36 protein-coding genes are annotated in these 40,554 nt (G+C 63.3%); 26 read left to right on the top strand and 10 right to left on the bottom strand.

The features are described 5' to 3' along the window. The 6 genes from thiO to OXH56_08705 form a co-directional block, all read left to right on the top strand. On the top strand, nt 1–1,120 hold a 1,120-nt coding region (gene thiO, locus OXH56_08730), incomplete at its 5' end, for a glycine oxidase ThiO (protein ID MCY3555393.1). After that, nucleotides 1,104–1,304 (top strand): sulfur carrier protein ThiS, encoded by a 201-nt coding sequence (gene thiS, locus OXH56_08725; GenBank protein ID MCY3555392.1) that lies wholly within the window; start codon nt 1,104–1,106, stop codon nt 1,302–1,304. The genes thiO and thiS, both read left to right, overlap by 17 nt. A gap of 49 nt (nt 1,305–1,353) precedes the next feature. Next, the gene (locus OXH56_08720; protein MCY3555391.1) at nt 1,354–2,133 is read left to right on the top strand and encodes a thiazole synthase; all 780 of its coding nucleotides are present in this window, start codon (nt 1,354–1,356) and stop codon (nt 2,131–2,133) included. An 8-nt stretch (nt 2,134–2,141) separates the two neighbouring features. Next, the gene (locus tag OXH56_08715) at nt 2,142–2,765 is read left to right on the top strand and encodes a thiamine phosphate synthase (GenBank protein ID MCY3555390.1); all 624 of its coding nucleotides are present in this window, start codon (nt 2,142–2,144) and stop codon (nt 2,763–2,765) included. A gap of 194 nt (nt 2,766–2,959) precedes the next feature. Then, entirely contained in the window at nt 2,960–3,730 is a 771-nt protein-coding gene (locus OXH56_08710) for a TlpA disulfide reductase family protein (GenBank protein ID MCY3555389.1), read from the top strand. A gap of 53 nt (nt 3,731–3,783) precedes the next feature. Further along, nucleotides 3,784–5,544 carry a DUF6055 domain-containing protein gene (locus tag OXH56_08705; protein ID MCY3555388.1) on the top strand — a complete coding sequence of 587 codons (1,761 nt, stop codon included), beginning with the start codon at nt 3,784–3,786 and terminating at the stop codon, nt 5,542–5,544. Here OXH56_08705 and miaA read toward each other — a convergent pair. Continuing rightward, on the bottom strand, nt 5,536–6,501 hold the full coding sequence (miaA, locus tag OXH56_08700) for a tRNA (adenosine(37)-N6)-dimethylallyltransferase MiaA (protein MCY3555387.1): 966 nt from the start codon (nt 6,499–6,501) through the stop codon (nt 5,536–5,538). The two genes, OXH56_08705 and miaA, sit on opposite strands and share 9 nt — an antisense overlap. Next, nucleotides 6,498–7,310, bottom strand: coding sequence for a polysaccharide deacetylase family protein (locus tag OXH56_08695; GenBank protein MCY3555386.1), 813 nt, complete (start codon nt 7,308–7,310; stop codon nt 6,498–6,500). Before OXH56_08695 ends, miaA begins: the two co-directional genes overlap by 4 nt. Nucleotides 7,311–7,441: 131 nt before the next feature. Between OXH56_08695 and OXH56_08690 the strand changes: the two genes are divergently transcribed. From OXH56_08690 to OXH56_08665, 6 genes are all read left to right on the top strand, one after another. After that, nucleotides 7,442–8,788, top strand: coding sequence for an aspartate aminotransferase family protein (locus OXH56_08690; GenBank protein ID MCY3555385.1), 1,347 nt, complete (start codon nt 7,442–7,444; stop codon nt 8,786–8,788). 28 nt (nt 8,789–8,816) lie between these two features. Further along, entirely contained in the window at nt 8,817–9,146 is a 330-nt protein-coding gene (locus OXH56_08685) for a cyclic-di-AMP receptor (GenBank protein MCY3555384.1), read from the top strand. Between the two features lie 154 nt (nt 9,147–9,300). Beyond that, nucleotides 9,301–10,401 (top strand): Gfo/Idh/MocA family oxidoreductase, encoded by a 1,101-nt coding sequence (locus OXH56_08680; protein ID MCY3555383.1) that lies wholly within the window; start codon nt 9,301–9,303, stop codon nt 10,399–10,401. After that, nucleotides 10,402–11,310 carry a dihydrodipicolinate synthase family protein gene (locus tag OXH56_08675; GenBank protein ID MCY3555382.1) on the top strand — a complete coding sequence of 303 codons (909 nt, stop codon included), beginning with the start codon at nt 10,402–10,404 and terminating at the stop codon, nt 11,308–11,310. 14 nt (nt 11,311–11,324) lie between these two features. Then, nucleotides 11,325–12,167 carry a sugar phosphate isomerase/epimerase gene (locus tag OXH56_08670; GenBank protein MCY3555381.1) on the top strand — a complete coding sequence of 281 codons (843 nt, stop codon included), beginning with the start codon at nt 11,325–11,327 and terminating at the stop codon, nt 12,165–12,167. A 161-nt stretch (nt 12,168–12,328) separates the two neighbouring features. Continuing rightward, complete coding sequence (locus tag OXH56_08665; GenBank protein ID MCY3555380.1) at nt 12,329–13,309, top strand: aldo/keto reductase; 981 nt, start codon at nt 12,329–12,331, stop codon at nt 13,307–13,309. 107 nt (nt 13,310–13,416) lie between these two features. Here the strand turns inward: OXH56_08665 and OXH56_08660 are convergent, their stop codons facing one another. The 4 genes from OXH56_08660 to OXH56_08645 form a co-directional block, all read right to left on the bottom strand. Continuing rightward, nucleotides 13,417–13,656 carry a hypothetical protein gene (locus OXH56_08660; protein MCY3555379.1) on the bottom strand — a complete coding sequence of 80 codons (240 nt, stop codon included), beginning with the start codon at nt 13,654–13,656 and terminating at the stop codon, nt 13,417–13,419. Nucleotides 13,657–13,701: 45 nt separating this feature from the next. Then, complete coding sequence (locus tag OXH56_08655; GenBank protein ID MCY3555378.1) at nt 13,702–15,366, bottom strand: ThuA domain-containing protein; 1,665 nt, start codon at nt 15,364–15,366, stop codon at nt 13,702–13,704. 45 nt (nt 15,367–15,411) lie between these two features. Beyond that, a complete protein-coding gene (locus OXH56_08650) occupies nt 15,412–16,200 on the bottom strand; it encodes a DUF1189 family protein (GenBank protein MCY3555377.1) in 789 nt (262 codons plus the stop codon). Nucleotides 16,201–16,263: 63 nt separating this feature from the next. After that, a complete protein-coding gene (locus OXH56_08645; protein MCY3555376.1) occupies nt 16,264–17,391 on the bottom strand; it encodes a mandelate racemase/muconate lactonizing enzyme family protein in 1,128 nt (375 codons plus the stop codon). 368 nt (nt 17,392–17,759) lie between these two features. Here OXH56_08645 and OXH56_08640 point away from each other — a divergent pair, with 368 nt between their 5' ends. Genes OXH56_08640 through OXH56_08630 form a run of 3 tightly spaced genes read left to right on the top strand, consistent with a single transcriptional unit; the run spans nt 17,760 to nt 21,020 of the window. Further along, on the top strand, nt 17,760–19,184 hold the full coding sequence (locus tag OXH56_08640; GenBank protein MCY3555375.1) for an aminotransferase class V-fold PLP-dependent enzyme: 1,425 nt from the start codon (nt 17,760–17,762) through the stop codon (nt 19,182–19,184). Between the two features lie 31 nt (nt 19,185–19,215). Continuing rightward, nucleotides 19,216–19,623 carry a VOC family protein gene (locus OXH56_08635; GenBank protein ID MCY3555374.1) on the top strand — a complete coding sequence of 136 codons (408 nt, stop codon included), beginning with the start codon at nt 19,216–19,218 and terminating at the stop codon, nt 19,621–19,623. Between the two features lie 44 nt (nt 19,624–19,667). Further along, the gene (locus OXH56_08630) at nt 19,668–21,020 is read left to right on the top strand and encodes a MurT ligase domain-containing protein (protein ID MCY3555373.1); all 1,353 of its coding nucleotides are present in this window, start codon (nt 19,668–19,670) and stop codon (nt 21,018–21,020) included. A gap of 60 nt (nt 21,021–21,080) precedes the next feature. Here the strand turns inward: OXH56_08630 and OXH56_08625 are convergent, their stop codons facing one another. Then, complete coding sequence (locus OXH56_08625) at nt 21,081–21,854, bottom strand: phytanoyl-CoA dioxygenase family protein (protein ID MCY3555372.1); 774 nt, start codon at nt 21,852–21,854, stop codon at nt 21,081–21,083. Between the two features lie 519 nt (nt 21,855–22,373). On the opposite strand from OXH56_08625, the gene OXH56_08620 reads away from it, so the two are divergent. Beyond that, complete coding sequence (locus OXH56_08620) at nt 22,374–24,224, top strand: 2-oxoacid:acceptor oxidoreductase subunit alpha (GenBank protein MCY3555371.1); 1,851 nt, start codon at nt 22,374–22,376, stop codon at nt 24,222–24,224. A 12-nt stretch (nt 24,225–24,236) separates the two neighbouring features. Continuing rightward, nucleotides 24,237–25,157, top strand: a complete 921-nt coding sequence (locus OXH56_08615) for a 2-oxoacid:ferredoxin oxidoreductase subunit beta (GenBank protein ID MCY3555370.1) — start codon at nt 24,237–24,239, stop codon at nt 25,155–25,157. A gap of 70 nt (nt 25,158–25,227) precedes the next feature. On the opposite strand, the gene OXH56_08610 is transcribed toward OXH56_08615, so the two are convergent. After that, complete coding sequence (locus tag OXH56_08610) at nt 25,228–25,887, bottom strand: NUDIX hydrolase (protein ID MCY3555369.1); 660 nt, start codon at nt 25,885–25,887, stop codon at nt 25,228–25,230. A 127-nt stretch (nt 25,888–26,014) separates the two neighbouring features. On the opposite strand from OXH56_08610, the gene OXH56_08605 reads away from it, so the two are divergent. Further along, entirely contained in the window at nt 26,015–26,875 is an 861-nt protein-coding gene (locus OXH56_08605) for a sulfite exporter TauE/SafE family protein (GenBank protein MCY3555368.1), read from the top strand. Between the two features lie 9 nt (nt 26,876–26,884). Here OXH56_08605 and OXH56_08600 read toward each other — a convergent pair whose 3' ends face one another. Continuing rightward, nucleotides 26,885–27,679, bottom strand: coding sequence for a S1/P1 nuclease (locus tag OXH56_08600; GenBank protein ID MCY3555367.1), 795 nt, complete (start codon nt 27,677–27,679; stop codon nt 26,885–26,887). A gap of 21 nt (nt 27,680–27,700) precedes the next feature. Further along, nucleotides 27,701–29,173 (bottom strand): sulfatase-like hydrolase/transferase, encoded by a 1,473-nt coding sequence (locus OXH56_08595; protein MCY3555366.1) that lies wholly within the window; start codon nt 29,171–29,173, stop codon nt 27,701–27,703. 286 nt (nt 29,174–29,459) lie between these two features. On the opposite strand from OXH56_08595, the gene OXH56_08590 reads away from it, so the two are divergent. The 8 genes from OXH56_08590 to OXH56_08555 all read left to right on the top strand — a co-directional run. Next, nucleotides 29,460–29,888: a metalloregulator ArsR/SmtB family transcription factor gene (locus OXH56_08590; protein ID MCY3555365.1), complete on the top strand. Its 429-nt coding sequence runs from the start codon at nt 29,460–29,462 to the stop codon at nt 29,886–29,888. Beyond that, complete coding sequence (locus OXH56_08585) at nt 29,885–30,535, top strand: protein-tyrosine-phosphatase (protein MCY3555364.1); 651 nt, start codon at nt 29,885–29,887, stop codon at nt 30,533–30,535. Before OXH56_08590 ends, OXH56_08585 begins: the two co-directional genes overlap by 4 nt. A gap of 75 nt (nt 30,536–30,610) precedes the next feature. Continuing rightward, entirely contained in the window at nt 30,611–31,681 is a 1,071-nt protein-coding gene (gene arsB, locus OXH56_08580) for an ACR3 family arsenite efflux transporter (protein ID MCY3555363.1), read from the top strand. A gap of 148 nt (nt 31,682–31,829) precedes the next feature. Next, the gene (locus OXH56_08575; protein MCY3555362.1) at nt 31,830–32,714 is read left to right on the top strand and encodes a DMT family transporter; all 885 of its coding nucleotides are present in this window, start codon (nt 31,830–31,832) and stop codon (nt 32,712–32,714) included. Nucleotides 32,715–32,810: 96 nt separating this feature from the next. Then, entirely contained in the window at nt 32,811–33,650 is an 840-nt protein-coding gene (locus tag OXH56_08570) for an amidohydrolase family protein (protein MCY3555361.1), read from the top strand. A gap of 165 nt (nt 33,651–33,815) precedes the next feature. Continuing rightward, nucleotides 33,816–34,955, top strand: a complete 1,140-nt coding sequence (locus OXH56_08565) for an efflux RND transporter periplasmic adaptor subunit (protein ID MCY3555360.1) — start codon at nt 33,816–33,818, stop codon at nt 34,953–34,955. A gap of 5 nt (nt 34,956–34,960) precedes the next feature. Continuing rightward, the gene (locus tag OXH56_08560) at nt 34,961–38,893 is read left to right on the top strand and encodes an efflux RND transporter permease subunit (GenBank protein ID MCY3555359.1); all 3,933 of its coding nucleotides are present in this window, start codon (nt 34,961–34,963) and stop codon (nt 38,891–38,893) included. 21 nt (nt 38,894–38,914) lie between these two features. Beyond that, on the top strand, nt 38,915–40,554 hold a 1,640-nt coding region (locus tag OXH56_08555), incomplete at its 3' end, for an efflux RND transporter permease subunit (protein ID MCY3555358.1).

Below are 40,554 nucleotides of genomic sequence, written 5' to 3'. Positions count from 1 at the left end.
CGGGATCATCGGTCTGGCCGTTGCGAGACGGCTGTGTCTCTCCGGCTGCACGGTCACGGTATTGGAAAAGCACCGGACCGGCCGCGGGGCGTCCTGGGCGGCCGCGGGCATGCTGGCGCCCCACTGCGAATTCGATGAACCCGATCCCTATTTCGACCTGTGCAGGGCCGGGCTGGAACGCTACGCCGGTTTCATCGAAACACTCCGAGTAGAAACCGGATGCCCGATCGACTACAATACGGCGGGGATGATCTATCCGGCATTGAGTGACCGGGGTCAGGCACGGCTGGAAACGCGGTATGAACGGCATTGCCGGGACGGCGTGCCCGTAGAGCGGCTCACCGTACGCGAGGCGCGGCGTCTCGAGCCGAATCTGACGAGTGGAATCCGCATGGCGCTGCGCTACCCGGACGACCACCAGGTCGAAAACCGCGACGTCGTTACGGCGCTCGCGCAATCGGTCCTGAAGGGTGGCGGCGTAATTCGTGAAGGCGTTACCGCGCGTAAGATCCTGCTGGACGGCGACCGTGTAGCCGGAGTGGATACGACCGAAGGGATTTGGAAAACTCAGACAGTGGTGAACGCCATGGGTTGCCAGGCGCGTTACCTGGACGGCATAGCGCCCGCCTGGAGAATCCCCGTCCGGCCGGTGCGCGGGCAGATCCTCGCGCTGCGGGCAGGCGCCGCGCCGCCTTTCCATCATGCGATCTATACCAGCGGCGCATACCTGGTTCCCCGTTCGGATGGGCGGTTGATCATCGGCGCTACCGTGGAAGAAGCCGGGTTTCGGGACGAGGTCACGCTGGGCGGCGTCATGCAGCTGTTCCGGGACGCCCTTGAACTCGCACCCGGCCTGAAGTCCTGGACCCTGGATTCCACCTGGTCGGGGCTGCGACCGGTGGCGCGGGACGGATGGCCCGTGCTCGGGGCCACGGGAACATCGGGCCTGTACGCGGCCTCGGGGCATGGACGGAACGGCATACTGCTGGCGCCACTGACCGGAGACCTGCTCGCCGAGGCCATTCTGCACGACAGGATTCCTTCCATCATGCGGCCCTTTCTGCCCGACCGGTTTTACCCCGCTCGAACCGGAGAGACGAACGATGAATGTGACCGTTAACGGGGCGACCAGGAAACTGCCCGGAGCAACGAGCATCGCCGACCTGCTGAAGGAACTCGGCGTGCCTTCCGAAGGGACCGCCGTGGCGCTCAACGGAGCGGTCGTCCCGAGGAAGGAACACGGCACGGCCATGCTCGCAGCCGATGACGTGGTCGAGGTGATCAGGGCGGTTGCGGGCGGGTGACGATTATACACAGCGGTCGTGGACCGTACAGGCAAAGGAGCAGACCTACATGAGCGCCCTGAAAATCGGCGGTTTGACGTTAAATTCCCGACTGATTCTCGGTACGGGGAAATACGCGAATTTCGAACTGATGCGGGAATCTTTCGAGGCGAGCGATACGGGCATGGTTACGGTGGCCATCCGCCGGATCGATCTCAACGATCCCTCCGGGCAGTCGCTGCTCGACTACATCGACCGCGATCGTTACGAACTGCTGCCCAACACGGCCGGCTGCTATACGGCGAGCGACGCCGTGCTGACCTGCGAACTGGCGCGGGAGGCGCTGGGGACCGACACGGTAAAGCTTGAAGTCATCGGGGACGAAAAGACCCTGTTCCCCGATAACGAAGCCACGTTGGAAGCCGCGCGCACCCTGGTCGACCGGGGATTCAACGTCATGCCCTATACCATCGACGATCCCATCGTCTGCAAGAAACTCGAAGAGGCGGGATGCGTCGCGGTCATGCCCCTCGCCGCGCCCATCGGTTCCGGCCTGGGTATCCGCAACCCGCACAACATCGCCATCATCGTCGAGAACAGCCAGGTGCCGGTCATCGTCGACGCAGGGGTCGGTACGGCCTCAGACGCGTCCGTCGCCATGGAACTCGGCTGCGACGGCATACTGATGAATACCGGCGTGGCCGGAGCGCAGGACCCGGTTAAGATGGCCGTCGCCATGCGCAAGGCGGTCGAGGCCGGGCGACTCGCCTTTGAAGCGGGACGGATTCCCATGAAGGCCTACGCGTCCGCTTCCAGTCCGCTGAGCGGTGTGATCCATTCGTCCTCCTGATAGCCTCCATGGTTGACTTCAGGTTCTATCTGATCGGTGATCGTACCCGCTGCGCCGGACGATCGCTCGCCTCGGCGTTGGGACAGGCCTGCCGCGCGGGCGTCCGCGCGGCCCAGATCAGGGAGAAAGACCTGAATACCCGGGACCTGCTGGCGTTGACCAGGGAGGTGCAGGCGGAACTCGGATCGCTTCATCCCGTGCTGATGGTCAATGGCAACCTGGAAGTCGCCGAAGCCTGCGGAGCACAGGGCGTTCACCTGCCGGAATCCGGCGTACCGGTCCGCGAGGCCCGCGAAGCACTCCCCGCCGGCATTCTGATCGGCAGATCGACCCACGGCACGGAAAGCGCGCGTGCCGCCGAAGCGGAAGGGGCCGACTTCGTCACGTTCGGACCGGTATATGATACGCCGTCGAAGGCAGGATATGGTCCGCCGCAGGGGCTGAGAGCGCTCGCGGAAGCGGCCGGCTCGGTGACGATACCGGTTTTTGCCCTGGGCGGCGTGACCCCCGGCCGCACTCGGGCGTGCCTGGAAGCGGGCGCCTACGGCGTCGCCGCGATCTCGGCGGTGCTGTCGCAACCCGACATACCCGCGGCCGTCAGAAGGTTCGAAAAGGCCCTCGGCGGCCTGTGACCATTCGCGACACTGGTCTCGGCACCGTTCGCGACACCGTTCTCGGCATCGTTCGCGGCATCTAAAATAGTTGTTGACAATTCCGGTAAACATACCGAAGTTAATGGGGAACCATCGACATTTCAGCAATCTAGACTGGCTTCCGCTTACTTTATCCCAAAGTGAGGCGATGTATGCGGCGCATATGGAAAGAAATGAATCGAACGCTCCTGATGTCGGGCCTGCTTGCAGGTATGATCGGAATCGCATGCAGTGGTACGTCCGTCGAGGAGGAAGCCACGGTCGTCAGCACCGGGACGATCGGCACCGAGATCGGCCATACGGCGCCGAACTTCGAAGTGTATACCATGGATGGCACGAAGGTAACCCTGGAGGACTTCAGGGGCCGGCCCCTGTTCGTGAACTTCTGGGCCTGGTGGTGCCCGCCCTGCATCAGGGATGCGGAACCCCTGATGAACATCGCGAAAAAGTACGAGGGACGGATAGACTTTCTCTTCGTCGGCGTGAACAAATTCTACAAGGATGAGCAACCGCTCGATCCCGCGGAATTCGAGGAAGGATTCGGCCCCGGGCTGGAAACCTTCAAGCAAGGACTTCAGGCGTCCAGGCTGGTTCGTCCTTCCGACGAATCGGAGAAGAACGATCCGGATAAAATGGCCGGGATCGCGGCGCGGAACGAGGACGTCATCGCGTACTATATGAACAGCCAGACCTCCCTTTTCGATTTCCGCGGCTACTGGGAACGCCAGTTCCGTGCCAAGACCAACCAGCGTTACGGCATTCCCGTCACCTACCTGATCGACAGCGAGGGACGCATCAAGCTGGACGTCCATCCCAACGATCAGCACTGGGACAAGCACGACGATATCCTGGAAGACCTGATCGCGGGCAAGGACCTGTCCCACTACGCGGAGCGCTTCCCCATACCACCTAAACACCTGCGCGAGGAGGCAACAGGAAGCTGATCACCAGGCCGATAGCTTTCTTCAAGTGTCTTATCCTGGCCTGTCTCACCGGCGTGATCACCCACACCGGCGTATCAGCCCAGGAACCTTCCAGGCCGCTTTGCGGCACGCTGCACCTCCATCCCTTCGTCCAGCCTCCGGAGGGCGGACTCGCCGCCAGGACCCACCGGCCCGAACAGGTCGGCCCGGGCCGGCCCACCGTACCCGGCGAAGGGGACCGCACGAACAACCTCGGTCATACCTATACCGCCGAGCCCGAATCCTACGTCAGTCCCGGTGGCCACTTCAAGATCTGGTACGTCACCACGACGGAAGACCGGCCCGGTGCGGGCTGGCCGGAACTGGAAGACGAAACGGACGGCACCGTTCCCGCATATGTCCGGCACTGCGCGGTATTCCTGGATGAATCCCGCCGCGTTATCGTGGAAGAACTGGGTTACCGTCCGCCGCCCGTGGACTACGATCATCACGATCGGTACGTGGCGATGGATGCGGACGATGGCGGGGACGGGCTATACGACGTATATATTACCGATCTCCCGAGTCAGTTCAGCGGCTACACCCGCCCGGAAGCGGTCGCGACCGGCGCGGCCCTTCCTTCGTACATCGTCGTGGACAACGATTACGCCGAGTCCCGGAGGACGGTGGAGAAGGCCCTGGACCTGCTGCGGATCACCGTCGCCCACGAGTACTTCCACGCCGTGCAGTTCGGCTACGACGCGGGGGAAGAGGCTTTCTGGCTGGAACAGAGTGCCGTGTGGATGGAGGAGCAGGTCTATGACGAGGTCGACGATTACCTGACCTACCTGCCTACGTTCAGCGGCTTCCTGACGGAACCATGGATTTCGCTCGATACCGCGAACGGTGAGCATGAATACGCGGGCGTGCTCTGGCCGCTGTACCTTGAAAAGCGGCATGGCAGGGACCTGATTCGCAACATCTGGGAACGGGCCGGAACGAGCCGGGCGCTGGACGCCATCGACGGGGGACTGCGCAGTGTCGGCAGCGATCTGAAATCCGCCTTCCAGGAATTCACCACGTGGAACGTCTTCACCGGGGACCGTGCCAACGCGGACCGGTTCCATGAAGAAGGCGCCGCCTGGCCCCAGGTCGAGCTGAGTGGCCAGCATGGTCTGCACGAACACGATCGCCAGGACCCATCGGACACGTACCGGTTTGACGGTCCCCTGATTCCCGCCCTCCAGTATCCGGACCACCTCGCCGCGAACTACATACGTTTTGTCCCGGATCCCTCGCTTCACGGTGGGCTGCGCATCGATTTCACGGGCATAACCGGGGAGTGGGGCGTTTCCGTGGCGGCCAGCGGCAACGTCGACACGGTGATGACGGTCCCGGCAACCCGGGGAGGCGTAACCATCGAGGTTCCCGACTGGACGCGGTACGAGACCGTCATGCTCGTGGTGGCTTCTCTCGATCGCACCGGAGACGGCTTCGAATACGCTTACACGGCAGCCTATGATCCCGGTCTTACGGGCGATGACGAGACTGGGCGGCCGATCGCCGCGTCCCTCACCACGTATCCGAATCCCTTCTACCTGAGCAGCGGTCCCGCCACCGTAAGGTACGAAGTCGGCCTGCCGGGGGAGGTTCAACTCACGCTGTACAATGTCATGGGTCGGAAGGTCCGCACGCTGGTGGACGGCATCCATGCTGAAGGCACGTTCACCACCACGTGGGACGGCAAAGACGATGGGGGAAGAGGGGTGGCCAGCGGGGTCTATCTGTGCCGGATGACGACCGGGGGGGCGGCAGAACGTTCCGAAGTAACGCGCAAGCTGCTGTTTCTAAAATAGAAGATCCGGGAAGGACCGGATGATCTCCTCGCAGGTGTCGGCCGGATCTTCCCCTTCCTCCACGGTGACCCATTCGACGTCCCCGGTTTGCCTGAACCAGGTCAACTGGCGCTTTGCATACTGCCTGGACCGCTGCTGAATGGCCGAAACCGCATCTTCCAATTCCAGTTCGCCCCCGGTATACCGCAACATTTCCGCATAACCGAACGTCGACATGGCGTGGGCTTCGGGACCATACCCCCGGTCCGACAAGGCGCGGACCTCCGATTCGAGGCCGGATTCGATCATTATCTCGACCCTGGCGTCGATACGCCCATAGAGTGCGGCGCGGTCGCGACGCATCCCTATCAGACGCGTCCCTTGGGATCGGGATGGTTCAGGGCTTTCGAACCAGGAAGTCAGGGTCGCGCCTGTCGCGTCGTGGACCTCCAGCGCCCTTTCGATACGCTGCCGGTCGTTCGCGTGGATACGCGCGGCCGAAGGCGGATCGATTGCACTCAACCGTCCATGGAGCGCGGCGGTGGACGCTGATCGGTATTCGTTCGCCAGCCGTTGCCTGACCGCCGGCGGGATCTCCGGCGCGTCGAACAGTCCGCCGTCAAGCGCCTTGATGTAGAGCCCCGCGCCGCCGACTACGAGAGCCGGCACATCCCTGGCCGCAAGCTCATGGATCGCTTCCCGGGCCAGGCGGCCGTATTCGCCGGCGCTGAACCGCACGTCCGGATCGACGACGTCGATGAGGTGATGGGGGGCCGCGGTCCGTTCATCCGCGGTGGGTTTGGCCGTGCCGATATCCATGTACCGGTAGATCTGGCGGGAATCCGCCGAGATGATCTCCGCGCCGAAGCGCCGGGCCAGCTCAATACCTACGGCAGTCTTTCCCACGCCGGTGGGACCCACGAGAACCGGTATGGGGCGGGCGGCGGGAACACCTGATTTCATCGGTCGGGAGGTCACGATTCGTTCCCAGTGCCTTCCGCGGGAGCTTCGGCACCGGCCGCGGGACCTTCGCCGCCTTCCGCGGCGGACCGCCAGTCGCGAACCGCCCGGGCGACGGTGACGACCGGGGCGGTCCAGATGCGGGCGCGGTGTGCCCGGAGATAGCCGCACAGCCCGCTGAAATCGGCCTCGGTCACGGACAGATGCCCTTCCGAGATTCCGTGAAAGGTCAACACGGCCCACTGTCCCCGGTTTATGGCCTCCTCCACCAGACCGATCATCCCGGACTGGGCCTGGCGCTCCACGGGGAATGAGTAGAGGTAGTGCAGGTCGGCGGTCAGGGGGTGATTGGCGAAATCCCCCTTGCCCCGGCCGGCGACATGGTGGCGGGCTACGACCGGAACGTAACTCCGGCGTCCCGGTCCCTCGCCCACGTGGGCATGGTAGCAGGGATAGCAGAAGGTGAAATCCACCTGCCCCGGGATGGCTTCGGCGATGCGCCGTCTGCCCTCGCCGATCTCCCACTCCATGTCGTCGAGAGTCATCATCTCCAGGCAGTCGGTCCGCGTCTCCTTGAACGCGCAGGAACAGGGATGGTTGACCGTATGGTTGCCCACCTCGTGTCCGGCGCCCGCCACGGCCTTCCACGGTGCGAGGAGGCTGCGCCAGTCCGGACCCTTGGGGTTGACGTAGAATGTGCCGTGAAGACCGTTTTCGGCCAGGATCGGGACGGCCCGGTCGAGTTGGGACGGCATACCGTCGTCGAAGGTCAGGGAGACGGCGCCTTCGCATCCTTCCCGCCAGGGATGGGGGTGCCTGCCGGTCATGAAATCCGCCTTTCATTCACCTTGATTGTATGGCTTGCGCCCCGTATAATATACCATAACCGGTGCCCGGCACCCTGTCAATTTCCCATTCACCGACTTCCCGTCGCACATACCAGAGAAAGTACCACGCGATGACCTACGGCGACCGTGAACAACTGCTGAGGGACGACGCATACCTGATCCATCCGCTGCAGCACCGCGACGATCATGACGAGCCCCTGATCTGCGTGCGTGCCGAGGGCTCCACGCTCTTCGACATCGAGGGCAACCGATACATCGACGGGCTCTCGAGCCTGTGGAACGTCAACGCCGGCCACGGACGGCGCGAGCTGGCGGCGGCCGCCGCGGACCAGATCGAGGAACTGGGGTTCTTCTCCTGCTATGCGGGGGCGACGAATATCCCGGCCATACGACTGGCCAGCCGCCTGAAGGAGTTGGCGCCGGGTGCGCTGAACCATACCTTTTTCACGTCCGGCGGCGCCGTTTCCAACGACAGCGCGATCAAGACGGCGCGGTATTTCTGGCAACGGGCCGGGCGGCCGGACAAGACCAGGATCATATCTCGCAGACATGCCTATCACGGAGTGACCATCGGCGCCATGAACGCCACCGGCCTGGAGGCCTACTGGGAGGACTTCGGATCCAGCCTGCCCGGATACGTCCATATCGACGCGCCCTATCCCTATCACTACAGGTCGGAGGATCCCGGGACGGGATGCGGCGAGGCGAGCGCCCGGGCGCTCGAGGACGCGATCCTGCGGGAGGGTCCCGAGAACATAGCCGCCTTCATTGGAGAACCGGTCCAGGGCGCGGCAGGGGTCATCGTGCCGCCGGAGGACTACTGGCCGAGGATTCGGGAGATCTGCACGAAGTACGACGTGCTCCTGATCGCCGACGAAGTGATCACCGGGTTCGGCCGCATCGGCCACTGGTTCGGCGTGTCTTACTGGAACGTCGAACCGGACATCGTCACCTTCGCGAAGGGCATCACCAGTGGATATCTGCCGCTTGGAGGCATTATCATCTCGGACGAGATACACGACTGCATCCATAACGCCCCCGCGGACCGGAAGTGGAACCACTCCTTCACCTACTCCGGGCACCCGACCTGCTGCGCCGTCGGGCTGGCGAATCTCGATCTCCTGGAGCACGAAGGCCTTTTCGAGCGTTGCAGGATCATGGGCGAAAAGCTGATGGAGGGCCTGCGGTCGCTGCGGACGCTGCCGCACGTGGGCGACATCCGCGGCATCGGGCTGATGGCTGCCGTGGAGGTGGTGGAAGACCCCGCATCCCGCAAACCCTACGATCCCGCGTTGAAGATTGGCGGACGCATCGTGAAGAAGATGCTCGAAAACGGTGTCTACACCCGTTGCCGGGGAGACAGTGTCAACTTCGCTCCCCCTTTCGTCGTAACTGCCGAAGAGCTGGACCGGATGGTTAACGTAACCGGAGAGGCCATTGAATCGGTTACGGCCTGAAGCGGACACAGGGACCAGGAGGCGCGCCATGAAACTCCTCATCGCGATCGTCAACAAAAGGGACATCCGGCATCTTACCGATGCACTGATCGACAACGATTTCCGGTTCACCGAAATCGGCAGCACGGGCGGATTCCTGCGCGCCGGCAACGTCACCCTGTTGATCGGGGTGGACGACGAGCGCGTGCCCCCCGTACTCGAACTCATCCAGAACCACTGCCACGCGCGGGAGGAAGCCATCGACGTCGCGCAGATCGGCACCCATCTCGACGCCCTCGGACTGGGCGAGGCGGTAACGACCATGGTGGGCGGCGCGCAGGTATTTATCATCCAGGCCGAACGCATGGTGGTCGTCTGATCGCGAATACTTCCCATTTCCCGGTTATCCGGGCTATCCGGGCTATCCGAGCTGTCCGGGCTATCTGGACTGTCCGGGCTATCCGGGCTGTCCGGGCTGTCCGGGCTGTCCGGGCTATCTGGACTGTCCGGGTTGACGGAACAGGAGCACGGCTTTGAAAATCGGCATCATCGGGCACACCGGTTGCGGAGACTACGGACATTCCCTGGACCAGGCATTCGTGGGCGTAGAGGGCGCCGAGATCGCCGCCCTGGCCGATCCGGTCGAGGCAGGCAGGCAGGAGGCGTTGCAACGCACGGGCGCGGCGAAGGGATACGCCAGGTATACGGATATGCTGGCGCAGGAGCAGTTGGACATCGTCGTCCTGGCCACCCACGAGATGAGCAACCATCTCGCCATGGTGCTGGCCGCCACCGAGCAGGGGGTCCACGTGTACGCGGAGAAGCCCCTGGCGCGCACCCCGGCCGAGGTGGACGCCATGGTGGAGGCCTGCGACCGGGCCGGCGTCCTGCTGATCATGGGCCACCCCTGGCGGGGACGGCCGGAAATCCAGCGCCAGGCCATCCCCATGATCCGGGAGGGCGGGATCGGGGAACCGCGCTGGGCCCGCATGTACGGTTTCGGCGGCGAAAACGGGGGAGACCAATGGTTCATCGATCTCTACCCCCATTTCTTCGATTTCCTGTGGCAGCTCTTCGGCGAACCGTCGTGGTGCCAGGCGATCATCACCCAGGACGGCCGTCCTGCCGGCCCGTCGGACCGGAAGGAAGGGCTGTTCGGCATGGGCACCTCCGCGGGAAACGGCATGTGGGCCCATTACCAGTTCGACGGTTTCAACGCGGAATTCGAATCCTTCGCGGGCGACGGCATTGAGAACCCCTATCGCATCGACATTCACGGGACAAAGGGCACGCTCGTCCTGCCCGGCCCCACGCAGGACGGGCCGGACATCTATTTCCATCCCCACTCCAACCCGCAGCCCTTCGACGACGACCGCTGGGAAGTGCTCGCCCACGAGCGGGTATCGGGCGGACAGAAATGGATCAACGCCCACCACCGCATGGCCCGGTCCATGATGGACCTCATCGAGGGCAGGAAACCCGAATACGAGCTCTGTCACGCGCGCACAGCCCGCCGCCATATAGAAATGGCCATAGCAGCGCACCGTTCCCACATCACGGGCGCGCGGGTGGCCTTCCCCTTTGCCGAAACGGGCAACCCCTTCGACACCTGGACGGAAGAAGGGCGGGCCTAGATGGACATGGACCGCTTCCGGCACCACCTGGCCGGACCCGTCGCCTCGATCAACACCCCCTTTCTCGAAGATGACGGCATCGATTACGACGGGTTGCGCCGATTCGTGGATTTCTGCATCGAAGCCGGGGCTGGAACCGTCCTGTTCACGCCCGGGGACAGTCTCTACTCGGTGCTCACTGAAGCGGAAATCGCCGAGTTGACGGCCTTTACCGCCGGTGTGGTGAACAGGCGGGCGCTGTTCATCGCGAGTGCGGGGTTCTGGTCCACACCGCAGACCGCCGCCTTCGCGGAGTACGCCCGGGACTGTGGCGCGGACGCGGTGATCGTGGCGCCTCCCGACCGCGGGATGACGGTGGACGGGCTCGTGACGTACTACGATGCGGTATCTAGGGCCCTGCCGGCCTTCATCCTGAGCGCCGGGCTGGTGAGCGTAGGGGTCCGGGGCGCGCTGGAAACGGTCGAACGCCTTCTGGACGAAGTGCCGGGCGTCGTGGGATTCAAGGAAGACTTCGGTCCCGATTTCGCCAGGGGCGCCTGCGCCAGGGCGCACGACAGGTGGGTGATCTTCGCCGGCGGCCAGAAGCAGACCCACATGGACATGCTGCCTTACGGCTGCGACGGGTACATGTCGACCTTCATCAAGTTCAAGCCGGACGTGGCCCACGCCTACTGGGCCGCCATCGAGCGCGGAGACCTCGATGCGGCCGCGGACGTAATCACGCGCTACGACATGCCTTTTTTCGACTATCTGTACAACACCTTTCCGGCGGGCGGCGACGCGGCGCAGCACGCCGTCCTGGAACTGGCCGGAATCTGCGGCCGCTGGCGCAGGAGTCCCCTGCCCGATCTCTCGGACGCGGAGATGGAGCAACTCAAGGGTTTTCTGACGGACGGCGGCATGCTATAGACAGAATCACCCACATGCAAATAGGCTATACGACCTGGGGCATGCCCAAAGTCCCCGTGGACCAGGCCCTCTCGTTCCTGCACGACGTGGGTTTCGACGCGGTGGAACTGACGGTCCTGCCGAACTATACGACGGCCGTGGACGGACTCGACGCCGGTGAGCGGCAGCGCATCAAGGCGCTCTGTGCCGAATACGGCCTGGCCATGCCCGCCGTCGCCGCCCATCGCTCGCTCCTCGAAGAGGACCCCGATGCACATCGCGAGAACATGCGCCTGCTGAAGCGGGCCGTCGACCTGTGCGCGGAATGGAGCGATGGCCGCGGTGCGCCGGTCCTGGACACGGTGCTGGGCGGCGCCCCGGAAGACTGGGAAACCAGGCTGGACTTCATCCTGGATCGTGTCCGGAATCTGGTGGATTACGCCGCGGACAAGGGCGTGGTGATCGGCATGGAAGCCCACGTGGGATGCGCCCTGGACACCGCGGAGAAATCGGTCCGACTCGTAGAGACCATGGACTCGCCCTACCTCGGTCTCAACTTCGACATCAGCCACTTCGACGTCCTGGGCATGCCCATCGAGGAGGCGGTCCGGCTCATGGCGCCCCACGCGGTGCACACCCACGTCAAGGACCAGCGCGGCCGCGTGCCCGATTTCGAGTTTCTTGTGCCGGGAGAGGGCGATTTCGATTTCACGGCCTACCTGCGGGCCATGCACGCCGCCGGCTATCAGGGATCCATCACCGCGGAGGTCAGCAACATGGTGCAGAGGAAACCGGGATACGATCCCTTCGAAGCGGCCGCCCTGTGTTACCGGACCCTGGAGAAAGCCTTCGCCGAAGCTGGCGTGCCCCGGCCGTGAGTGCGATTCGGCAGCGTGCGCGACCCGGCCGTGAGTGCGATTCGGCAGCGTGCGTGCCCCGGCCGTGAACGGCACCGTATTGATCGAATGCAGGGATAAGTCCGGGGCTCTGGAGATACCGCCCCGCGTTGGCATCTGAACCTTCCACCGTGAGGAAGACCATGGAATACCGCTATCTGGGCAAGACGGGCCTGCAGGTCTCGCCGATCTGCCTCGGCACGGCCTTCCGGGGCGAGATCGACGAGCACGCCGGCATCCGGGTGATCGAGACGGCCCTCGACCTGGGATGCAACTTCATCGACTCGGCGTTTTACGGGGAGGGAAGGTCCGAGAAGATCATCGGAAAAGCGCTCAAGGGCCGTCGCGAACAGGTCGTGCTGTGCACCAAGATCTTCGGCACGGCGGGCGTGGGGCCCAACTACACCGGTTTGTCGCGGTTCAACCTGATGCAGGGCGTGGATAAAAGCCTGAAACGGCTGCAGACCGACTACATCGACCTCTACCTGGCCCACAGCTTCGACCCGGTCACGCCGCTCGAGGAGACCCTTTCGACCTTCGACGACCTCGTCCGGCAGGGCAAGGTACGGTACATCGGCTGCAGCAACTGGCCGGTGTACAAGGTGGTGGATGCCCTCTGGACCAGCGACCGGCGCAACCTGGAACCCTTCGTTTGCCTGCAGTACAACTACAGCCTGCTGGCCCGGTGGGAGACCGAGCTCGAGCTCATGCCCATGGCCGGAGACCACGGGCTCGGGCTCATGTGCTACAGCCCGCTCGCCATCGGCCTGCTGACCGGCCAGTTCCGCCGCGGGGCCGTGCCATCGGAAAACAGCCCCTGGGGAAAGAACCCCCGCCCGGGCCTGAGCCGCTCGAAGTATCCCTTCGACGAGGCCATGACCGACAAGCTGGACGGCATCGTGCAGACGCTGATCGAAGTGGGGGAAAAGTACGGGAAGACGCCGGCCCAGGTGGCGTTGGCCTGGATCCTGGACCACGAAGAAGTAACAGCGCCCATCATCGGCCCGGATTTTCCCGAGCAGGTCGAGGAATCCCTCGGGGCCGTGGGATGGACGCTCGAGCCGGAGGACCGCGTCCGCCTGGACGAGGTCTCGGCGCCGGATCTCCCCGGCAAATACGCCTGAGTACGACAAAAGGATGACCCCGGCCCGCCCTGCGTCGGGATCCCGCCTGTTACAGACGCCTTGCCTGTGAAGCGCAGCGGCCCGTCAGCAGATTACGCGCCGGAACATCAGCCGAAGGGTTCGTCCCGGTTCCCGGCAGTCGGCTTCCGCTTCTTCGCTTCCACCCGGGTGGCGTTGTAGATGGCTCGAATGCGACGGAACTTCTGCGCGACGAGCGCGATGAACACTACCAGGATCACGCCCAAAACGACCTGGTAGGCCGGATTGTCCCAGCCCAGGATAACCGGCCAGAGCGCGAGGATGGCGAGGATGGTGAAGCCCGCTTCGAGTTTCTCTTTGGTCGTCATATCCGACGTCTCTCTTCCGGGTCCGCGGTCCGGGTCCGCGGCCAATCAGAAATCGAATTCCACTTCCACCAGCCGGTTCTCTCTCGAGGCCGTTTCACAACCCTCGATGAGTTGGATCGGACCCTTTGCCCATTCTCCGGTTATCTCCAAGGGCAGGCCGGCGAGCAGGTGATCGGCCACGTTCTTGTAATAGCCTTGCCAGTTATGGCCGCGGTCGTACGGCTTGACTTCGACGACGCGGTGGCGGCCGTCGGCCGAGGCCATGGTGACCGTGCCCGCGCCGTCCCCGCCTTCCATGACGATCGATCCGGCGGTACCCTGGACGGTCCACATGGGCCTGCGGGACGCGTGGATGGATGAGGTCATGAACTGCGCCTCGACGCCCGCGTCGAAACGTGCGTAGGCCCGGCAGTAGTCCTCGTTGGTGCTGCTGTGCCAGACCCGCTTCATGTAGTTCCCGTAGAGCGTCGCGCGCTTGTTGATCCGGTTGCCCTGTCCGTCGTACCTCGGCACCAGCTGCAGTATCTTCTCGAAATTGTGGGCGCCCCAATCGTACATCGCCCCGCCGGAAACCGGCTTATGGGACCGCCACGCCTGGCCCGGCAGGCCGTATCCCACCAAGGCGCTTTCGATCGAATAAACCTCGCCGATGTCGCCGCGGCCGACGATCTCCTTCATCGAAAGGATGTCCGGGTCCCAGTGACGGTTGTGGTACACCGAGATCATGACGCCCCGGTCCCGGGCCAGTCCGATCAGCTCGTCCGCCTCGGAAACCTTGACCGTGAAGGGTTTCTCCGTGATGACGTGCAGGCCCGCTTCAAGCAGCGGCTTCGCCACGGGCGCGTGGTAGGCGTGAGGTACGATAACGATGGCCAGGTCGATGAGCCCGCTTCCGGCCATTTCCCCGGCATCCTCGAACATGGGCACCTCCTCGCCCTGCTCCTCCCGCGCCGCTTCCAGCCGAGCGGGGTCCCGGTCGCAGACCGCCCCCAGTTCGAACCCCCGCGTCGCGGCGATCTGCTCGCTGTGGTGCCTCCCCATGCCGAACAGGGGTCCGTAGCCCACCAGTCCGATCCGGACGGGCGATCCGTCGGTCATCCCGCATACGTAACGAAGCCCCTTGATCAACTGGTCCTGGAAGTCGGGATGGACGAAGGTGCGGTTGTCGTGGCCTAGGGCGGTATAGAACACACGTCCCTTTCCGTAATCCCGCAGGTAGCCCAACGGCTGGCGTTCGAGTTTCCATATGCCGTGCTGGAACCACCTGAGCGGCGCCTCCGTCTTGATGTCCATGTTGTAGCATTCGTCCTGGACGCGGAAACTCCGGCTCATGCGCGGCAGGATGTCGTCGAAGGCCGGATCGACTTCCACGTCGAAGTCGCCCAGGGGATCGTGGCCGATGAACTCGGTGCCGATCATCTCGATGTAATCGGCGTACTGCGCCAGCCCCGCGTTCGCGGTGTGCACGGCCAGCAGTCCGCCGCCGTTCCGTACGTATCCGGTGATCCCCTTTTCCTGGTCCCGGGTCAGTGCTCCGGACGCGATATAGAGCGCCACGGCATCGTAGTCCGATGGGTCGCAGAGCGCGTTCCGGTCGTCGGTTACGTCCAGGGTGAACTGCGAAGCGCCGTTCACCAGCCCTTCGAACATGGAAGCGAACTGGCTGAACGGCGGACTGTGCGCGTTGATCAAGAGCAGTATGCGTTTCACGGCGGTCCCTTCTCAGGCGGGTGGAAGACTCGAACGCATCAGGAATCAGGCTGCCGCCTGACGTTCGGCGTCCAGCGTGACCCGGATGCCGAAGCGCAGATAGCCCAGGGAAAGCAGAACGCATGCCGGCCACCAGAACCAGTCCGGCAGCGGAGATTCCATGAGCATGTGCACGGTGTCCAGCACGACGGCCGGCGTAATGGCGATGATGGCCAGGTTCAGGAGCGTGCGGTACGGCAGCGCCGCGCCGGCAGACGTTGTGAAAAAGGAAGCCACGTAGGCGTACAGCAGCGTCTGCACGGTCCGGTACGCGTAGGACAGCACGAGCAGGACAGGAAAGAGCAGCGTATTGACCAGGGACCGGGTCCAGTCGGCGATCACGTACAGGTCCTCCCGGCTCAGCGTCTCCGGAGGTCCGTCCGGCAGAGACGAAACGTCGACAAGGTCGCCCTCTCCCCGGATGAAGATCTGGGTGCGCGTTACCAGCACAGGCGCCTCGGTGTCGTCCAGGCTGGCGTACCGTCCGGTGGGGTCGATGACGGCCAGCACCGTCCCGTCCCGGTCGCGCAGGAGCGTCGGCTCGGTGGAGGACGAGGACAGTTCGCCACCGGACAGGCTGAGGTCGGGCATCTGGTCAATGTAATAAGGCGCTTCCCGGCTGACCCATTCATCCACCTGGTTCTGCATCTGGAGGGTGAAAGGAATCCAGGTCAACGCCAGCAGCAAAAGGAGGTACAGAAAGGTCCGGTTTCGCCAGTGTCGGGCCGCATCCTCGTAAATCGCCCCGTCGTAGAAGGCCATCCAGAGCGGGTGCAGCAAACTGAATCGACGCATTTGCCCTTTCATCCTCCCGGCCTTCCTCCGTGGCGCGGCGACCGGTCGCCACGCGGCGCGGCGCTAGACCGAATTGGCTACCGAGCCGTCCGACCTGAGCAGCGTATTCGCGGTATTCATCGGGGTGAAAACCGCGCCTTCCAGCCGTTCGTCGTCCAGTTCGACCCCCAGGCCCGGGTCCCGGGGAATCGGGATGTAGCCGCCTTCCCGGCGGATGTTGGTCCGGTACAGTTTGCTGGCTTCCGACTCGTCGCCCATGCTGTACTCCTGGGTCACGAAATTGGGGATACTGGTATCCAGGTGTACGGAAGCGGCGGTGATGAGGGGCGTCAGGAAATTGTGCGTCACGACGGCGCAATGGTGGGCCTCGGCGATGGCCGCGATCTTCCTGCAGTGGGTCAGGCCGCCGGCGAGGGCCACGTCCGGCCGCACGTACTGCGGTCCTCCGTGGGCCAGGAGCTCCTGGAATTCCCAGATGGTGTTCAGGCGTTCCCCGTTCCCGACGGGTATGCCGATCCGCCGGGCGATTTCGCCCTGGGCCATGATGCTGTCGATCTGGATGGGATCCTCGATGAAATAGAGGTTGAATTCGGTCAGCGCATTGGCCAGGGGCATGGCGGTCAGCGGCGTCAGCTTGCGGTGGACCTCCACGATGAGATCCATGTCTGGTCCGCCGCCTTCGCGGGCCGCCGCGACGAGATCCCGGGCGGTGCGGATCATCCGGTCCAGGGCCATGTCCTGGTAGCCGCCCGGCAGGGGGTCGAACTTGAGCGCCGTAAAACCCTCCGACGCCGCGTTCCGGGCGGATTCGAGCATGGCTTCCGGGGTGCCGCCGCCGCCCAGCAGGTGCAGCCTGATCCGGTCCCGGCAGTTTCCCCCAAGCAGTTCCCAGATCGGAACCCCGAAATGCTTGCCCTTGATGTCCCAAAGGGCGATATCGACGGCGCTGACAGCTCCGGACAGGGCGCTTCCCCGGAAGGGCGACATGCGGTAGAGATACTGCCAGTGATGCTCGATGCGGAACGGGTCCTGCCCCACCAGGTAGTCTTTGAACCGCTCCACGATCTGGTGCACGGCTTCGGGATATCCCCAGCAGGCCGTCTGTCCGACCCCGGTGAGCCCGCTGTCGGTCCGGACGCGGATAACGTATCCGCCGCCGATGAAGTACGAGGCGATGTCTTCGATTTTCACGCGGGTTGCCTTTCGTGACGCCACGGCGGAGACCGGCGGCCAGCGCCTTTCAATCGGCTGCCACACTGGTACGGGATGCGATTGCTCTCCGGATCGGGTAACGGTCAGAAGCGGTAAACAGCTTTTTGATAGACCCCTACCAAGTAAGCGGTGTTTCATCCACCCCGCAACCAGAAATCGGCCACACAGTCCGCAATCCCGCAAAATGTAGTTTTTACTTGAAGACCGCCTTGCGTCCCATGTATACTCCATTTACAGATTACAGACACAATTCGCTGGTTTTTCAGACCCCTGGCCCGGTCCGGCGCGGTGGCTTGCACCGTATATTACGCCGGAGCGTGCCGGTGGTATCCATCAGGAGATACACCATGATTACGGAAGAGTCCGGTTTTAACTTCGATCCGAAATACGAAGATCCGGAAAAGCTGAAAGCATTGTCCCGCAGGGGGTTTATGGGCCGCATCGCGGGCGGGCTCGCCGCCGGGACGGCCCTCCTGTCCATGACCGGAAAGGCCCGGGCGAAGCCGCCGATGCCCGAAGACCATCTCCCGGAACCCGACGACGTGGCGTATTGGAACTGGGTAGCCGACCAGTACATCATCCGCGACGGCGTTTCCTTCATGAACACCGGGACGCGCGGACCGTCCCCGGGTCCGGTGCACCAGGCGCAGATCGCCGCGCTGGAAGGGGCGAACTCGGATTACAAGAGCTACACCAGCTACGTCTACAACAGCGACTTCCGGGCACAGATGCGGGAGAAGATGGCGAAGTACCTCGGCTGCAAGTCGAACGAGGTCGCCTTCACCAACAACACGACCGAAGGCATGGTCTTCGGCACCTTCGGCATCGACATGGAGCCGGGCGACGAGATCGTGACGACAAATCACGATCATTCCAGCGGCGTGCAGCCCATCAACCTCCGGGCCGTCCGCCAGGGGACGAAGACCGTCATGATCGACCTCTCTTCCCCCGAATACCACCCGCCCGACAGTCCCGACGCGCTGCTCAAGGCCTTCGAGGCCGCCATCACGCCGCGCACGAAGATGCTCAGCTTCTGCCACATCAACTACGGCGACGGGCTCGTCCTCCCCGTGAAGGAAATCTGCGAGATGGCCCGTTCGAAGGGCATCATCACCCTGGTCGACGGGGCGCAGCCTCCGGGCATGCTCGACCTGAACATGCACGACCTGGGCTGTGACATGTACGCGGGGCCGTGCCACAAGTGGATGATGGCGTCCATGTACACGGGCTTCTTCTACGTGAAAGAGGATATCCTGGACCAGGTGTGGCCGACCCTTTACGCCGGGCCGGTGAACGGCCTGACCATGTACGGGCAGGAACCCACGGGATTCGCCAAGGTGTTCTACGAAGAGTACCTGGCGGGCGCCTCCAAGTTCGAATTGCGGGGTTCCTCCAACGCTCCCGCCCGGGTCGCCATCGACGCTGCGCTGGATTTCCACAACATGATCGGCCCGGCTGCCGTCGAAAGCCGGAACCGCTACCAGGCCACGCGTGTGGCCAACGCCCTGCGCAACATGGACGGCGTGGACGTATACAGTTCGCCCGATCCCCGCATGAGCGCGGCACTCGTCTCGTTCAAGGTCAGCGGCGTGGGCACGCGTGATCTCAACGACATGCTGTGGGACCGCCACCGTATCTATATCCGGAGCGTCACGCACGAGGAGATCAACTGGGACGCCAACCGGACGTCGATGCATATCATGGTGACCGACGCGCAGACCGACCAGTTCATCGGCGCCATCGAGGAAATCGCGAAGGAAAAACGCCTGTAATCTTGAATGATCCGTTCCGGAGGAAGGCATAATGGCCTATTTGCGTCACCTCGCACTGCGGTGTCGAGACGTGTCGGTCTCGCAACGTTTCTACGAGGATGTGATCGGCTTTACCTTTATCGGCCGGCGGGGCAACGGCGAGGCCGTCGATCTCAGCGACGGCACCGCCAATATCACGCTGCTGCCTCATGACGATCGGTCGCGTCCCGTGCTCGAGGAAGGCGAGGAGTACATCCATTTCGGCGTGCTGGTGGACGACCTCCACGCCGCCTGGCACAGGGTCCGGAACTGGGGTGCCGAAGCGCCGAAGACCGTGAAGGGCCGGGACGCCATCTCCTCCGATACCCCGCCGGAGATCGCTTTCAAGGCCATCGATCCGGACGGCAACATCGTCGATATCTCCGGTGATCGGGACGAGTGGCGTGGTGTGAAGATTTGACCAACAAGGGTTGATTCCCCGGTTTCGATCAACCTCCTATGCGTATGCTCAGAACGGCCGCCCTTTCCATTGACAAGTCCGTCGCGAGGGCGGCCGAGTTGTTTGATTTCTCCCGCGGTCGCGTCCCGCCCGGCACCCTCACCGCCGCCCTCTGGCCGGGCCTGGTCCGGTCCCTGGTGCGCCAGTTCAGTCAAGGCGTGGCCGGGGTTACCGGAACGAACGGCAAGCACACGACCTGCCGGATCCTGGCCGCGATCCTGCGCCAGGCCGAAGCCCGGACGCTCTATCCCGAAGACATCGCCCCATCCCTCGACGAAGTGGTCTCCACCCTGGTCCGGGCGACCGATCACCGCGGCAGGATTCATGCGGACTACGGCGTGTTCGGATTCGAGACCGACATGCTTGACCGGGCGATCAGGGTGTGCAGCCCCGGTACGCTCGTACTGAACAACCTTTACGACGACGAATCGACCCAGGGTGTTGACCGCGCTGCCCTGATCGGGAAATGGTGCGACTGGTTCGGCACCATGTCCGCCGGACAGCACATCCTCGTCAATGCCGACGATCCGGTCCTCTGCGGCGGGTTCACGCGCGGCGTGCCGCCTCGGTTGACCTACTACGGCGTGGAGGATGAACGCCTGCACCTGGCGGATGGAGCCACCCCCGAGTTGCCATGCCCCCGGTGCGGCGCCCCCCTTTCCTACCGGATCACCAGCCTGGCCCACCTGGGCGACTACGCCTGTGAAGGCTGCGGCTGGGAAAGGCCGCTGCCTACCGTCTACGCGATCGATGTGGATCTGGGACCGGATGAATCGAACTTCCGTATCATCACGCCGCGGGGGCCCCTGGACGTGCGCCTCCACCTGCCGGGGCTACACAACGTGTACAACGCCGCGGCGGCCGCGGCGGCCGCGTTATCCCTCGGCCTGAGTCCCGTGACGATACGCAAGGGGCTCGAATCCGTGAGGTCCACCGGAGGACGGGACGAGCGGGTGGTGATTCATGACCGGGAAGCCCGTCTGATGACGATCAAGAACAGGACCTCGCTCCACGAAGCGCTCAGGACCTGCCGGCTGGACCGGCGGCGGGGCCATTTCCTGTTCCTGCTTGACGAGGCCGTACGGACCGGACGCAACGGGCCGTGGATCGTGGACGAAGACCTGGAGGGCATGGCGGACCATACGAGGTCCGTGCACGTGGCCGGAGCGGGCGGCGCGCACCTGGCCCTGATGGACGAGCAGATGGACGCGGAGGACATGGCAACCGCCGCGGACGTCAGCGACGTATTTCACGACATCATGCGGCGGCTCGCACCGGGTGACCGCCTGTGGGTCCTGGCGACCGAAGGCGCCATGTACGCGGTCAGACGGGAACTGCGGGACATGGGGATCATCTGAGCGGCTGTCAGTTCCTGGGCGGCCTCAATGCGGGTTCGGCCGCAAGCGCGAGCGCGGTCGTCAGTTCCAGGGCGGCCGGTCGCACCCTTTGAACGGGTAGTGATCGCCGGGCCTGAACCGGGGAAGCGGGGGATAGTGGTTGATTCCGTCCACGGCCCTACCCCGGCACAGGTAGGCAGGGAAGTTCTCACGCTTGATGCGCGTGGTCGTGGGAATGTACCGGAGCGTCAGTCCACACCGGCGCCGGTCGGACCGGTTGGCCTTCGAACCGTGTATCAGGTAGGGATCGTGGAGGGATACGCCGCCCGCCGGCACGACGACATCGACCGCCTCGGATTCATCCACCTTCACATCCAGTTCCGAACTCAATACGTTATCCCCTTCGGTTCTACGGTGCCGGTACAGATTCTGGTCCCGGTGGCTGCCGGGGATGACCCGCATGCAGCCGTTCTCCGGGGTCGAGTCGTCCACGGCCAGCCAGATGGTAATGACTTCCATGGGCTCCAGCGGCCAGTAGTTCCCGTCCTGGTGCCACAGCACCGGTTGCCCGTCCCCGGGCGGCTTGCTGATGTAATGTGCCGCGAATAGCGCGATATCGGGACCCAGGAAGGGTTCGATGACGTCGATGAGCCGGGGGTCGGTGCAGAGGCGGATCCAGAACGGATCGTCCACGATGAGGTGGTGATGGTACTGCTCCGGCCGGACGTCGGGGTACTTTGTTCCCATCCACTCGACGTGGCCCTGGGCCTCGGCGGTCAGGCCGCCGTCGATGACCCCGGGCAGGACGACATAGCCGTATTCTTCGTACCGGCTTACGATATCGGCGCCGTTCATCCCGCTACTCCCTGCTGTTCGCCTTCGAATTCGTATCCGTATTCCTATTATTATCTTGTTATTACGACAGCGTCAACCGGTCTTCCCCGGGGCACCATGGATACAGGTTCCGCCGCCAGTGATACAGGTTCCGCCGCCGATCTGAAGGGATCAAAGCACAAACCCCCGGCCGAAACCGGGGGCCTGTTAAAAAAAAAGAAAAAGGCGAAGAACGGGAAACCGGTCAACAAATGCCGACTCGAAGCACGATGTCAACCGCGAGCCGTTTCCCTGTCCCTCAAGATATATCTACATCTTCGCCAGCGCGACGTCAAGCCTGAAACCACCGGTTGAAAAGCTGTACCTTGCTCCCGCGAAAGCCGAACCGGCCGTCACCGTCCACAAAAGAATAGAATGGTTGACACCCCTCCGGGGACTGTGTATTTTGTTGGTTCCCACTATGCTGTGCACTACCATGACAGAAACGCGTACGCACGTCGGCAGATCAGCTTGTCCGTGATGTACAGACAGGAGTATCCGATGAGTTCTGACCATTTCGACTTTGCCATTGCCATAGGCGGCGCCGCGGGCCAGGGTATCGCCACTCCGGGCAACGTGCTCGCCCGGATTTTCATCCGCCGCGGACTGCATCTCAACGCCTACAATGCCTACCAGTCGATCATCCGGGGCGGTCATATCTTCCTCACGATGAGGATCAGCGATCAACCGGTCCACAACCACGGCGACAAGCTCGACCTGCTGGTCTGCCTGAACCAGGATACGATGGACCGCCACCTGGGCCTCATGGGACCCGGCACGCGGGTCCTCTACAACAGCGACACGATCACGCCCGGTACTCCGGAAGACGGCGTGCACCTCTGCCCGCTGCCCATCAACGAACTGACCGACAACAACCGCAACAAGCTCGTGCAGAACACTGTGGCACTCGGGACGATTCTCTACCTGCTCGACGTAGACTTCCAGATCCTGGAAGACATCATCACCATGCAGTTCAAGCGCAAGGGGCAGGAAGTGGTCGACGAGAACGTGGGCGTGGCCCGCGCGGGATACGACTACGCCGCGGCGCACTTCGAACCCTTCTCGCAGTCCCTGCCCTCCGGCGGCAGGCCGCTGGCGGTATGGACAGGGAACGACGCGCTGGCCATGGGCGGAGCGTCGGCCGGGGTCAAATTCTACTGCGCCTATCCCATGAGTCCCTCCACGGGCGTCCTCCACTGGATGGCGCAGAACGCGCGGGAACTGGGCATCATGGTGCGCCAGGTTGAAGACGAGATCGGCGTGGCCAACATGGCCATCGGTGCCGCCCACGTGGGCTGCCGGTCCATGTGCGCCACGTCGGGGGGCGGTTTCGCCCTGATGACCGAGGCCGTGGGCAGCGCGGCCATGATGGAAATCCCGGTCGTATTCATCGACGTGCAGCGCGCCGGACCATCCACCGGTGTGCCGACCAAGACCGAGCAGGGCGATCTCTGGCAGATTCTCGGCGCGAGCCAGGGCGATTTCGAGCGGTTCATCGTGGCGCCGACCGATGCGCTGGACGCCTTTCATACCTTGCCCGAACTGTTCAACCTGGTGGATCAATTCCAGTGCCCGGGCATCGTGATTTCGGATCTGCTGATCTCCGAAGGCACCTTCAGCGTCGACCCGGATGCCATCGACATGCAGCCGGAGATCGACCGGGGCGAGTTGATCACCCAGTCCAGCAACGGCGCGAGCGACATCCCGACAGGCTCGCAACTTTCCAACGGGCACGGTCTGATCGGCGCGCCGAGCAACGGTTACCTGCGGTACGAGAACACGGAAAGCGGGATTTCACCCCGCGCGCTGCCGGGCGTGGAGGGATACGCCCACGTGGTGGCCACAGACGAACACGATGAAGACGGCGTCCTGGTCAGCGACGAGTTCACCAATCCCCACAAGCGGCGCAAGATGGTGGAGAAGCGGGCCCGTAAGTTCAAAGATATCGCGCAGCGTATCGAACCGCCGTCGCTCTCCGGTGCAAGCGTCGAAGACGCCGAAATCACGCTCATCGGCTGGGGTTCGACCCGCGGCGTGATCAGGGAAGCGGTGGAGATCCTGAACCGTGACGGCGTCGCCGTAAACCACCTGCCGGTCAAGTGGATCGTCCCCCTGCACGCGGACGCCATCCGGGAGGTTTTCGACAAGGCGCAAAAGACCGTGATCGTGGAGAACAATCATTCCGGCCAGTTCCACCGGTACCTGCGCAGCGAGACCGGTTTGACGGCCGACGGCCACATCCGCAAGTACGACGGCGAGCCGTTCATGCCCCATCATATCGTGGACGGCGTCCGGGAGCTGCTGGCCGGAACGACGGACATCTTCGTGCCCTATCAAGAAGTCATCGTCTAAGGAGTCTTCAACATGTCAGTGGAAACATTACCACGCGAGGAAGTGGAAGCGAAACCGTCAGCGCCATTGAAAGCGAAGGACTTCAAGGGCAAGGTGGATCCGGACTGGTGCCCGGGATGCGGCGATTTCGGCGTGCTGAGCAGCCTTCAGCGGGCCTGCGTGAACCTGGGTCTCCGGCCCCACGAGATCCTTACGATCAGCGGGATCGGCTGCTCCTCGAATTTCCCGGGTTTCTTCAACTCCTATGGCATGCATACGCTGCACGGACGCGCCCTTGCCGTGGCCACGGGCGCGCAGATGGCGAACCACGAGCTCACCGTGTTCGTCACGGGCGGCGACGGCGACGGCTACGGGATCGGCGGGAACCACTTCACGCACACGGCGCGGCGCAACGTCGACCTGACCTACATCGTCATGGACAACCAGATCTACGGTCTGACCACCGGGCAGATCTCGCCTACCAGCAGTATCGACATGAAGACCAAGAGCACGCCTTTCGGGAGCGTGGAAGCGCCGATCAATCCCATCACGGCCGCCATCATGAACGGCGCGACCTTCGTGGCCCGGGCCTTCAGCGGCGACGCGCGCCACCTGACCGGACTCATCGAACAGGGTGTCCGCCACCGGGGCTTTTCGCTGATCGACGTATTCAGCCCCTGCGTCACGTTCAACAAGGACAACGACTACCCCTTCTTCAAGCAGCGCGTCAAGAAGCTGGAGGACGAAGGCCACGATCCCGGCGACTGGAAGACGGCCTGCGAGAAGGCCATGATCTGGGGAGACGAAATCTACACCGGCCTGTTTTTTCAGAAAACGGACGCGCTTACGCTGGGCGACCGCGAACCGGTGCTGGACGAGGGCGGTGCCATGGCCGCGCGTGAACTGGGGATCACCGGCGAGCAGTCCGACCGGATCATCAAGCGCATGATGTAGTGTGATACGACGACGCGGCACCGGATTGATAGCGCGCCAGGTTGAAGCCGCGCCAGGTTGAAGCCGCGTTTCAGATGAAGGGGATTTCCTGCAGTTCCCGGTGCACGGCGCGGTAGAGGGGGACCGGCGGGAGGTTCTCTGCCGGGCGTTCCCCGCCGGTGGCTTCGATCATGCCCAGTGACAGGACCTTGTCGCTGAAACTTTCCGATTCCAGCTTTTCACCCAGCCCCTGTTCATATACGCACTGCAGTTCCGCCATCGTGAATACACCGGGCAGCAGCAGCAGCGCGATGTTCGTGTAATTCAGTTTGGCCGCGATCCTGTCCGTGCAAACCTTCAGAATCTCATTGTGATCGTACGCCAGCGATGGGGTGTCATTGACGTAGAACCACGCCCCCGTGCCGTACTTGTCTACCGGTTCAAAGGGCTCGCCCGGACGGTCGGGGAACCCCATGTAGGCCGTCGAGATCGTTCGTCTCCTGGGGTCCCGGTCGATGGCGGAGAAGGTGTAGACCTGCTCGAAGTAGGCGCTCGACTGGCCGGTTGCCTCCCGGTAGGCGCGTCGCACCGCCGCCTCCAGGTCTTCTGTCTCGAGCACCAGGGTCCCAGGCAGCGAATAGCGGCCCACGAAGGGTTCGATCTTCAACTCGACCAGGTAGACCAGCAACTTGCCGTCGAGAAACCGGAAGATGCCGAGATCCGTGGCCGCGTATGGTTTGGTCGGAATCATCGCAAGGTCATGTTTGCATCGTTTGCAGGTGTGTGGCAAGAAAAAAATGGGTGGAGGCGCAGGTAGCCGGGAGTGCAGGTAGCCGGGAGCGGTATGCGCCCGCACTAAGGGAGCAGTTCGACCTTCTATGGACCTGGAAGTCCTGAAAACCGTCGTGCAACTCGTGTCCGGCGCACTGATCGGCGCCTGCATCGGCATGACCGGCATCGGTGGCGGGGTCCTCCTGCTGCCTGTTCTGACGCTGGGATTCGGCCTGCCGTCAACGGTAGCGGTGGGCACCGCCCATCTCTATTCCTGCCTCTGCAAGCTTCCAGCCGTGTTTTTCCATTTCAGGCAGGGTACCATACGGTTCCGCACCTCTGCGTACTTCATGGCGGGTGCGGTGCCCGTCTCCGTGGCGGTTGCACTGTGGATTACGGGGTATGCCGGCGGCATGGACCCGGTCGACCCGGCCTGGCGTGAACTCCAGACGAATCTTCGCCAGTTCATCGCGGCGGTGGTTATTCTGTCCGGCCTGCTGATCCTTTGGCACATGTTCATGCGGCCGGGTTCCCGCGCCGTAACGGACCAGGCGGGCCAGGCGGACCAGGCGATCCAGGCGGACCAGCGGGTTTCCGCCCGGGTCTCGGGCGCTAAGATCGTCCTTGCGGTGGCGCTGGGCGCCGTCATCGGCGGGTTGATCGCTTCCACCTCGGTGGGCAGCGGCATCCTGATCGTGCCGTTGATGATCATCATCTTCCGCCTCACCGCGGTGGACACGGTGGGCTCCTCGATCTTCATCGCGCTGTCGCTGACCTTCACGAGTTCGATCATCTATGCCGGCAGCAGCCAGCTGGATCTCGCCATTGCCGTGACCATGGCGGCCGGATCGCTGGTGGGCGTGCCCCTGGGCGTGCGGATGTCCCGCCGGATCCCGGAGCGCTACCTGCAGATCACCATCACCGGACTGGTGCTGGTTGCGGGAGGGGTCATGCTCTTCGGGGGTTGACGAGTGGGATCAGGGTGAAGCGAATATGTCGTTCAACATGCCGCTCAGGCGGATGCCGGCCTGCAATAACCTGAGTCTGACCCCGTCGGCATGCTTGAAGATATAGTCAAAGCCCAGGTAAGGGGTTCTTTCGGAACGGGAGTCGCCGAAGTCGTAGACGGAGGGCAGCATGCTCCGCGATTCCCGCGCCCAGTCATATACGTTCGAACGACGCCACGCCTCGACCTCGCCGGGTTCGGCGTGCCCGAAGAACCGCACCCATTCCGTGAAGCTCAGCCGCTGGTGCTCGACGAGGTGCTCGTCCCAGACCCTGTGGAGGTTCGTGGTTTCGCCGAACCACCGGACCCGGATATCGTTGCCGCCGCGGTCGCTGGCATAGCCCACGTGCAGTGGCTGGTGGACGTCGGCCACGAAGTGCGCCAGGAATTTCAACGCTTCCACCCGTTCCTTCCTGCTCGATCCGCGGTCTCTCAACACCCGTTCGAAACGCTGAATGGCCTCGACCACGTCGCCGTCCGGACTTCTTTTCGCCGATTCAATCGACTGGCCGGGCGCCGCGTTGACGTAATGCCACGGCGAGGCATGGTCCCAGGCGGGATCGGACTTGATCTCGTCGGCCCACGTGCCGATCTGCGCCAGCGAAGCGCGGCCGACGAGATCGGAAATGCCCTTGCGGGCCGCGTCCGTGAGATGGTTCTCGGCAATCTGGCCTACGATGCGGTGGCCGTTCGGTCCCCAGGCTACGGCCGGCAGGGACCCGCACAACAGGAGGATCGAAGCGATGGCTATTCGTGCATTTCGCATGAGCGGTTCTCCGTTATGTGTTCAGGGTACGTATGAAGATCCCGGATCCGTGGGCGGCGGCGGCCAGTGCAAACCCCGTTGGCCCGACAGGCCCCGGTTGGGCGGCAGCGTGTATTCTCGGTCCGGCAGGCCGGTCAGTTCTCCGTTCTGTATCCACGCCGGGTCCAGGTCTGCCAGCTGGTCCACCAGCCGTGCCTTCAACCGGCCGACGATTTCGGCATGACCGGACGAATCCACCAGATCGCGGCGTTCTTCCGGGTCCTGCTCGAGGTCGAATAACTGCGTTCGGTTGCCCACCGGATAGTAGATCAGCTTGTGCCGGCCGTCGTGCATCATGCGCGTGGCCTGGGCGTTCTCGCCGCATTCGCCGTACAGGTATTCACGCCTGTCGACACCCGCCATGGAACGGCCTTCGACCGAGCCGGGGACGTCGATCCCCGACAGCTCCAGCAGCGTGGGCATAACGTCCTGCCAGCCCACGAGCCGGTCGTCGGTGCGGTTGTGTCCGACCCGGTCGTCGCCGGCCGGACCCACGAGTATCATGGGTACGTTGGCCGACTGTTCGTAATAAAGGCGCTTCGCCCACAGGCCGTGATCGCCCAGCATGTCCCCGTGGTCAGCCGTGAAGAGCACGATCGTGTTGTCGATCAGGCCTTCCTCCCGCAACGTGCCGATCACCACGCGCAACTGGTGGTCGATGTGGGTACACAGCGAGTAGAAGGCCCTTCTCGCCCATGCGATCTGGGTGTCGCTCATCCCGCAGTTGTTACCCCGAACCGCCTTCAGCGCATAGGGCAGGCCGTCGGGGTCCTCCGCCCAGTCGCCGTGGTACGGTTCGCCCGGATCCTCGTCGCGGTACAGGTCCAGGTAGCACTGCAACGGGGTCAGCGGAGGGTGGGGATGGCAGTAGGACAGGTACCAGAATCCCGGCCGTGTCGGATCGCGGCGCCGGATCATCCGGGCCATCTGGCGCGTAGTCCAGTTGGTCACGTGCATGGCCTCGGGCAGATGCCAGGGGCGCTGGCCGTAATCGTTGTTGCTCATGCCGTGGGTGAATCCTTCTCCGGCGTAACCATTCTCGCCGAGAAAAGCCTCGTAGTCGTCCAGGGCGCCGATATTCGGACGGCCCTCTTCGGCCAGGATCACGTCGTCGAACCCGATCCGGTCCCGCTGTGGGTACACATGCAGCTTGCCCACGGCGTAGGCCTGGTAGCCGTTGTCCCGGAAGGTCTGGGCTACGGTGGGAACCGGCGGCATGGGATTGTCGACCCTGAACACCCGGTCGCCGTGCGTTTCCGTGGTCGTTCCGGTCATGAGTGTCCTGCGGGCGGGAATGCACACCGGGCATTCGCTGTAGGCTCGCGTATACCTCACTCCGCTGCGGGCAAGCGTGTCCAGAGTGGGCGTCTGGATCACCGGATGGCCCGCGTGGCCGAACAGCCTGCCTGGCCAGTGATCGGTACAGACGAGCAGTACGTGGGGAGGAGGCGGCATGGTCCTCTCGTATCGAACACCCATCGAGTTCAGTCGCGTTGAACGAATACCACAATATACTACGCGCGCCGCCGGGTGTCCACCGGTACCGGCGATACCAGACTATGCATTTGCGTTAACGAATCGTGTTGACAGGTCACAATATATCTGTATATTCGTTTATCAGAATATAGACGTATTCATCGTGCGTGAGCCGCCGTTCGGAGGCTACGGAACAGGAGCCAGAATGCGGAGGATGCCGCTTTGGGGCCCACGTTTGGGTACCGACCGGTAGAGGTATTCGGTTATGGACAAGGACGTTGCCGTATTCAAGGCCTGTTCGGACGCGACGCGCCTTCGCATCCTGTTCCTGCTGACCGAGCGGGAACTCTGCGTGTGCGAAATCATGGCGGTCCTGGATATGTCCCAGGGCAAGATCTCCCGGCACCTGGCCGTGCTGAAGCGGTACGGACTGCTCACGGATCGCCGCGATGGCGTATGGATCTACTACGCGCTGGCTACAGACTCTTCGATCGCCCTGAGATACATCTCGGTTTATCTCGTCTCGGCCCGCCAGGTCCACGAGCGGGTCCAGGCGGACCTGGACCGGTTGCGCGGACTGGCCAGCGAAGGCAAGATCTGCGTACCCCAGCCCTCCATGGCCCTGCTCCAGGTAGACGAACGTGAAGATCCGGCATTGCACGGTCACCCTATGTTTCCGGAGGAGGGGCGATGAATCCGGCCGGCCACGATTCCGAGTTCTACCCGGTGCTCAATCGCTATTTCAAGGCACGCCTGTCGGAATTCGACCACATACCGTTGGATCGCGGGAAATTGCTGGATAGCATTTCAACGTACGTCGCGCAACGCGTGAGAAAAGACCAACTTGCCCGGCTCACTTTTATCTGTACCCACAATTCCCGTAGGAGCCAGATGGCGCAGATCTGGGCGCAGACCGCGGCGGATTACTTCGCCGTGCCGGGGGTGTCCGTCTTCTCAGGCGGGACGGAGGCCACTGCCTTCAACCCCAGGACCTTGGCGGCCCTGATTCGCGCGGGTTTCTGGATTGACCGTGGCGTGCTGGAAGAAAACCCGGTCTACACCGTTTACGCCGGTAACGGGCTGGCTTCTGTGCGCGCGTTCTCCAAGACCTACCTCGATCCCTCGAATCCGCAGGACGGTTTCTGCGCGGTCCTGACTTGTTCGAGTGCGGACCGCGACTGTCCAGTGATACCCAGCGCCGACCAGCGCGTGCTCGTCCCCTATGAAGACCCGAAGTCCGCCGATGGCACGGACCGGGAGACGGAGGTCTACGACGAAAGATGCCGGGAGATCTGCCGGGAGATGGCCTGGATGTTCGCGATGGTGTCCGAAGCGGACTAAGCGGACGGGCGGACGGTGTGACAGGACGGACAAAGCGGCTGGGCGAAGATCCACATAATCAACCTGAGCGTGACCATGGATACAACGACGCGTGAATTGTCGGCTCGAGACCGGTACCTGACTCTTTGGATCTTCCTGGCCATGGGGCTTGGCGTCGCGCTCGGCGTATGGATGCCGGAGGTGCCCGCCCTTATCCAGCTCGGTCAGGTGGGCACAACCAACCTGCCCATCGCCATCGGGCTCATCCTGATGATGTATCCCCCGCTGGCCAAGGTGAAGTACGAGGAACTGTGGGACGTGTTCCGTAACGTGCGGATCCTCGGTGCGTCCCTCTTCCTGAACTGGGTCGTCGGCCCCATCCTCATGTTCGGGCTCGCGGCGCTTTTCCTGCCGGCGCATCCGGAGTACATGACCGGCCTGATCCTCATCGGCCTGGCCCGGTGCATCGCCATGGTCATCGTGTGGAACGAACTGGCGAAGGGAAACACGGAGTATGCCGCCGGCCTCGTGGCCTTCAACAGCCTGTTCCAGGTCTTCTTCTACAGCGTGTACGCCTACGTCTTCATCACGGTGCTTCCGCCCTGGTTCGGACTGGAAGGCAGCGTCATACCGGTAACGATCGCGCAGATCGCGGAAAGCGTGCTCATCTACCTGGGCATCCCCTTCTTCGGCGGCATGGCGACGCGCCTGGTCCTGCTTCGGCTCAAGGGACGGCCGTGGTACGAGTCGACATTCATCCCCCGCATCAGCCCCATCACCCTGGTGGCGCTGCTGTTCACCATCGTGGTCATGTTCAGCCTGAAGGGCGACACGATCGTGGCCATCCCCCTGGACGTGGTACGGATCGCCGTTCCGCTCTTCGTGTATTTCGTGCTCATGTTCCTGATCACCTTCTGGATGGGACGGAAGATCGGCGCGGACTATTCAAAGAATGCCACGCTCTCCTTCACCGCCGCGAGCAACAACTTCGAACTGGCCATCGCCGTGGCCGTGGCCGTCTTCGGCATCGAATCGGGCGTGGCCTTCGCGGCGGTCATCGGCCCCCTCGTCGAAGTGCCGGTCATGATCGCGCTGGTCAACGTGGCCCTTAGGTTCCGGCGCATGTATGACCGGAAAGCCGTCGCGGCCTCCCCCGGCCGGGCCTGAACGCCGGGGCCTGAACGCCGGGGCCTGAACGCCGGGGCCTGAACGCCGGGGCCTGAACTTTAACGTTGCTTCGAGGCGCTCCCGCGTCGTATAATCTCGCCCTGCCGTTTCCTCTCGCTTCCTACCTCCCGTGAAAAGGCTGGCCGGGGTGACTCACATCGACGAAAACCAGCCGTTGACGACGAGGTCCATCCTCCTCGTGCTGATGCTGTGCACGCTCTGGGGCGGCCTGGTCGTATCGGTCAAGGTAGGCCTGCAGGGCATCCCGCCGATTCTCCTGGCGGTGCTGCGCTTCGGGGTCGCGGTCGTGTGCGTCTTTGCCTGGACGCGCCTGGCCGGCGTCTCGCTCTACGTGGCGCGGGGCGACCGCCTGATCATCGCGGTGCCCGCCCTCGTCATGGCCGCGCAGATCCTCTTCCTGAACATCGGCGCGGAACAGACCTCCGGAAGCCACGCCGTGCTGTTCATGCAGACCTACCCCTTCGTCGTCGCCGCAATCTCCCACTACATCATCCCGGGAGACCGCCTGACGCTGATGAAGAACCTCGGCCTGGTCCTGGCCGGCGCCGGCATGGTGCTGACCATATACGACGAAGCCGGAGGACCGTCGACTCCGCTTGGCGACGTGCTGGTCCTCTGCAGCTCCATCAGCCTGGCCATCCAGATCATGCTCAACAAGGTCCTGGTCCGGCGCATCTCCCCCGTATCGGTCATCTTCTGGCAGCAGGTGGTCGTGCTGCCCATCTTCACCGTCCTCTGGGTGTCGACCGAATGGCACCTGCCCGTCACGATCAACCCGGCCATCGTGGCGGCGGTCCTGTACCAGGGCGCCATCGTGGCCGGTTTCTGCTTTCTCGTATGGATACGGCTGCTGCAGCGGCACAGCGCCACCCAGATCAGCGCCTTCTTCTTCACGACGCCCCTCTTCGGCGTCCTCCTGAGCTGGCTCATCCTCGGCGACCAGGTGACCACATACCTCACGGGCGGCCTGGTGCTGCTGGCGGCCGGACTCTGGGTGGTCAACCGGTATTGAAGACCGTACGGCCCGCATAGCCCGCACAACCTGGCCCTGGTCGACCGCAGGCCGGCAACCCGCAACTTCAGACAACTTCAGAAAGGAATACCAATAATGATCATCGATTGCCATGCCCACGCATGGGATTACTGGCCCTACGAACCGGAAGTGCCGGATCCGGAAAACCGGGGCCGGGCCGAGATGCTGCTTCACGAAATGGACCTGGCCGGGGTGGACCAGGCGGTACTGGTCTGCGCCCGGATCGAACACAACCCCAACAACAACGACTACGGGGCAGAGTGCGTCCGCCAATACCTCGACCGGTTCATCCAGTTCGCCGACGTGGACTGTTCCTGGTCCGAAACCTATCACGTGCCGGGCGGCGCCGACCGGCTGGCTGAATCGGTGGAAAAGTACCGGTTGAAGGGGTTCACCCACTACCTGAAGGGCGATACGGACTGGTTCGAGTCGCGGGAAGGCCTCGCGTTCTTCGAGAAGGCGGCCGAACTCAACCAGATCGCTTCCCTGGCCCTTGGGCCGGCCTGGATGCCCGCGCTGCGCAAGCTCGCGCGGCGGTTTCCGGACACGCCCTTCCTCTGCCACCACATGGCCGGCGTGAAGGTGGGCGAACCGTTGCCCCGGCCTATGCTCAACGAAGTCCTGGCGTCGGCGGACGTGCCCAACATCCATATCAAGCTGTCCGGTTTCCAATACGTCTCGGAGACCGCCTGGGAATATCCCTACTCGGACTGCATGTGGATCGTACGCAAGCTCTACGAGTACTACGGGGCCGACCGTCTCTGCTGGGCGTCCAACTATCCGCCCGTCGCCCGGGCGAGTACGTACCGGCACTCGCTCGAAGCCGTGCGGACCCACTGTACCTTCATCGCGAAGGCGGACATGGATCTCATCCTGGGCGGGAATATGGCGCGTTTGCTGGCGGCGGCGGGGTAAAACACTGCATTTAAAGGAAACTATTGCCCCCCGCGCGCTGTCTAATGGAGCAGACAGGCGCGAACTTCACCGTAAGCTTCACCGCGAACTTCACGTGAATATCGCGCTTTTGCGGTTGTATAATAATAGTTAGTAAAGATTTAGTATTGTTCTGAAGGAGCAGGCATGGGTCGTCCAGGCGTTCTACCTCTCATCATGCGTCTTTCTCGTGCAGCAACTGCCGCGGTGTGCATCGCTTTCCTGGCGGCATTCATCGCGGCGGGGTGCGGCGCCGCGAGTTCGGATACGGCCGAAGACGAAGCCGACGAGGAAAAGATCGTCGGCAAGGACGGCGAGGCCGAAGCCGACACCACGGAGGTGCCACCGGTCCCGGTGAACGTGATCGAGGCTTCCCTGGGTACCATTTCGGATATCGTGCTGACGACCGCGACGGTGGAAGCCGACCGCGATGCCCAGATCTACCCGCGGACGACCGCCATGATCGAAGAGATGCGCGTCGAAGAAGGCGACTCCGTGAAGCGGGGCGATGTCCTCGCCATGCTGGAAAACGACGAAGAAGAGGTAAACCTGGCACGCGCGGAAGCCATCCGGGACGCCCGCAAGCAGGAATTCGATCGTTCGGAGGCCATGCTGGAGGGACAACTCATCAGCGAGGTGGACCACGAGGCGAAGGAGCGTGAGCTGATCATGGCCCGGGCGGACTGGGAGTCCGCCAAGGTCGCCTTCGACAAGACCACTATCCGCGCGCCTTTCAGCGGCACCATCACGGAACGCCACCAGAACGTCGGCAACATGGCCAGACCGGGGGATGCGCTTTTCACGCTGGTCGATCTGAACACGTTGCTGATCTACACCCATCTGCCCGAAATGGAGTGGGCGCACGTAGCCCCGGGCCAGCAGGTCATCCTCGAAACGGAGACCCTGCCGGACGGCACGTTCGACGGCACGATCCACCGGGTGAGCTCCATCATCAATCCTCAGAACGGCACCTTCAAGGTCACCATCAGGATCGTCGACCCCGGCTGGCGGCTCAAGCCGGGCATGTTCGTCAAAGTGAAAATCCTTTCAGACCAGCACGAAGGCGTGCTGCTGATCCCCAAGATCGCCCTGCTGGAAGACGATGAAGTCTTCACCGTGAAGGACAGCATCGCAACCCGCGTCGCCCTCACCCTCGGCCTGCAGGACGCGGATTTCACCGAGATCCAGGAAGGGCTGAGCCCGGGCGATCTGGTCGTGATTGCCGGCCATCGCAGCATGAGAGACAGCACCCGGGTTAAGATCGTCGCTCCCGATGCGCCGGAATAACCTCCATGAACATCGTTGATTTCGCCATTCGCAAGCCCGTCACCATCACGATGCTGGTACTGGCTGCGCTGATCTTCGGATACGTGTCCTTCCAGCGCCTGGCGGTCAATCTCCTTCCGGACATCTCCTACCCTTCCCTCACGGTGCGCACGGAGTACGAAGGCGCCGCTCCCCAGGAAATCGAAAACCTCATATCCCGCCGGATTGAAGAGGACGTGGGGGTCGTTACGGGCCTGGTGGAAGTCAGTTCCATCTCCCGGGCGGGCGTCTCCGACGTGGTGCTCGAGTTCGATTGGGACACGGACATGAACCTGGCCATCATGGACGTGCGGGAACGGGTGGACCGCGTATTCCTGCCCCAGGACGCCGAGCGTCCCATTCTCCTGCGGTACAACCCGGAACTCGATCCCATCATGCGACTGGGGTTGTCCGGAGAAGACCTGATCATGCTGCGGAACCTGGCGGACTGGGAGATCAGGCGCCAGCTTGAAACGGTGCCGGGCGTCGCCTCGGTCCGCATCAAGGGCGGGCTGGTAGAAGAAATCCAGGTGGAAATCAACGAAGCGCAGTTGACCAGGCTGGGGTTCACCTTCGGCCAGATCAACCAGCGTCTCGCCGCGGAGAACATCAACCAGGCCGGAGGGCAGCTCCAGGAAGGCGACGAAGCGCTGATCGTACGGGCGGTCAACGAATTCCAGACCGTCGAGGAGATCGGCGAGATCATCATCTCCAGCCGGGGCGAGGTACCCGTGCGCCTCCACGACGTGGCCACGGTCCGGCGGCATTTCAAGGAAAGGAAGACGCTTACCCGGATCAACGGCCGCGAGAGCGTGGAGATCGCCCTGTTCAAGGAAGCGGACGCCAACACGGTAACGGTCGCCCGGGCGGTCCGGGAACGGCTGGGCGAGGTCGAGACGGGGGATGCGGAACCAACGGGGGATGCGGAACCAACGGAGGATGCGGAACCGGTAGTTGCCGATGGAGCGGAAGACGAAGCAACCGAGCAGTCGGAAGAATCGGCCGCGTCCACTGCTGAATCATCAAACGGACCCGGTGCCGCCGTCATGGGCATCGAGGCGAACACCATCGTTTCGACGCTGCCCGAAGGCGTAACCCTGCACCTCGTATCGGACCAGTCCCGCTTCATCGAAAACGCCATCGACGAGGTGATCAAGACAGCCCAGTGGGGCGGCGTGCTGGCGATCCTCGTCCTCTTCCTCTTCCTGCGCAACCTCCGCAGCACACTCATCGTCGGCGTGGCCATCCCGGTGTCCGTGCTGATCACCTTCATCCTGATGTTCTTCAGCCAGACCACGCTCAACATCATGTCCCTCGGCGGCCTGGCCCTGGGCATCGGCATGCTGGTGGACAACGCCATCGTCGTGCTGGAGAGTATCTTCCGCTGCCGGGAGGAAGGCGACAGCATGGTGGAAGCCGCCCGCCGCGGCGCGTCGGAAGTGGGGATGGCGGTGACCGCTTCGACCCTGACCACAATCGCCGTGTTCTTTCCCATCGTATTCATCGAAGGCATCGCCGGCCAGATCTTCACCGACCAGGCCCTGACCGTCACCTTCGCCCTGCTGGCGTCCCTGGCCGTGGCCCTGACCTTCATTCCCATGATGGCTTCGCGGGAAGGCAGCCTGGGCGAGAGGGCGGGGCGGGGCCTCTGGGTACAGTCGGCCTTCGGAGATTTCAGGCGGACGGCTAAGGAGGAGCGCGGCGGGGCGATCCGATGGTTCGCCGCCAGGCTGGTCCGGGACACGGCGAACTGGTTCGTGAACACCTTCCCGGGGCTGCGCTGGTTCGGCGAGATCGCGCAGCATTTCCGGCAAAGGGGTGGTGATCGGACCCCGGGTGCGGCGCGCTGGGTCCTGGTCTTCCCCTTATACCTTGTCGCGAGGATCCTCCTGCTGGCAGGCCACTGGCTGTGGGGAAGCGTGCGACAGTACCGGAACCCGGATGTTCAGCTTGCCAAGAACCGGGGACTGCGCGCGGCCGTGTCGATTCCTCGCTGGACCATCGTCTTCGTCTCCCGGCTGATCCTGCCCATCTACCGCCTCGTCCGGTTCCTGGTCGGGAGTCTGTTCAAGATCCTGTTTACGATCGTCCCGAACCTGCTTCTCGTGGCCCTCCTACCCGTGTGGTTTCTTCTGCGCGGGGTTTTCTGGGTACTTGGCAAGGTGGCTCAACCGGTCCTTTACGTATTCAACAAGGGGCTCGAAGCCCTCCAGTCGGCCTACGTGTCCTTCCTCACCCGGGCGCTCAACCAGCGCTTTGTCACGTTGCTCGTGGTCGCGGCGGTCGTCGGGACGACCACGATACTCATTCCCCGCCTCGGTACCGAGCTGATTCCGGAAATGGAGCAGGGCGAGTTCGCGGTGGACCTCATCCTGCCCACCGGCACGCCGCTGGAGGAGACGGACGAAATCGCGACGATGATCGAATCCATGATCCGGGAGGATGCGGACATCAGGCAGGTCTACGTCGTGGTGGGCGCCATGGAGTCCAGCGGATCGCTCATGGATGAAGAGCGCGAGAACGTCGCCCGCGTCGGGGTCATGCTCGACGCGGATGCCATTCGGGCAACGGGCAGCGATCCCGTCATGGACCGCCTGCGGCAACGCCTGGCCGAAATACCGGACGCCCGGGTCGAATTCGTCCGGCCGGCGCTGTTCAGCTTCAAGGCCCCGCTGGAGGTCGAGGTCCGGGGATACAACCTCAGGGACCTCCGCGGCGTCAGCGGCGAGGTGGTCGACGTCCTGGGCGACCTGGAAGGCCTGAGGGACGTGCGGTCCCTGATGGAGGCGGGCTATCCCGAAGCCGTGATCGTATTCGATCGGGACCGGATGGCGGCCCTCGGCGTGGACATCGGGCAGGCCGCGGACGCGATCCGGAACAAGGTCCGCGGCAGCGTGGCCACCCGGTTCTCAGCGGGAGAACGCAAGATCGACATCCTGGTGCGGGCAAGGGAAGAAGACCGCAGGCAGATCGCCCAACTTAAAGCCATGGCCGTAAACGCGGGCGAACGGAGTAACACCGGGCAGAATGAGCGGATGGACCGGAACGACGAAGGGGAAGATTCGGAATCCCGGTCGAACTTCGAGGCGCCTGCTTCCCGCACGCAGAATGGCAGTTCGATCCAACTCGGGGCCGTAGCCCGGGTCCAGCTGGACGAGGGCCCGAGCGAGATCCGGCGCATCGACCAGCAGCGCGTGGCCCTGGTGACGGCGAATCTGACCGGCATCGACCTGGGAAGCGTGGCCGGCGACATGCAGCAGAGGCTGTCCGGAATGCGCCTTCCCGACGACTTCAGCATCGACATCGGCGGCCAGTATCGGGAGATGACCATCGCTTCGCGCAGCATGCTGCTGGCCATCGCCATGGCCGTATTCCTGGTCTACCTGGTCATGGCTTCTCAGTTCGAGTCGCTGCTCCATCCGTTCATCATCATGATCTCCTTTCTGCTTGCCCTTTCGGGTGTCTTGCTTACCCTTTATCTACTGGATATCGCGATCAGCGTGATCGTCCTGATCGGCATCATCATGCTGGCCGGGATCGTGGTGAACAACGCCATCGTGCTGGTGGACTATACCAACCAGCTGCGGCGCCGCGGCATCGAGCGGATCGAGGCGGTCATCACCGCGGGCCGGGTCCGGCTTCGCCCCATACTCATGACTACGGCCACGACGATCCTGGGACTGCTTCCGCTCGCGCTGGGCCTGGGCGAAGGCGCCGAGATCCGCACGCCCCTCGCCGTTACCGTGATCGCGGGACTGATCGCTTCGACCTTTCTGACCCTTATCGTGATCCCCGTGATCTACTCGCTGGTGGACCGGGATCAACATGGCGCTCCGGCGGAGGGTCCCGTCACGGAAGGTTCCGTCACGGAGGGTCCTGTCCCCGAGGGTCCCGCCACCGAGGGTCCCGTTCAATCATGACCAGGATTCAACGAGCCTGATATGTTCAAATTCCTTTCCCCATACAACTGGACCGCCTTCGCCTTCCGAAGACCCGTTACCGTGTTCATGGTCCTGGTCAGCGCGATCCTCTTCGGGGCGGTCTCTTTCCGGCTTCTGCCGATGGAGCTCGTTCCGGCGAGAGACGGGATCTGGATGAACGTCTGGGTACCCTATCCCAATTCCACGCCGGAGGACAACGTGCAGCTGATCGCCCGTCCGCTGGAAGGGGAACTGAAGACCCTGCGCGGACTGCGCCGCGTGGAATCCAATTCGAGTACCAACGGCGTGAACGTCAACCTCGTCTTCGAACCGGGCAATGACATGAAGCTGGCTTACGTGGAGGTGAGGGACCGCGTGGAACGGGTGCGGCCGGCGCTGCCGGACGAGATCGACCGGATCTGGGTGCGGAAGTTCTCCAGCACGGACATCCCCATCATGTATCTCTCCCTGTCGTGGCACGGCGACCGCGACGCCCTGTTCCAGGTCGTCGACGAGCAGCTGATCCCCCGCATCGAACGGATTGACGGCATCGCCGGCATCGATGCGTGGGGGTCCCAGTCCAGGCAGGTGATCATCGACCTGGACGAGGACCTGCTGAAGGCGTACAAGGTGAACGTGGAACAGTTCATCCGCGCTATGGACCAGGCCAACATGGACTCGCCCGGAGGCTACGTGGAAGACGGCGGGTTCCGCTATATCGTCCGGCTTTCGGGCGCCTTGGAAACCGTGGAGGACATCCAGTCCTACCCGATCAATGAAAGGGGCCTCAAGCTCAGCGACGTGGCCCGGGTGGAATACCGGAAGCCCACGTCATACCGCCGGTTCCGCCTGAACGGCCAGGACGCCGTGGGCATGGTGATCAGCAAGGAGTCGAACGCCAACACGGTGGAAGTCACGGCGGCCGTGAAGGAGACCTTAAGCGACCTGACCGACGATCCGCGCTGGCCCGGCCTGACCTACTTCATCTTTTTCGAGCAGTCGTCCTGGATCCTGAATTCGCTCAAAACGCTCGGCACCGCCGGCATGTGGGGCGGCCTGTTCGCCCTGGGCGTGCTCTTTTTCTTCCTGCGGAGGTACCGGACGACCTTTATCATCGCCGCGTCCATCCCGGCGTCCATCCTCGTGACCTTCACGGTCATGTATTTCGTGAATACCGGGTACGGCATCCTGTCGCTCAACCTCATCTCGCTCATGGGACTGATGCTCGGCATCGGCATGCTGGTGGACAACGCCGTGGTGGTGCTGGAGAACATCGTCCGGCTGCGGCGGATGGGCGTGGAACCCGTGCAGGCGGCGATCCAGGGCGCCCGCGAAGTTTCGGTGGCCGTCAGCGCCGCCACGTTGACCACGGCCATCGTGTTCCTGCCCCTGCTGTTCATCGGAGGCGGAAACGCGCAGACGGAGATGCGGGAGTTCGGCCTGGTCATCACCATTTCCCTGATCTCGTCCCTGGTGATGTCGCTCAGCTTCATACCGCTCCTGGCTTCCCGGCTCCTGAAGGAAGGGCGCCTGCCGACGGTCAGCCTGCTTGAAACGCTTGAAAACCGTTACGCCCAGGTGATCGGATGGGTGCTGAACCACCGGCTCGACGTGGCGCTCATCCTGGGTGGATTCGTCATCCTGACCTTCCTGTTACCCAT

This window comes from Gemmatimonadota bacterium, from assembly GCA_026702745.1.
Taxonomy (GTDB): Bacteria; JAAXHH01; JAAXHH01; order JAAXHH01; family JAAXHH01; genus JAAXHH01.
Note: the sequence above shows the minus strand (reverse complement) of the source record. Positions and strands in the feature narration are given on the sequence as shown.

Bases quoted from the DNA above. Each gene is read 5' to 3' on its own strand.
- OXH56_08635 (MCY3555374.1), top strand. From the start codon at position 19,216: ATGGCCTATTTGCGTCACCTCGCACTGCGGTGTCGAGACGTGTCGGTC.
- OXH56_08715 (MCY3555390.1), top strand. From the start codon at position 2,142: ATGGTTGACTTCAGGTTCTATCTGATCGGTGATCGTACCCGCTGCGCC.
- OXH56_08585 (MCY3555364.1), top strand. From the start codon at position 29,885: ATGAATCCGGCCGGCCACGATTCCGAGTTCTACCCGGTGCTCAATCGC.
- OXH56_08560 (MCY3555359.1), top strand. From the start codon at position 34,961: ATGAACATCGTTGATTTCGCCATTCGCAAGCCCGTCACCATCACGATG.
- OXH56_08615 (MCY3555370.1), top strand. From the start codon at position 24,237: ATGTCAGTGGAAACATTACCACGCGAGGAAGTGGAAGCGAAACCGTCA.
- OXH56_08640 (MCY3555375.1), top strand. From the start codon at position 17,760: ATGATTACGGAAGAGTCCGGTTTTAACTTCGATCCGAAATACGAAGAT.
- OXH56_08590 (MCY3555365.1), top strand. From the start codon at position 29,460: ATGGACAAGGACGTTGCCGTATTCAAGGCCTGTTCGGACGCGACGCGC.
- OXH56_08695 (MCY3555386.1), bottom strand. From the start codon at position 7,310: ATGACCGGCAGGCACCCCCATCCCTGGCGGGAAGGATGCGAAGGCGCC.
- OXH56_08690 (MCY3555385.1), top strand. From the start codon at position 7,442: ATGACCTACGGCGACCGTGAACAACTGCTGAGGGACGACGCATACCTG.
- OXH56_08620 (MCY3555371.1), top strand. From the start codon at position 22,374: ATGAGTTCTGACCATTTCGACTTTGCCATTGCCATAGGCGGCGCCGCG.
- OXH56_08630 (MCY3555373.1), top strand. From the start codon at position 19,668: ATGCTCAGAACGGCCGCCCTTTCCATTGACAAGTCCGTCGCGAGGGCG.
- OXH56_08650 (MCY3555377.1), bottom strand. From the start codon at position 16,200: ATGCGTCGATTCAGTTTGCTGCACCCGCTCTGGATGGCCTTCTACGAC.
- OXH56_08685 (MCY3555384.1), top strand. From the start codon at position 8,817: ATGAAACTCCTCATCGCGATCGTCAACAAAAGGGACATCCGGCATCTT.
- OXH56_08710 (MCY3555389.1), top strand. From the start codon at position 2,960: ATGAATCGAACGCTCCTGATGTCGGGCCTGCTTGCAGGTATGATCGGA.
- OXH56_08660 (MCY3555379.1), bottom strand. From the start codon at position 13,656: ATGACGACCAAAGAGAAACTCGAAGCGGGCTTCACCATCCTCGCCATC.
- OXH56_08565 (MCY3555360.1), top strand. From the start codon at position 33,816: ATGGGTCGTCCAGGCGTTCTACCTCTCATCATGCGTCTTTCTCGTGCA.
- OXH56_08610 (MCY3555369.1), bottom strand. From the start codon at position 25,887: ATGATTCCGACCAAACCATACGCGGCCACGGATCTCGGCATCTTCCGG.
- OXH56_08605 (MCY3555368.1), top strand. From the start codon at position 26,015: ATGGACCTGGAAGTCCTGAAAACCGTCGTGCAACTCGTGTCCGGCGCA.
- OXH56_08675 (MCY3555382.1), top strand. From the start codon at position 10,402: ATGGACATGGACCGCTTCCGGCACCACCTGGCCGGACCCGTCGCCTCG.
- arsB (MCY3555363.1), top strand. From the start codon at position 30,611: ATGGATACAACGACGCGTGAATTGTCGGCTCGAGACCGGTACCTGACT.
- thiS (MCY3555392.1), top strand. From the start codon at position 1,104: ATGAATGTGACCGTTAACGGGGCGACCAGGAAACTGCCCGGAGCAACG.
- OXH56_08600 (MCY3555367.1), bottom strand. From the start codon at position 27,679: ATGCGAAATGCACGAATAGCCATCGCTTCGATCCTCCTGTTGTGCGGG.
- OXH56_08670 (MCY3555381.1), top strand. From the start codon at position 11,325: ATGCAAATAGGCTATACGACCTGGGGCATGCCCAAAGTCCCCGTGGAC.
- OXH56_08595 (MCY3555366.1), bottom strand. From the start codon at position 29,173: ATGCCGCCTCCTCCCCACGTACTGCTCGTCTGTACCGATCACTGGCCA.
- OXH56_08720 (MCY3555391.1), top strand. From the start codon at position 1,354: ATGAGCGCCCTGAAAATCGGCGGTTTGACGTTAAATTCCCGACTGATT.
- OXH56_08665 (MCY3555380.1), top strand. From the start codon at position 12,329: ATGGAATACCGCTATCTGGGCAAGACGGGCCTGCAGGTCTCGCCGATC.
- OXH56_08625 (MCY3555372.1), bottom strand. From the start codon at position 21,854: ATGAACGGCGCCGATATCGTAAGCCGGTACGAAGAATACGGCTATGTC.
- OXH56_08570 (MCY3555361.1), top strand. From the start codon at position 32,811: ATGATCATCGATTGCCATGCCCACGCATGGGATTACTGGCCCTACGAA.